Origin of the sequence: Streptomyces sp. NPDC050448, from assembly GCF_040655295.1 — a bacterium.
Classification (GTDB): Bacteria; Actinomycetota; Actinomycetes; order Streptomycetales; family Streptomycetaceae; genus Streptomyces.
Window position 1 is genome coordinate 470,834 of the sequence record NZ_JBFAJR010000001.1, and the last position, 46,040, is coordinate 516,873.

34 protein-coding genes and 1 pseudogene (1 of these 35 cut by a window edge) are annotated in these 46,040 nt (G+C 72.3%); 21 read left to right on the forward strand and 14 right to left on the reverse strand.

Annotated features, from left to right (window positions below; all coding sequences use genetic code 11):
• On the reverse strand, positions 1–382 hold the 5' portion of the coding sequence (locus AB0I68_RS02190; RefSeq protein WP_363175245.1) for a carbohydrate-binding module family 20 domain-containing protein. It extends 1,316 nt beyond the left edge of the window; only the first 382 of its 1,698 coding nucleotides appear in the window; it begins with the start codon at positions 380–382; its stop codon lies beyond the left edge, outside the window.
• Positions 383–567: 185 nt separating this feature from the next.
• Positions 568–1,746: a methyltransferase domain-containing protein gene (locus tag AB0I68_RS02195; RefSeq protein ID WP_363175246.1), complete on the reverse strand. Its 1,179-nt coding sequence runs from the start codon at positions 1,744–1,746 to the stop codon at positions 568–570.
• Positions 1,747–2,339: 593 nt separating this feature from the next.
• Between AB0I68_RS02195 and AB0I68_RS02200 the strand changes: the two are divergent.
• A pseudogene (locus AB0I68_RS02200) lies at positions 2,340–3,592 on the forward strand (helix-turn-helix domain-containing protein).
• A gap of 14 nt (positions 3,593–3,606) precedes the next feature.
• Positions 3,607–3,972, forward strand: a complete 366-nt coding sequence (locus AB0I68_RS02205; protein WP_363175247.1) for a hypothetical protein — start codon at positions 3,607–3,609, stop codon at positions 3,970–3,972.
• 750 nt (positions 3,973–4,722) lie between these two features.
• On the opposite strand, the gene AB0I68_RS02210 is transcribed toward AB0I68_RS02205, so the two are convergent.
• The 5 genes from AB0I68_RS02210 to AB0I68_RS02230 form a co-directional block, all read right to left on the reverse strand.
• Positions 4,723–5,730 (reverse strand): LacI family DNA-binding transcriptional regulator, encoded by a 1,008-nt coding sequence (locus AB0I68_RS02210; RefSeq protein ID WP_363175248.1) that lies wholly within the window; start codon positions 5,728–5,730, stop codon positions 4,723–4,725.
• Positions 5,727–7,346: a glycoside hydrolase family 13 protein gene (locus tag AB0I68_RS02215; protein WP_363175249.1), complete on the reverse strand. Its 1,620-nt coding sequence runs from the start codon at positions 7,344–7,346 to the stop codon at positions 5,727–5,729. Before AB0I68_RS02215 ends, AB0I68_RS02210 begins: the two co-directional genes overlap by 4 nt.
• A 74-nt stretch (positions 7,347–7,420) precedes the next feature.
• Complete coding sequence (locus tag AB0I68_RS02220) at positions 7,421–8,290, reverse strand: carbohydrate ABC transporter permease (protein ID WP_363175250.1); 870 nt, start codon at positions 8,288–8,290, stop codon at positions 7,421–7,423.
• A 2-nt stretch (positions 8,291–8,292) separates the two neighbouring features.
• Positions 8,293–9,330, reverse strand: a complete 1,038-nt coding sequence (locus AB0I68_RS02225) for a sugar ABC transporter permease (protein WP_363175251.1) — start codon at positions 9,328–9,330, stop codon at positions 8,293–8,295.
• Positions 9,331–9,338: 8 nt separating this feature from the next.
• On the reverse strand, positions 9,339–10,613 hold the full coding sequence (locus tag AB0I68_RS02230) for an extracellular solute-binding protein (RefSeq protein WP_363175252.1): 1,275 nt from the start codon (positions 10,611–10,613) through the stop codon (positions 9,339–9,341).
• Positions 10,614–10,835: 222 nt separating this feature from the next.
• On the opposite strand from AB0I68_RS02230, the gene AB0I68_RS02235 reads away from it, so the two are divergent.
• From AB0I68_RS02235 to AB0I68_RS02245, 3 genes are all read left to right on the forward strand, one after another.
• Positions 10,836–12,455 (forward strand): alpha-amylase family glycosyl hydrolase, encoded by a 1,620-nt coding sequence (locus AB0I68_RS02235; protein ID WP_363175253.1) that lies wholly within the window; start codon positions 10,836–10,838, stop codon positions 12,453–12,455.
• Positions 12,456–12,481: 26 nt separating this feature from the next.
• A complete protein-coding gene (locus tag AB0I68_RS02240; RefSeq protein WP_363175254.1) occupies positions 12,482–13,531 on the forward strand; it encodes a LacI family DNA-binding transcriptional regulator in 1,050 nt (349 codons plus the stop codon).
• Positions 13,532–13,606: 75 nt separating this feature from the next.
• The gene (locus AB0I68_RS02245; protein WP_363175375.1) at positions 13,607–14,539 is read left to right on the forward strand and encodes a phosphatase PAP2 family protein; all 933 of its coding nucleotides are present in this window, start codon (positions 13,607–13,609) and stop codon (positions 14,537–14,539) included.
• Here AB0I68_RS02245 and AB0I68_RS02250 read toward each other — a convergent pair.
• Positions 14,536–15,318, reverse strand: a complete 783-nt coding sequence (locus AB0I68_RS02250) for a hypothetical protein (RefSeq protein WP_363175255.1) — start codon at positions 15,316–15,318, stop codon at positions 14,536–14,538. The genes AB0I68_RS02245 and AB0I68_RS02250 overlap by 4 nt on opposite strands.
• Before the next feature lie 388 nt (positions 15,319–15,706).
• Positions 15,707–15,961, reverse strand: a complete 255-nt coding sequence (locus tag AB0I68_RS02255; protein ID WP_363175256.1) for a DUF397 domain-containing protein — start codon at positions 15,959–15,961, stop codon at positions 15,707–15,709.
• A 319-nt stretch (positions 15,962–16,280) separates the two neighbouring features.
• Between AB0I68_RS02255 and AB0I68_RS02260 the strand changes: the two genes are divergently transcribed.
• Both AB0I68_RS02260 and AB0I68_RS02265 read left to right on the forward strand, forming a co-directional pair.
• The gene (locus AB0I68_RS02260) at positions 16,281–17,141 is read left to right on the forward strand and encodes a helix-turn-helix domain-containing protein (RefSeq protein ID WP_363175257.1); all 861 of its coding nucleotides are present in this window, start codon (positions 16,281–16,283) and stop codon (positions 17,139–17,141) included.
• Positions 17,142–17,245: 104 nt separating this feature from the next.
• Positions 17,246–18,112, forward strand: a complete 867-nt coding sequence (locus tag AB0I68_RS02265) for an AraC family transcriptional regulator (protein ID WP_363175258.1) — start codon at positions 17,246–17,248, stop codon at positions 18,110–18,112.
• Between the two features lie 51 nt (positions 18,113–18,163).
• On the opposite strand, the gene AB0I68_RS02270 is transcribed toward AB0I68_RS02265, so the two are convergent.
• Positions 18,164–21,151, reverse strand: a complete 2,988-nt coding sequence (locus tag AB0I68_RS02270; protein ID WP_363175259.1) for a bifunctional [glutamine synthetase] adenylyltransferase/[glutamine synthetase]-adenylyl-L-tyrosine phosphorylase — start codon at positions 21,149–21,151, stop codon at positions 18,164–18,166.
• A gap of 789 nt (positions 21,152–21,940) precedes the next feature.
• Here AB0I68_RS02270 and AB0I68_RS02275 point away from each other — a divergent pair.
• Positions 21,941–23,986, forward strand: a complete 2,046-nt coding sequence (locus AB0I68_RS02275) for a PIG-L family deacetylase (RefSeq protein ID WP_363175260.1) — start codon at positions 21,941–21,943, stop codon at positions 23,984–23,986.
• A 327-nt stretch (positions 23,987–24,313) separates the two neighbouring features.
• Complete coding sequence (locus tag AB0I68_RS02280; RefSeq protein ID WP_363175261.1) at positions 24,314–26,404, forward strand: PIG-L family deacetylase; 2,091 nt, start codon at positions 24,314–24,316, stop codon at positions 26,402–26,404.
• A 278-nt stretch (positions 26,405–26,682) separates the two neighbouring features.
• On the opposite strand, the gene AB0I68_RS02285 is transcribed toward AB0I68_RS02280, so the two are convergent.
• Positions 26,683–28,044, reverse strand: coding sequence for a glutamine synthetase family protein (locus tag AB0I68_RS02285; RefSeq protein ID WP_363175262.1), 1,362 nt, complete (start codon positions 28,042–28,044; stop codon positions 26,683–26,685).
• Positions 28,045–28,217: 173 nt separating this feature from the next.
• On the opposite strand from AB0I68_RS02285, the gene AB0I68_RS02290 reads away from it, so the two are divergent.
• The 8 genes from AB0I68_RS02290 to AB0I68_RS02325 all read left to right on the forward strand — a co-directional run bounded on the left by AB0I68_RS02290 (position 28,218) and on the right by AB0I68_RS02325 (position 36,775).
• Positions 28,218–28,601 carry a hypothetical protein gene (locus AB0I68_RS02290; protein ID WP_363175263.1) on the forward strand — a complete coding sequence of 128 codons (384 nt, stop codon included), beginning with the start codon at positions 28,218–28,220 and terminating at the stop codon, positions 28,599–28,601.
• A 72-nt stretch (positions 28,602–28,673) separates the two neighbouring features.
• Positions 28,674–29,360 carry a DUF3105 domain-containing protein gene (locus tag AB0I68_RS02295; RefSeq protein WP_363175264.1) on the forward strand — a complete coding sequence of 229 codons (687 nt, stop codon included), beginning with the start codon at positions 28,674–28,676 and terminating at the stop codon, positions 29,358–29,360.
• A complete protein-coding gene (locus tag AB0I68_RS02300; protein ID WP_363175265.1) occupies positions 29,357–30,094 on the forward strand; it encodes a DUF305 domain-containing protein in 738 nt (245 codons plus the stop codon). The genes AB0I68_RS02295 and AB0I68_RS02300 overlap by 4 nt, the downstream gene beginning before the upstream one ends.
• A gap of 123 nt (positions 30,095–30,217) precedes the next feature.
• Positions 30,218–30,637, forward strand: coding sequence for a CBS domain-containing protein (locus AB0I68_RS02305; RefSeq protein ID WP_363175266.1), 420 nt, complete (start codon positions 30,218–30,220; stop codon positions 30,635–30,637).
• A gap of 529 nt (positions 30,638–31,166) precedes the next feature.
• On the forward strand, positions 31,167–31,787 hold the full coding sequence (locus tag AB0I68_RS02310; protein ID WP_363175267.1) for a hypothetical protein: 621 nt from the start codon (positions 31,167–31,169) through the stop codon (positions 31,785–31,787).
• 110 nt (positions 31,788–31,897) lie between these two features.
• Entirely contained in the window at positions 31,898–33,547 is a 1,650-nt protein-coding gene (locus AB0I68_RS02315) for a multicopper oxidase family protein (RefSeq protein ID WP_363175268.1), read from the forward strand.
• Between the two features lie 125 nt (positions 33,548–33,672).
• Positions 33,673–34,956: a DUF4190 domain-containing protein gene (locus AB0I68_RS02320; protein ID WP_363175269.1), complete on the forward strand. Its 1,284-nt coding sequence runs from the start codon at positions 33,673–33,675 to the stop codon at positions 34,954–34,956.
• A 64-nt stretch (positions 34,957–35,020) separates the two neighbouring features.
• The gene (locus tag AB0I68_RS02325; RefSeq protein ID WP_363175270.1) at positions 35,021–36,775 is read left to right on the forward strand and encodes an NAD+ synthase; all 1,755 of its coding nucleotides are present in this window, start codon (positions 35,021–35,023) and stop codon (positions 36,773–36,775) included.
• A gap of 202 nt (positions 36,776–36,977) precedes the next feature.
• Here the strand turns inward: AB0I68_RS02325 and AB0I68_RS02330 are convergent, their stop codons facing one another.
• Positions 36,978–38,006 carry an endonuclease/exonuclease/phosphatase family protein gene (locus tag AB0I68_RS02330; protein ID WP_363175271.1) on the reverse strand — a complete coding sequence of 343 codons (1,029 nt, stop codon included), beginning with the start codon at positions 38,004–38,006 and terminating at the stop codon, positions 36,978–36,980.
• A 340-nt stretch (positions 38,007–38,346) separates the two neighbouring features.
• Here AB0I68_RS02330 and panB point away from each other — a divergent pair, with 340 nt between their 5' ends.
• The 3 genes from panB (at position 38,347) to AB0I68_RS02345 (ending at position 41,255) form a co-directional block, all read left to right on the forward strand.
• On the forward strand, positions 38,347–39,207 hold the full coding sequence (gene panB, locus AB0I68_RS02335; protein ID WP_363175272.1) for a 3-methyl-2-oxobutanoate hydroxymethyltransferase: 861 nt from the start codon (positions 38,347–38,349) through the stop codon (positions 39,205–39,207).
• Between the two features lie 156 nt (positions 39,208–39,363).
• Positions 39,364–40,398: an ATP-binding cassette domain-containing protein gene (locus tag AB0I68_RS02340; protein WP_363175273.1), complete on the forward strand. Its 1,035-nt coding sequence runs from the start codon at positions 39,364–39,366 to the stop codon at positions 40,396–40,398.
• The gene (locus tag AB0I68_RS02345; RefSeq protein ID WP_363175274.1) at positions 40,395–41,255 is read left to right on the forward strand and encodes an ABC transporter permease; all 861 of its coding nucleotides are present in this window, start codon (positions 40,395–40,397) and stop codon (positions 41,253–41,255) included. Before AB0I68_RS02340 ends, AB0I68_RS02345 begins: the two co-directional genes overlap by 4 nt.
• Positions 41,256–41,314: 59 nt before the next feature.
• Here AB0I68_RS02345 and AB0I68_RS02350 read toward each other — a convergent pair whose 3' ends face one another.
• On the reverse strand, positions 41,315–44,683 hold the full coding sequence (locus tag AB0I68_RS02350) for a BTAD domain-containing putative transcriptional regulator (protein ID WP_363175275.1): 3,369 nt from the start codon (positions 44,681–44,683) through the stop codon (positions 41,315–41,317).
• A 31-nt stretch (positions 44,684–44,714) separates the two neighbouring features.
• On the opposite strand from AB0I68_RS02350, the gene AB0I68_RS02355 reads away from it, so the two are divergent.
• The gene (locus tag AB0I68_RS02355; RefSeq protein ID WP_363175276.1) at positions 44,715–45,515 is read left to right on the forward strand and encodes a site-2 protease family protein; all 801 of its coding nucleotides are present in this window, start codon (positions 44,715–44,717) and stop codon (positions 45,513–45,515) included.
• A gap of 7 nt (positions 45,516–45,522) precedes the next feature.
• Here AB0I68_RS02355 and AB0I68_RS02360 read toward each other — a convergent pair whose 3' ends face one another.
• A complete protein-coding gene (locus AB0I68_RS02360) occupies positions 45,523–45,708 on the reverse strand; it encodes a hypothetical protein (protein ID WP_363175277.1) in 186 nt (61 codons plus the stop codon).
• Positions 45,709–46,040 lie beyond the last annotated feature (332 nt).

A 46,040-nucleotide genomic window follows, 5' to 3' on the forward strand; every position in this document is an offset into this window, starting at 1 on the left:
CGGCGGCCATGTGGTTGATCACGGAGTCGGCGACGACCTTCACCCCGGCGGCGTGACAGGTGTCGACCATGGCCTTGAACGCGGCCCGATCACCCAACCGTCCGGCGATCCGATAACTGACGGGCTGGTACGAAGTCCACCACTGCGACCCCTGGATGTGCTCCTGGGGCGGCGAAACCTGCACGTACCCGTACCCGGCGGGCCCGAGCGAATCGGTGCAGGCCTTGGCGACGGAGTCGAACCGCCACTCGAACAGCACGGCCGTGACGTCCTTGTCACCGGGCGCCGCGGCAACGGCCTGCGGCGCCTGACCGGCGAGGGTGGCGGCGGCAAGTGCGGTGGCGGCGAAAAGTGTTGCAGCCCTGACGGCTCTGGCAGGCATGCGGGGGGGCCTCCTGGCGGAAGAGGTGGGGATGCCAGCGACCGTAGGGGCCAGGTAAGAGCGCTGCAAGACTTTGCGCAAGAGATTGCAGAATTGTTTCCAGGGCGTGTCCTGCCGGACAGACGGCACTGCTACGCCCAAGACGCCCCGCCAAGCCAACACCCGACGAGGCAGAGGCGGATCGTTCAGCTCAGGTCGGGCACGGCACGGTCCGGCGTGTCGAGCCAAGCCATATGGCTTCCGTCCGGGCGAACGGTGAGACCGAAGCGTTCAGGCCCAGGGCGACCCGCAGCGCGCCACCAGCCGTGGGCGGCCTCGACCGATTCCCACAAGCGCCGCGGCCCGTGCTCCCACACGGTGAACCGGTCGGAGCGCTCGCCGTCCCAGTCCACGGCAGCCCACGACATGGCATCGGTCGTGCCCAGCCACAACCGCGAGGCGACGCCCTTCACATCGGGGGCGTCGTGCCAGGTCCGCCAGACGTTGCGCAGCTGGAGTCCGATCGCGAACTGAGCTGCCCAGTCGTCGCCGGAGACCGCCCACGGAGACAGCCGGGTACGGGATTCGATCGGCATGTGTTCCTCTCGGACCACATCGCGGTAGATCCGCAGGTCCGTGCGCTGTCCGCGCATCAGCATGAACGCCGAGTGCGGGAAGAAGGAGCCCGAGGCGGCCCCGTACCCGTCCACGGTCAGTCGCAGCAGCCCGTAGCAGAACCACGGCGACTCCCATGGCGCAAGGATGACCCCGCCCGGCTTCGTCTGCCTGATCCACGCCGGTGGAATCGACCGCACCGAACACGTCGCGATCACGCGGTCGTAAAGACCTCCGGCCTCGCACCCGAAGGCCCCGTCACCGCAGATCCCTTTCGGCGCCAGACCCACGCTCCTGAGACGGTCCCCCGCGTGCGCGGCCAGTGCCGGATCCACATCGACCGTGGTCACCCGCTCCGGCCCAAGGCGGTATGCCAGCAAGCCCGCATTCCACCCTGTCCCCGCGCCGATCTCCAACACGTTGTGACCCGCCGCCGTATCCAGCATGTCGAGCATGCGGAAGACGATCGAGGGTGCCGAAGCCGAACAGGAAGCCCAGCGCTCCCCGGGCTCCGCCTCCTGCCCGTCGTTGACCTGAGTGACCACGGCAGTATCCGCGTACGCGTGGCGCAGCCAGGACGCCGGCGCCAGATCTCGGGAGCATTCCGCCAAGTCGTCACCCACCCATACCGTCTCGGGCAGAAAGGCATGCCGGGGCACGGCCCAGAATGCGCTTTCCCAGGCTGGCGCCAGCGGGGCGCCCAGGCTCTCGTTCACCGAGCCGAGCAAGCTGCGCATGGCGGCCCGCTCGCCCGCTCCGATCTGCGTCATCCCCGTACGCCTACTTCCCCTTGTGCTTCGGCTCCGGCGGCGGCTTGGCCGTATCCGAAGATGGCTTCGCCGTGCCCGGGTCCTTCTTCCCCGCGTGCTTCCCATCGCCCCCGCTTCCGCCCTTGCCCGTTCCCCATCCCATGCCGCTCTCCTTCGACTCGCAGCGATCGTTCAACTTCATGGCGCAGGCCGCAGCGACCGGGCCCGGACCGTCCGGCGCCCGAGGCAGCGCGCGCAGTCACACGGCGGAAACCGCTCCGGCGACGCCAGGACGACGACCGGATCGCCCTCCCGCACCACGGACTCCTGCTCCCACGTCCGCCCCGCATCGCGAGACACCCGCACGGTCATCAGCACCCGCAGCTCACCCCCACCCAGCCCCCGGATCACAGCGACCCCCCGAACCCATTGGCCACCAGAGCGCCGTTCTTCGTTGCCATGCCCGAGCCCTTCCGCAGTGCCGTGCCCGCCTCGTTCGCGGTAACTCCAAGGAAACTGCCGGAAGTCGGCGTTCTCCACGGCATACATGCCGCATTCTTGGGTCAGATCCGTGGACGGGTACCGAAGGTTCAAGGGCGCGGGAAGGGAGCGTCATGGGGTTGCCTGAACGGCGTAAGTCCCTGGGTTACAGCCAGGAGAAACTGGCCGAGTTACTCGGCGTTGACCGCACCACGATCGGGCGCTGGGAGAGCGGGAGAGTCGCGCCCCAACCACCCCAGCGACGAGGCTTGGCAACCGCGCTCGGGCTCAGCCTCCAAGAGCTCGACTCCCTCCTGGCGGAGCTACGAACCTCATGCCCGGAGACCCCAACCCAGCAGTCCAGTGACCATTCAACTGCGGGAGACCCCGACGAGATGATCCGCCGCGAATTCCTCCGCGTTCTCACCGTCAGCGGGGCGCTGACCGCCCTGTCGGCCGACGAAGTCGAGGCTCTCGCGGACGGGGTACTCAGGAGGACCCCAGCCGACTTCGAGCGGATGAACAGGCACCTGTGGCAGGTCTACCAGCTGGCCCGTTCAAGGGCTCGGTCTACCCGGTCATCAGAGACCAGCTCGCGGCGCTGAACGAGGCATTGACCACCGGCGGAGGTCGTTCTGAGTTGCTCTTGTATGCGACGGCCGACCTCTTCCAAATGGCCGGCGAGGTCGCGTTCGACAGTAACCGATACACCGATGCCGCGGCCTCATACTCGCTCGCAGCGTCGGTCAGCAAGGACGCAGGGTGCTACGACCTGTGGGCCTGTGCCCTCGTGCGCCACGCCTACGTGGAGATGTCCGAGCAGCGCTACCGCCAGGCGGCGCAGATCCTCGGTGCAGCCGAGCGTCTGGCCGGGCAAGGGGACAGGGGTCTTTCGACTCGCCATTGGATCGCATCGGTTCAGGCACAGGCGTATGCCGGTCTCGGCGATTTGGCGGCATGTGAACGCGCGCTGGACCAGGCAGAGGAGGTCAAAGACCTCGCTCCGGACAGCTCCAACGGCGGATGGCTCCGGTTCGACGGCACACGGATGGCCGAGGAGCGTGGAGCACGGTACGTGCGGCTTGGCCGCCTGGACCTGGCAGAGGAGACTTTGAATCGCGCGCTACAAGAGACCGCTCTTGCGTCGGGTCAGTCGTACCGGCGTAGAGGTGCGGTGCTGGCCGACCTGGCCGCGATCGGCGCGAAACGACGCGATCCCGAGCAGGTGGTTGCGTACGGCCGAGAGGCTGTCCGACTGGCCCAAGCCTCGTCCTCCGGATACGTCGCCCGTAGACTCCGAGCCCTGTGCGACGAGTTCGGCCCCTTGAGGCACAACCACAGCGTGGCGGAGCTGGGGGCGGAGATCGCCGCACTGGGCTCACCGTGACAAGAGGAGTTGGCATGTCGCAGACCGAAGGTGCACGGCTGTTCCGGGAGACGTGGATCGCGGGCGTGCACCAGCACTTCCCAGGGGAACCCAAGCCCGGCTACGTCACGCCGTGGGACGACACCCCGCAGTGGGAGCGCGAGGCGGCCGGGTCCGTCTACGAGCAGGTCCGCCAGTTCGTCGAGATCAGCGGCGGTCACACATCGAGGCTGTCCCGCGAGCAGAAGAGCCGGTTCGTCGCAACGTGCTGGACAGCCCAGATGTTCAAGCGCTTCGAGGATCCCAAGCCCGCGTACGTGGCTGACTGGCCCGACCTGCCGAACTGGCAACAGGAGACCGATGCCGACATCTTCGAGGCCATTGAAAAGGCCGTCAGCTGATTCGAGTGCTCTGGGCAGCGGGGCAGGCCGAACAATGTTCCCGGAAAGGCTCCGCAAACGGATCGACGACTGGCGAAGCGGGCAAGGCCCCGTCGTCCGCTGAGATGCTCGCCCCAGACGGCAGCCGGACGCCAAGCCGGCCGAAGCGCGTAGCGATCTGCCGCGCCCACGGGCCAACCGGAGCTCCACGGGCATCTGCACGCTGCCTCCTGCGGCTTGCCCCCGCCCCCCGACCCGGGACGCCCGACGATGGGCCCTTGACGGAGCCGTTCCCCTCCCCGCGCCGCATCCGGGCCGGGCTCGGTGGTCCCGGGACGGAAACCCGGGATGACAGGGGCCGCCGGGCGGCATCTCCGATCAGGGCTCATCGGAATCCGAACCCCCGGCCATCCTTCGGGGGCTTCCCGGCAGTCTTCGTCTTTCCGGGGCGGGCCGGGCAGTCAGGGGTGGAGCGCAGCGACATCGCGAAGCGACGCGACGACGAGGAACGAGGAGGAGCGCCCTTGACGGCCCGGCACGCACCGGAAGGACAGTGGACTGACGGGAAGCCCCCGTACCCACTCCCGACACCGTCCGGCCGAAGCCGCCCAAGGCAGGCCGCAGCGGGGCCGGGCGCCTGATACCCCCTCGTCCGGCAGCCTCCCGCCCCGCCCTCTCAGCCGCCGGGGCCGGGCGGGCGACCACCGGCCGGGCCCGACACCGCTCGGGGGTGGAAGCGGCCCGCGCTGCGCAGCCCGCCCCACCCTCCCCCTACTCCCCCGGCCCCTGCCCCGTGGATCCCCGTACCACCAGTTCGGGCTGGAACACGTACTCCGTGCGCTGGACCGGGGTGCCGCCGACCGCCTCCAGGAGGGCGCCGACCGCAGCCGTCGCCATCGCGCGGACCGGCTGGCGGATCGTCGTCAGCGGCGGGTCCGTGAAGGCGATCAGCGGCGAGTCGTCGAAGCCGACCACCGACACGTCCTCCGGTACCCGCAGCCCCCGCTCGCGGACCGCGCGGATCACGCCGAGCGCCATCGGGTCGCTGCCGCACACGATGCCGGTGCAGCCGCGGTCCAGCAGGGCGCCCCCCGCCGCGTGGCCGCCCTCCACCGTGAACAGCGTGCGCTGGATGAGGCCGTCCTCCTCGGCCCCCGGCACGGCGGCGACGAAGCCCTGCTCCTTGCGGGCCGACGGCACGTACCGGGTCGGCCCGATGGCCAGGCCGATCCGCCGGTGGCCGAGGTCCTCGAGGTGCCGGACGGCCATGTCGGCGGCCGCCCGGTCGTCCGGGGAGATGAAGGGGGCGTTGACGTGCTCGTTGAAGCCGTTGATCAGGACGAAGGGGACGCCCCGGGAGGACAGCCTCTGGTAGCGGGAGGGGTCCAGGGACGAGTCCGAGTGCAGGCCGGACAGGAAGACGATCCCCGTGACCCCCCGCTCCTCCAGCTGCTCCACCAGTTCGTCCTCGGTGGCGCCGCCCGGCGTCTGCGTGCACAGCACCGGCGTGTACCCGTGGCCTGCCAGCGCCTGCTCTATGACCTGCGCGAACGCCGGAAAGATCGGGTTGGTCAGCTCCGGGATGAGGAGCCCCACCAGGCCGTTGCTGCGGCGGCGCAGCCGTACGGGCCGCTCGTAGCCGAGCAGGTCCATGGCGGCCAGCACCTTGTGCCGGGTGCCGGCCGCCACGCCCGCCTTGCCGTTGAGCACACGGCTGACCGTCGCCTCGCTGACCTGGGCCTGCGCGGCGATGTCCGTCAGCCGGAGCGCGGAGGTCACCCCTGCCACCACACCGCCGTGTCGGCCCCGAGGACTCCGGGGTCCGTCAGGTCGTCGCTGGCGAGGAGCACGGTGCCGGGCGGGGACATGCGTACGGCCTCCCCCGTCGTGTTCACGGTGCAGACGAAGTCCCCGCGGCGGAACGCCAGGACGCCCTCCGGCGCCTGCAGCCACTCCACCGCGTCGCCCGCGCCCAGCTCGGCCCGCTCCCGGCGGATCCGCAGCGCCGCCCGGTACAGCTCCAGCGTGGAGGAGGGGTCGCCCGTCTGGGCGGCCACGCTCAGGCCCGCCCACTCGGCCGGCTGGGGCAGCCAGCTGCCGCCCTCGCCGAAGCCGTACGGGGCCTGGTCGCCCGACCACGGGATCGGCACGCGGCAGCCGTCGCGCAGTCCGTCCTGGCCGTTCTCCTTGAAGAAGGACGGGTCCTGGCGCACCTCGTCGGGCAGGTCCACGACCTCCGGCAGGCCGAGCTCCTCGCCCTGGTAGACGTACGCCGACCCGGGCAGGGCGAGCATCAGCAGCGCGGCGGCCCGCGCGCGGGCGAGGCCCTGGGCGCCGCCGCCGTACCGCGTGACGTGCCGTACGACGTCGTGGTTGGACAGCACCCACGTCGTCGGGGCGCCCACGGTGCGCATCGCGTCGAGCGAGTCGTCGATGGCGCCGCGCAGCGCGGCCGCGTCCCAGCCGGTGTTCAGGTAGTGGAAGTTGAAGGCCTGGTGCAGCTCGTCGGGGCGCAGGTAGAGCGCGGTGCGGTCGGCGCTCGGGGTCCAGGCCTCGGCGACGCCGATGCGGTCGCCGGCGTACTCGTCCAGCACGGTCCGCCAGGAGCGGTAGATCTCGTGGACCCCGTCCTGGTCGAAGAAGGGCAGCACCTGGTTGCCGAGCAGCTTGAGCTGTTCGTCGCGGCCGAGGTCGGGCAGGCCGGGGGCCTTGACGAGACCGTGGGCGACGTCGATGCGGAAGCCGTCGACCCCCAGGTCGAGCCAGAACCGGAGCACGGAGCGGAACTCGTCCTGGACGGCGGGGTGTTCCCAGTTGAAGTCGGGCTGCTCGGGGGCGAAGAGGTGCAGGTACCACTCGCCGTCGGCGACGCGGGTCCAGGCGGGCCCGCCGAAGATGGACTCCCAGTCGTTCGGGGGCTCGGAGCCGTCCGCGCCCTGCCCCGGGCGGAAGTGGAAGCGCTCGCGCAGCGGGCTGCCGGGGCCTTCCCGCAGTGCCTGCTTGAACCATTCGTGCTGGTCGGAGCAGTGGTTGGGGACCAGGTCCACGATGATGCGCAAGCCCAGCTCGTGGGCTTCGCGGATCACGGCGTCGGCGTCGTGCAGGGTGCCGAACATGGGGTCGATGGCCCGGTAGTCGGCGACGTCGTAGCCGGCGTCGGCCTGCGGGGAGGCGTAGAAGGGGCTGAGCCAGACGGCGTCGACGCCCAGCTCCTTGAGGTAGGGCAGTCGGCTGCGGATGCCTTCGAGGTCCCCCATGCCGTCCCCGTTGGAGTCGGCGAAGCTGCGCGGATAGACCTGGTAGATCACCGCTTCTCTCCACCAACCGGGCCGGGTGCCGGTCGGGGTGGGAAGGCCACTGTCCGAGGTCAGTGCGTCGGCGAGGTGCTGGGTCATGTCGTCCTTGAAGAGATCGGGCCGGGGGTGTGTGGGGGCAGGCGCCGGGTGGTCAGCCCGTGGTCGCGAGGGGGTCAGCCCTTGGTCGCGCCTGCCGTCATCCCGGCGACGAGGTGACGCTGGGCGAAGAGGAAGAAGACTGCGGCGGGGATGGCGATGAGGACGGAAGCGGCACTCATCGCACCCCAGTTGGAGGTGTACTGCGTGACGAAGGTCTGCAGGCCTCCGGCGAGGGTGAGGTGTTCGTCGCCGACCATGAAGGCGGAGGCGTACGCGACTTCGCCCCAGGCGGTGATGAAGGAGTAGAAGCCGGTGACGGCGAGGCCGGGCTTGGCCAGCGGGAGGATGAGGCGCCAGAAGGTGCCGAAGGGGTTGAGCCCGTCGACGCGGCCGGATTCGTCGATCTCGACCGGGATGGTGTCGAAGAAGCCCTTCATCATCCAGGCGCAGAACGGCACCGCGATGGTGAGGTACGTGATGATCAGGCCGAGCGGCTGGTTGAGCAGCCCCAGCTGTCCCATGAGGTTGTAGAGCGGGACGATGAGGATGGCCATCGGGAACATCTGCGTGATGAGCAGGGTCCACATCAGCGGCTTCATGCCGGGGAACTTGAACCGGCTGACCGCGTAGCCCGTGGTGGCGGCGATGAACACGCCGAGCACGGTGGTGATGCCGGCGACGAGCACGGAGTTGCCGAACCAGGTGAGGAAGGAGGTCGACTCCAGCAGGTACCGGTAGTTGTCGAAGGTCGGTTCCTTCACGAAGTCCGTGGAGATGGCGTGCTTCGCGGGCTTGATCGAGGTCAGCAGGACCCACAGCACCGGGAAGACGGCGATCACGGACGCGACGATCAGGGTGGCGTGCAGGCCGGTGGAGGCGAGCGGGGAGCGCTGCCCCCTGATGCGCGGGGTACTGGGGTTACTCGGGGTGCTCGAGGTCGTCACGGTCACCACACCTCTCCCTGCTTGCGCAGCGAGCGCCGGTAGACCAGCGCGAAGATCATGAGCAGGGCGAGGATGAGCACGCCCCAGGTGGCGGAGCCCGCGAAGTCGCGCGGGCTGGACACGAAGGCCTCGCGGAAGGCCTGGGTCACCAGGATCTCGGTGGAGTCACCCGGTCCGCCCCGCGTCAGCAGGAAGATCACCGGGAACATGTTGAAGGTCCAGATGGTGGAGAGCAGGATCACGGTCATGCTCACCGTGCGCAGTCCGGGCAGGGTGATGTGCCGGAACCGCTGCCAGGCCGTGGCACCGTCCATCTCGGCGGCCTCGTAGAGCTCGCCGGGGATGGACTGCAGACCGCCGAGCAGGGCGACCATCATGAAGGGGACGCCGAGCCAGACGTTGACGGCGACGACGGAGAACTTCGCCCAGGTGGGGTCGTCGAGCCACGGAATCGCCGAGATGCCGCCACCGTCGAGGATCTTGTTGAGGATCCCGCTGTCGCGGTTGAAGAGGAACCGCCAGGCGAAGACGGAGACGAAGCCGGGGACGGCCCAGGGCAGGATGAGCGCCATCCGGTAGGCGGCGCGGCCCCGGAAGTCCCGGTTGAGCATGTTGGCCAGGGCCAGTCCGAGCGTGAAGGTGATCGACACGCACAGGACGGTCCAGGTGATCGTCCAGACCAGTCGCTGGAGGAACACCGGGTCCCCGAGGACGGCCGTGTAGTTGTCGAGCCCGACAAACCGGTACGTCGCGTCGATGTGGCGGACGCCGATGGTACGGGCGACGTTGCGCTCGTTGGCATCGGTCAGCGACAGGTAGATGCCGCGGAAGAGCGGCCAGCCGATGATCACGCCGAGGACGAGCACCACCGGGGCGACCATGGCCCAGGCGTACCAGTGGGTGGCGAGGGCGCGCCTCAGTCCACCGCCGTTCCGGGTCTTCGCGCTGTCAGTCCTGCGGCTCCGGCCGCGGGCGGCGACGGTGTCCTCCCCGTCGCTGCCCGCGGCCTTCGCCACCGACTGGCTGGTGTGAGCAGCCATCGTCTTGTTTACTTCCAGCCCTTGAGGATCTTGCGGAACTCGACGCCGGCCGCCTTGGCCGCGTCCTCCGGGCTGGAGGCCCCGGTGATCGCCTTCGTGTACTCGACCTTGAGCGGCTCGAAGAGGGAGCCGTTCTCCGGGATCCAGGCGCGCTCGACGGCCTTGTCCACGGCCGGCTTGAAGAACTGGACCATCTCGCTGGCCTTGACGTCCGGCTGCTCGTAGGCGGCGGTCCGCGTCGGGAGCAGGCTGAGGTCCTTGGCGGACTGGACCTGCACGTCCTGCGAGGTCATGTACTCGACGAAGGCGTGCGACGCGGCGCGGTTCTTGGAGCCGGCGAAGACGGCGAGGTCGTGGCCGCCCTGCGGGGCGCCGGCCTTGACGGAACCGGCCGGGACGGCGGCGATGCCGAGGTTGGCCTTGTCCTTGAACTGGTCGCCGGCGTAGGTGTCGGCGACGGCCCACGGACCGTTGATCATCATGGCGGCTTCGCCGGTCTTGAAGGCGGTCTGCATGTTGACGTAGCCGTCGGTGGCGTTGGTGATCGCCGCGCCGGAGGCGACCAGGTCGCGGGCGGTCTTGAACGCGTTGACGCCGGCCGGGTTGTCGACGGTGACCGTCTTGTTCTTCGCGTCGACGAGGTCGCCGCCCTCGCCGTAGATGAGGGGCAGGAACCAGTAGGAGTCGTCGCCGCGCAGGTAGAGGCCGGCCTTGCCGGTCTTCGCCTTGATCGCGGCGGAGGCGGTCTTCAGCTCCTCCAGGGTCTTGGGGGGCTGGACGCCGGCGTCCGCGAGCATCTTCTTGTTGTAGAAGAGGCCGAGGGTGTCGATGACCTGCGGGACGGCGTAGGTCTTGCCCTCGAACTTGCCGCTGGCCGCGGCCTGGGGCAGGAAGTCGGCGTCGACCTTCTTGGCCGTCTCGGCCGGGACCTCGTCGAGGTAGCCGAGCGAGGCGAAGTCGGCGACCCAGCCGACGTCGGCGCGGATGACGTCCGGGGCTTCGGAACCGCTGCTGAAGGCGTTCTTGACCTTGTTCTGGGCGTCGCCGTACGGGACGTTGACGTACTTGACGGTGACCTTCGGGTGCTTCGCGGTGAACGCCTCGGCGATCTTCTGGAAGCTGGCCTTCTCCGCGTCGTTCGAGGTGTCCCACCACGTGACCGTGCCGGAGAGCTCGCCGCCGGCCTTGGTGTCGCCGCCGTCGTCCTTGGTGTCCCCACCGCAAGCCGTCGCCGCGAGCGCCAGGGTCGCGACCAGCGCGGTGGCCGCTATGCCACGCCGCATATGAACTCCTTCGATGATCCCGGCCGCGCCCTCGCGGTCCCGAGTTGCAGGGAACGTAACAAGCCTGAAAGCCGACCGAAAGAGCTTGCGGCAATTTTCTGCAAGAGACGGTGATCGTTACATCCGTGTGTCCTGACGGTTGCCGCAGCTTGCTGTTAGTTCGAACGGTCTTCGGGTGAACGGGCCCGCAACCAGGGGGCATGTACGCGCGTTGACCCCGATATGACCCATGAGCTGACCGCCTCCCGGCTTGCAAGCGCTTCCAGCAACGCCACCGCAAGCGGCCGCTGGTGGCGCGATGCCGTCATCTACCAGGTGTACGTCCGGTCCTTCGCGGACAGCGACGGCGACGGCATCGGCGACCTCCGCGGGGTGCGCACGCGCCTGCCCCACCTGGCCCGGCTCGGGGTCGACGCCGTGTGGCTCACCCCCTTCTACGTCTCCCCGCAGGCCGACGGCGGCTACGACGTCGCCGACTACCGGGCCGTCGATCCGCTCTTCGGGGACCTCTCCGACGCCGACGAGCTCGTCCGGGCCGCCCACGCGCTCGGCCTGCGGGTCATCGTGGACGTGGTCCCCAACCACACCTCCCACCGGCACGTCTGGTTCCAGGAGGCCCTCGCCGACCCCGCGGCCCGGGCCCGGTACCACTTCCGCCCCGGGCGCGGACCCGCCGGGGAGCGGCCGCCCAACGACTGGGAGTCCGTCTTCGGCGGCCCCGCCTGGACCCGGACCCCGGACGGCGCGTGGTACCTGCACCTCTTCGCCCCCGAGCAGCCCGACCTGAACTGGGAGCACCCCGAGGTCGCGGAGGAGTTCGCGTCCGTCCTGCGCTTCTGGCTCGACCTCGGCGTCGACGGCTTCCGCATCGACGTCGCCCACGGGATGGTGAAGGCCTCCGGCCTGCCCGACATCGGCCGCGGCGCCCAGGCCACCCTGATCGGCGCCGAGCCGCTCCCCTTCTTCGACCAGGACGGCGTCCACGAGATCCACCGCACCTGGCGGCGGCTGCTCGACGGCTACGAGGGCCCGCGCATCGGCGTCGCCGAGGCCTGGGCGCCGACCTCCGAGCGGCTCGCCCTGTACGTCCGGCCCGACGAGCTGCACCAGGCCTTCAACTTCCGCTTCCTGAACTGCCCCTGGGACGCCCGCGCGATGCGGACCGTGATCGACGAGTCGCTGGCCGCCACGGCCTCCGTCGGCGCCCCCACCACCTGGGTGCTGTCCAACCACGACGTCGTACGCCATGTCACCCGCTACGGCGGCGGGACGCAGGGCCTGGCCCGGGCCAGGGCCGCCGCGCTGCTGATGCTCGCCCTGCCCGGATCCGCGTACCTCTACCAGGGCGAGGAGCTCGGCCTGCCGGAGGTCGCGGACCTGCCCGACGCCGTGCGCCAGGACCCCGCCTTCCTCCGCACCGCCGGGCAGGACGGGCTGCGCGACGGCTGCCGGATCCCGCTGCCCTGGTCCGGCGAGCGGCCCCCGTACGGTTTCGGCCCGGCCGGCAGCTGGCTCCCGCAGCCCGCGGACTGGGCCCCGCTGAGCGTCGCCGCCCAGACCGGCGACCCGCACTCCACCCTCGAGCTGTACCGCGCCGCCCTGGAACTGCGCCGGGCGCTGCCCGGCCTCGGCTCCCCCGACGCGGGCCCGCTGACCTGGCTGCCCGCCCCCGAGGGCGTCCTCCTCTTCACCCGGCCCGGCTTCGCCTGCACCCTCAACAGCCGGTCCGAACCGCTCGAACTGCCCTCGCCGGGGCGCCCCGTACTCTCCAGTGCCCCGGTCGAGACGGACGGCCGGACCGTGCTGCTGCCCGCGGATTCGTGCACGTGGTGGGCTTTGTGAGCCGGGGACCGGTACAGTCCAATCCCGTGACCGCACGGCTAGCCGACATCGCAGCCCAGGCGGGGGTCAGCGAAGCCACAGTCAGCCGCGTGCTCAACGGCAAGCCCGGTGTGGCCGCAGGCACCCGCGAGTCCGTGCTGGCCGCGCTCGACGTGCTCGGCTACGAGCGCCCCGTCAAACTGCGCCAGCGCAGCGCGGGGCTCGTCGGCCTGATAACCCCCGAGCTGGACAACCCCATCTTCCCGGCGCTCGCCCAGGTCATCGGCCAGGCGCTGACCCGGCAGGGGTACACGCCGGTGCTGGCCACGCAGACGCCCGGCGGATCCACCGAGGACGAGCTGACCGAGATGCTGGTCGACCGAGGGGTCTCCGGCATCATCTTCGTCTCCGGGCTGCACGCCGACACGACCGCCGACATGGGCCGCTACGACCAACTCCGCGGGCAGGGTGTCCCCTACGTCCTCATCAACGGGTTCTCCGACAAGGTGCAGGCGCCCTTCGTCTCCCCCGACGACCGGGCCGCGATGCAGCTCGCCGTGACCCACCTGACCGCGCTCGGGCACACCCGGATCGGGCTCGCGGTCGGGCCCAAGCGGTTCGTGCCCGTCCTGCGCAAGATCGAGGGCTTCCGGCTCGGGATGAAGGAGCGGCTCGGCCTCGACGAGGCCGAGGTCGAGGAGCTCATCCAGCACTCTCTCTACACGCTGGAGGGTGGGCAGGCCGCCGCGGCCGCGCTCGTCGCGCGCGGCTGTACGGCCATCGTGTGCGCCAGCGACATGATGGCGCTCGGGGCGATCCGGGCCGCCCGGCAGCAAGGACTGCGGGTGCCGCAGGACGTCTCGGTCGTCGGCTTCGACGACTCCCCTCTCATAGCGTTCACCGATCCGCCGCTCACCACCATCCGGCAGCCCGTGCAGGCCATGGGGCAGGCGGCCGTCCGCACGCTCCTGGAGGAGATCGGCGGTACGCCGGCCCCGCCCAGCGAGTTCGTCTTCCTGCCCGAACTGGTGGTCCGCGGATCCACTGCCTCCGGTCCGCAGCTGGGGGCACCTCCCGGCCGAAGGTCCGGGGGGTAGGGGACCCTCTCGTCCCCAGGGGTGAGCGGCTGCGCCGCAGACCCTCCCGAGGGATGATCGAGGGCAGGACCGCATCTGGCAGACTCTTCCCCCATGGGTGAATCGAGCGTGAAGACACTGGAAACTCCCCCAGCTACCGCCGGGGGCCCCAGGACGGAAGTCTCGTCACCTCACGTGACCGAGAGTGAGACCCGTCCGGGGGGTCAGCGCGCCCTCTTCTCCCGGTTGCGCACCCCGCGCCGGCCCCGGATCTGGTTCGAGGTCCTGCTCATCGGGGTCAGTTACTGGACGTACTCGCTCATCCGCAACGCGGTGCCCGAGCAGAAGGCGGACGCCCTCGCGAACGCCGACTGGCTGTGGAAGACGGAGCACACCCTCGGCATCGCGGTCGAGAGGTCCGTCAACCACGCCGTCGATTCGGTGTCGTGGCTGGTCGTCGGCATGAACTACTACTACGCCACGCTCCACTTCGTGGTCACCCTCGGCGTGCTCGCCTGGATCTACCGCTTCCATCCGGGGCGGTACGCTGCCGCCCGCCTCGTCCTCTTCGCCACGACGGGCGTGGCGCTGGTCGGCTATTACTTCTTCCCGCTCGCGCCGCCGAGGCTGATGGACGGCGGGGGCTTCATCGACACCGTGGTGGTCCACCACACCTGGGGCTCCATGGCCTCCGGCAACCTCAAGCACATGTCGAACCAGTACGCGGCCATGCCCTCCATGCACATAGGGTGGTCGCTCTGGTGCGGCCTGACCATCTTCGCCGTGGCCTCGGCGCCGTGGGCGCGGATCCTGGGCCTCCTCTACCCGACGGCCACGCTGGTCGTCATCGTGGCCACCGCGAACCACTTCTGGCTCGACGCGGCCGGCGGCATGCTGTGCCTGGCCTTCGGTTTCGGGGTGTCGCGCACCTGGTTCGGCCACCTCCCGCACCGCCTCCCCCGCAGCCCCCTGGAGACCGGCCCCCACCCGGCCACGGCAGCCCTGCTGAACCGCTTCCGCAGGGCCTAGGGGGCGATCCAGCCGCCCGACGGCTCCAGGCCCGGTCCGCCCGGTCCGCGCCCAGCCGCCTCGGCGACTCTTCGCCATGACCGGCCCGCGTGTACGCAGTGTGCGGCGGCTGCATCGAGGCGATCACCCCGAGCTCCGAGAACCGCTTCGGCCCGGGCCCGGCGGCGCCATTGAGGTGACGGCGCTACGGCCCCGTCGGCCAGGATCCGCTCGCCCTCGTAGGGGTGGCTGAGGCGCTCTTCCGGCGCCAGGATCCGGCGCAGCAGGGGCGCCGCCGCCGCGGCCGGGGCGCCGATCTCGCCGAGGCGGCGTAGCGCTTCCCGGGCTGGCAGGCCCGTCCACTCCCGGTCCACCTCCGCCAGGAGCACCGGTACGGCGGGCTCCAGGTCGCCGGTCATCCGCCAGTACGCGTACGCCGCGGCGACCCGGGTCCACGCGCCGGGCGACTCCATCAGGCCGCGCACGGGGTCCGTGTGCGCGGCGGCCGGCGGGCCGAGATCGGTGAGGAAGGGCAGACCGTGGCTGCCGCTCCCGGACCCCACGGCCGCGCCGCACACGTCGAGGGCGAGCGTGGGATCGCCGGTGGCCCTCCAGTGCGCCCAGGCGGCCCGCCGCAGGTGGTGGCGTCGGGCCTGCGGGGCGCGACCGGTGGCGTACGCGGCCAGCCGGTCCGCGGCGACGGCGGCCGGGGGTCCGATCCGGCCGAGGACGCGCAGGGCGTCGTACGCGTACGGGCTCTCCAGGTACGGGAGCACCTCGGGCACGGCGGCCGGGCCCACTGCGCGAGGAGTTCGAGGGTGGAGATGCTCGCGTGGTACGGCTCCGGTTCCCGTCGCAGGCCGGGCAGCACGGCCAGGATGCGGGCACGGGGACGGTCGCAGGGAAGCCGGTCGTCCTTCGCGAGGGTCCGCAGGGCGGGCAGCGCGCGAACGTCGCCCATCCCGGCGAGGGCGAGCGCGAGCTCCTGGACGGGCCCGAGCCGCTTGTCGAGGGCCTCGGCGATCCGGTCGGCGTGCGCCGAAACGGCGGGCCCGGCCTGGGCCACCGCCCTGGCGGCGTCCCAACCGTGGCGCGTGTCGTCGCAGACGGCCGTGACGACGGCGTCCCAGCACTCGGGATCCGGCCGCCGGTAGCGGTACACGGCCTTGACAGCCGAACCCGGTGTCCTCACGCGGTGGCGTACGTGACGAAGCCGAGCCAGGCGGCGGGGGTGAGCGTGAGCCGAGCGCCGTCGGCCACTTTGGAGTCCCGCACGAGGACGGTGCCGGGCAGCTGGGCCACCTCGACGCAGTCGGCTCCGTCAGCGGTGCTGTAACTGCTCTTGGTCCAGGCGACCTCGATGCAGTTGGGCCCGTCTGCGGTGCTGTAGCTGCTCTTGACCCACGCCACGGAGAGGCCCTCGGCCGACGGCTTGATGCTCATGTCTCCCCCAGTACCTTCTCGATGAACGTCAGCGATGCCCGAGGCGTCAGTCCGATTTCACCAGATCGAGGTTTCCACGACCCGGTGGATCGATAGCCGGTACCGCCCGACGTCTAAAGACCAATAACCGGGGGAAATTACCTCTCCCTACCTCCCCCCTCCCCCTCTCACCTGGACGGGTGAATCGCCCCAACCCGGCTGGCGCATATGCCAATCCGTCGGGCACGCTGGCCCTCGACAACCCCATAACGCAATTCGGCCCTCGTGCGGGACGCCAATCCCGCCGAGGGCCTGACCAAGAGAAGGCAACGACCCTTCCATGGCTGACCAGCAGTTTAGCGCGCCCTCGCGCGCCTCGTCGGGCATCCGGCACATCAATCACGATCACCGCCGCGGCTACGTCAAGATCGGCAACCACCTGGCCCAGCACCGCGAGTTGAGCATGAGCGCCATCGGCCTGGCCACGCACATCCAGTCCCTGCCCACCGGCGCCAAGGTGACCATCAAGGCCCTGGCCGACCGCTTCCCGGAGGGCGAGGTCCGGATCGCCGCCGCGCTGAACGAGCTGGAGGACCACGGCTACCTGGCCCGCTTCCGGGAGAGGCTTCCCAGTGGCCGGGTCGTGTCCCGCACGGTCTCGTACAACAACCCGCCCGCGAGGTCGGCGGAGACGGCCCGCGAGCCGCTCGTCCCACCGGCCGCGTCCGCGCCGGAGCCGACCCCCGAGCCGGTCCCCGAGCCTGCACCGGAGCCGGAGCCGGAACCGGATGCAGATCCCGAGCCCGCCCCGGACGTCCCGGAAGTCGAGCTCCGGGCGCGGGAGCTGCTGGCCCGGCTGCGGCTGCGCGATCCCCGGCTGGTGCTGTCCGAGCGCGACACGGTGAGGCTGGCGCCCGCCGCGGCCGTCTGGCTGGAGCGCGGGCTGGCCCCGAGTGCCGTCATCGCCGCCCTGACGCGGTCGCTGCCGATGGTGCCCATCCATTCCCCGGCCGCGCTGCTCGCCCACCGGCTGCGGGAACTGCTCCCGCCCCGGCTGCCGGACCCCGGCGCGGCGCACTGCGTACCCGCGGATCGCGAGGTCCATCCGCTCCGTACGTGCGACGGCTGCGACCGCGCCTTCCGCTCCCCCGTCCCGGGTCGCTGCCGCGACTGCCCACCCCCGGACGTGCTGGCGGCGTAGCCCGGCCGGCCGGGCCGCCGTACCCGACCGAAGCGGGCACAGGATGTCGGGTCGGGCAGGGTGGGACCTTCCTAGGGTGAGTGATCGAAAGGGAAGGAGATCTGGTGCTGGAGCAGTTGAACCGGGCCATGGACCACATCGAGGGCCATCTCGACCAGCGGATCGAGATCGCTGATCTGGCGCGGATCGCGGTGACGTCCGAGTACCACTTCCGGCGGATGTTCTCCGCGCTGGCGGGGCTCCCGCTGTCGGAGTACATCCGGCGCAGGCGGCTGACGGTCGCCGGTGCCGAGGTGCTCGCCGGGGAGCGGACGCTGCTGGATGTCGCCGTTCGGTACGGCTACACGTCGGCGGAGGCGTTCGCGCGTGCGTTCCGTGCGGTGCACGGTGTCGGCCCGGGTGAGGCCAGGCGCACGGGAGCGGCCCTGCACTCCCAGCCACGGATGTCCTTCCGGCTCATCGTCGAAGGGAGCACGACCATGAAGTACCGGATCGTGGAGAAGGAAGAGTTCCGCGTCGCCGGCAGGAAGGCCCGCGTCCCGCTCGTCCACGAGGGGGTGAATCCGGCGATCCTCGCGTTCATCCAGAGCATCGGAGCGGAGACCGTGGAGCGCATCACGCGGCTGTCCGATCAGGAGCCGGAGGGGATCGTCTCGGTGACCGAGCACCTCTCCCCCGGCCGCGAGGAGGGAACTGAACTCGACTATTACCACGCCGTGGTGACCGGTGCCGAGGTGCCCGCGGACCTCGACGTCCGCGTCGTCCCGGCGGGCACGTGGGCGGTCTTCGAGAACTCCGGGCCGTTCCCGCAGGCGCTCCAGCACCTGTGGCGGGACGTGTACACGCAGTGGTTCCCCTCCAACCCGTACGCGAGCAGGCCGGGGCCCGAGATCCTGCGCACCCGGCCGTCGGAGGGCTGGACCGAGGCGGACGCAGAGCTGTGGATACCGGTGGAGCGGACCGGGGTCTGACGCCGTGGAAACCCGGGCCCGGGGCTCACGCCCCGGCCCGGGTTTCCCTTGTCACGCCCCGTAGAACAGCTCGTCCACGACCGCCCGCGCCCGGCGCGTGATGCGGCGGTAGTCGTCGAGGAGCTCGCCGGCCGTGCCCTCCGCGTAGCCGAGGTAGCGGCCAACGGCCGCCAGTTCGCGGGCCTCCGACGGAAAGGTGTCACCGGCGCGCCCGCGGACCAGCATCACCGCGTTGCGGACCCGGGTGGCGAGCACCCAGGCCTCGTCCAGGACCTGCGCCTCCTCGGTCGGGATCAACCCCGCCGCGTGGGCGGCGGCCAGGGCCTCGCGGGTCCGGGTGGTGCGCAGGCCGGGCTCCGACCAGGCGTGCCGCATCTGGATCAGCTGGACCGTCCACTCGACGTCGCTGAGGCCGCCGCGGCCGAGTTTGGTGTGCAGGGTCGGGTCGGCGCCGCGGGGCAGCCGCTCCGACTCCATGCGGGCCTTGAGCCGGCGGATCTCCCGTGCGGCGTCCTCGCCGAGGCCCTCCGCCGGGTAGCGCAGCGGGTCGATCAGCTCGATGAAGCGGGCGCCGAGGTCGGCGTCGCCGGCGACGGGTTCGGCGCGCAGCAGGGCCTGGCTCTCCCAGGTCAGGGACCAGCGCCGGTAGTACGCGGCGTACGAGGACAGGGTGCGCACGAGCGGGCCGGAGCGGCCCTCGGGGCGCAGGTCGGCGTCGATGAGCAGCGGCGGGTCGGCGGTGGGGAGCTGGAGCAGGCGGCGCATTTCGGCGATGACGGTCTGGGCGGCCTTCGCGGCTTCCTGTTCGTCGACGCCTTCGCGGGGTTCGTGGACGAACAGGACGTCGGCGTCGGATCCGTAGCCGAGCTCGTGGCCGCCGAAGCGTCCGACGCCGATGATCGCGAAGCGGGTGGGCAGCATCTCGCCCCAGTGGTCGCGGACGGCGGCGCGCAGGGCTCCGGCGATGGTGGCGGCGGTGAGGTCGGAGACGGCGTTGCCGACCCGGTCGACGAGGGCTCCGGGGTTCTCCTCGGCCGGGTTGTCCTCCGTACCGTACGAGCCGATGATGTCGGCGGCGCAGGTGCGGAACAGCTCGCGGCGGCGGACCCCGCGGGCCGCGGCGACGCCGGCTTCGGCGCTGTCGGCGCGGCCGACGGCGGCGAGCACCTCCTGCTCCAGGGCCTCGTGCGTACGGGGTTGCAGCCCTTCGGGGTCGCCGAGCAGGGCGACGGCCTCGGGGGCGCGCATCAGCAGGTCGGGGGCGAGCCGGCCGGCGGAAAGGACACGGGCCAGGTTCTCGGCGGCGGCGCCCTCGTCGCGGAGCAGGCGCAGGTACCACGGGGTCTTGCCGAGGGCGTCGGAGACCTTGCGGAAGTTCAGCAGGCCGGCGTCCGGGTCGGCGGAGTCGGCGAACCAGCCGAGCATGACGGGGAGCAGCGTGCGCTGGATGGCGGCCTTGCGGGTGACGCCGGAGGCGAGGGCTTCGAGGTGGCGCAGGGCGGAGGCCGGGTCGGCGTAGCCGAGGGCTTCGAGACGCTGGCCGGCGGCGCGCGGGGAGAGCCGGGTCTCGCCGGGGGCGAGCTGGGCGACGGCGTCGAGCAGCGGCCGGTAGAAGAGCTTCTCGTGCAGGCGCCGGACCACGGAGGCGTGGCGGCGCCAGGCCTTGTTGAGCTCGGCGACGGGTTCGGTGCGCAGGCCGAGGGAGCGGCCGAGGCGGCGCAGGTCGGCCTCGTCCTCGGGGACGAGGTGGGTGCGGCGCAGCCGGTAGAGCTGGATGCGGTGTTCCATGGCGCGCAGGAACCGGTACGCGTCGTTCAGCTGGGCGGCGTCGGCGCGGCCGACGTAGCCGCCGGCGGCGAGGGCGTGCAGGGCGTCGAGGGTGGTGCCGGAGTGCAGGCCGGCGTCGCTGCGGCCGTGGACGAGCTGGAGCAACTGGACGGCGAACTCGACGTCGCGCAGGCCGCCGGGGCCGAGCTTGAGCTCGCGGTCGACCTGGGAGGCGGGGATGTTGTCGACGACGCGGCGGCGCATCTTCTGGACGTCGGCGACGAAGTTCTCGCGTTCGGCGGCCTGCCAGACGAGGGGAGTTATGGCGTCGATGTACTCGGCACCGAGGTCCGGGTCGCCGGCCACGGCGCGGGCCTTGAGCAGAGCCTGGAACTCCCAGGTCTTGGCCCAGCGTTGGTAGTAGGCGAGGTGGGAGGCGAGGGTGCGGACGAGGGGGCCGTTGCGGCCCTCGGGGCGCAGGTTCGCGTCGACGGGCCAGATGGTGCCCTCGATGGTGGTCTCGGAGCAGATCCGCATGAGGTGGGAGGCGAGGCGGGTGGCGGCCTGGACGGCCTTGGCCTCGGCGGCGCCGTTGGCTGCGTCTCCGACGAAGATGACGTCGACGTCGGAGACGTAATTGAGCTCGTTGCCGCCGCATTTGCCCATGGCGATGACGGCGAGGCGGCACTGCGCGGCGTCGTCGGGGGCGGCGGCGGAGGCGATGCGCAGGGCTGCGCGGAGGGTGGCGGTGGCGAGGTCGGCGAGCTCGGCGGCCGTCTGGGCGACGTCGATGGTGCCGCAGACGTCGCGGGCGGCGATGGAGAGCAGGCAGCGGCGGTAGGCCACGCGCAGGGCGATGGGGTCGTGCGCCTGGGCCAGCCCCAGCTCGAACTCGGCGAGGCCGGGGTGCAGATCGGCGGCCTCGTAGGTGACGAGGGCGTGCCAGTCGCGCGGGTGGCGGGCGAGGTGGTCGGCGAGCGCCTCGGACGCGCCGAGCACGCCGAGGAGGCGGTCGCGGAGCGGTTTGGCGCTGACGAGGGTGTCGAGGAGCACGGGCCGTTCGTCGTCGCTCTGCGCCTCGGCGAGCCGGACGAGTCCGAGGAGGGCGAGATCGGGATCGGCGGTGGCCCCGAGGGCGTCGAGGAGCACCGGATCGGTGCGTACGGCGGCCAGCGCGTCGGAGTCGAGCAGCCGGGCGGCGGCCGAGGGGTCGGTGAAGCCGCTGCGCAGCAGCCGGATGAAGGTGCTGCTCCTGCGTCCCGGGACTGTCATCCCGCCGCCTCCCGAGTACGTCGCCGCCACTGCCCAAGCGTGCCTGAAGGGAGCCTAGCCGGAGCAGGCGTTCGACTCACCGGCGTGGGTGGGCACATATCATGAGGAGGATTATCGGATTATGTGAATACTTAATCCGAACACGCGCCTTCTTCGGGCCCGTTCCCCGCCCGACCGGCCCCAAGGACCCATATGCCCGACGGACATCCCGCCCCGGGCCCATGGCACCCCTACCCCACGGGCCACCCGTCGCAGCCACCCGCCGGAACGGGCTGGAACCCGCCGCAGGCCCCGTCGGACGGACCGGCCGGGAACCCGTCGGGCCCACCGTACGACGGACCTTGGGCCCCGTCGCAGCAGCCGGCGGGCGGCCCGTCGCATGCACCCGCCGGAACCGGATGGGCCCCGTCGAGCCCCCGGCCGGGCGGGCCCGCCCGGCACCCGTCGCAGCCACACGCAGGCGGGCCGGTCCGGGACCCGTCGCGGTCCCCGGCCGGCGCAGCCGGATTTGACGCGCCGCCGGCCCAGCACGGCAGCCGAGCCCAGCAGGGCTCGCCGCCGCACGCCGGCCGGCAGGCCCCCCGTACCGGCGCCGCCGCGGCCGGGACCCGCCCCGGCGGGCGCGCCTCCCGCCGTGCCGGCAACGCCGAACCCCCGGCGCCCGGGGGGCGGCGTGGCGCGCGGCGCGCTGCCGAGGACGCCGCCACCGGCCCGGAGTCCGGCCGCCGCGGCGCTCGGCAGGGGCGCGGGGCGGCCGGGGCACGGCGGTGGGCACGGTTCGTCAAAGCCGTGGCCTTCTGCGCGGCCACCGCCGCCTGCAGCATGCTCGTACTCCGCGGCAACGAGGCGCTCACCGGCATCCCCGACCGCAAGGCGGCCGCCCCGGCGGCCCCCGTCGACGCCCCGGACCCCGGCCGCGTGCTGCAGATCGTCGCCCACCCCGACGACGACCTGTACTTCATGAACCCGGACCTGCGGTACTCCATAGCCGCCGGCCACCCCGTCACCACGGTCTACCTCACCGCCGGCGAGGCGGACGGCATCAACGCCACCGAGGGCAAGCAGGCCTCCACCCCGCCCAACAAGCCCGCCTACGCCGAGGCCCGCCAGAACGGCATCCGCGCCGCCTACGCCAAGATGGCCACCGGCGACCGCAGCGGTGCCTGGAAGCGCACCGTCGTCCCCACCAAGGGCGGCGGCCACGCCGAGGTCGACGTCCTCGTCGCCAAGCCCGAGGTCAACCTCGTCTGGCTGCAGATGCGCGAGGCCGGCACCGTCTACGACAGCGCCCCCGACAGCCTGCACGGCCTGTGGGACGGCAAGGTGGCGCGGCTGGAGTCGGTCCTCGCCTCCGGCACTCCCGTCAAGCAGCGGTTCTCGTACTCGAAGGAGCAGGTCGTCCAGACCATCGTCGGCGTCCTGGAGCAGTACAAGCCGACCACGGTCCGCGCCCAGGACCCCACCCCCGGCCGGTTCCCCGACACCAAGCGGTACACCGACCACCAGGACCACTTCTACGGGGCCCGCTTCGTACAGGCCGCCCTGGCCGCGTACGCGCAGGACGTCGGCGTGAAGGACCGCCCGCACTTCGCGGTGCAGAACTACCTCGGCTACTTCAACAGCTCCCTGCCCAGCGCCCTGGACCCGGACGAGGCCAAGGAGAAGCTGGACATCCTGGGCACCTACGCCTGGCTGGACAAGCAGAACCACTGCGGCAGTGACGCCGGCTGCGGTGACCTCAAAGTTGCCGACCACCCCGCCGGAAACGGCTGGACCTCGACCGTCAACTACGCCCGCGGCACCGGCACTTCCTGGCTGACCTCGGACAAGGAGCACGGCCTGTGGGCCTTCAAGGTGCTCGACGGCCAGGTCGCCGTCTGGCACCGGTCCGGCCCCATCGGTGCCTGGAGCGGGCCGCGCCTGCTGCCCGGCACCGGCATGGACCCGGGCGTCTCCACCGTCACCCTGCCGGACGGGCGGATCGCCGCCTTCGGCACCCGTACCTCCTTCGGCGCGCGGCCCGCGGACTACCGGCGCGAGGTCGTGTACACCGTCCAGAAGGGCCCGGGCGCGGAGCAGTTCGGGGACTGGCAGTCGCTGGGCACGCCCGAGACCGCCGACGAGAACTGGACCTCCGACATCAGCGCCCCCGCCGTCTCGGTCGACGGCACGGGGCAGTTGGCGGCGTACGTCCGCGACGGCGCGTCCACCCTGCGCGGGCGGGTGCAGCTCGCGAACGGCGGCTGGGGCCCGTGGGCGCAGTACGGCGGCGCCGACCTGCACGGCACCCCGGCCACGGCCACGGACGGCGCCGGGCGGCGCATGGTGTTCGCGGCCACCACCAAGTCGGTGCTGGGCTGGGCACAGCCGAAGCCGGGCGCGCCGCTGGGGCCGGCCACCCCCACGGGACTGCCGGACACGACGCTCCCGCTCACCGCGGAGGGGCGCGAGGGCGGGGTGCGGCTGTGGTTCCGCAAGCCGGGCTCGGGCAATGTCCGTACCGCCCTGGTGACGGGCGACGGCGGGCTGAAGGTGAACAGCCTCACGGACCTGGGCGGACTCCAGGGCTTCGGCTCGGTGACGGCGAGCGGGCACGTGCTGGCCGGCCGCTCGGCGGGGGGCCAGCTGGGCTCGGATCTCGGGTCGGGGCGGCCGTGGGAGCGGTCGGCGCTGATGTTCGTCGGGGCGCCGTCGTCCACGATGACCGGCCGGAACACGGTCAGCCTGGCGGTGGTGGGGCTCGACGCGCGGCTGTACGTGACCTCCTCGGCGGACGACGCGGACGCGCATCTGGCGCCGTGGCTGCCGGTGGGCCCGCGCACCACAGGTCGCTGAGGACCCCCGATCCCCTGGAACACCCCGCAGCGGGGCGTTCTCCGGCTCTTCCGGCAGGGCAAGTGCGTCCACATCCTGGGCACATACCCGGACCGGAAATGCACACGGCACAATCGCGTCCGGTCGTTTTCGGAAAGCAGGAGTCGTCGAGCACATCGGTGAACCAAGTCCCCCGATTTGGCCTCTCACTGAGTGCACCGACCGCTCTGACCGCTTCCTCCTGCTCTGACTGCCTGACTGCCTGACTGCTCCGACTGCTCCGACTGCTCCGACTGCTCCGACTGCTCCGCGGTTCTTCCCGCCCGGAACGACCCCAAGGCGTGACCGATGCCGATTGCCCGTCGCCGCTTCCTCCTCGCGGCCCTCGTTCCCGTACTCACCGTCGGTGCCACCGGCGTGCTCGCCGTCGCCACCGGCCAGCAGACGGCGGCAGAGGCCACCCAGGAACAGGGCCCGGCCGTCGCGCTCCCGGCGAGCACCACGGCCGGATCGGTGGTCCAGATCGTCGCCCATCCCGACGACGACCTGTTCTTCATGAACCCGGACCTCAGCCGGTCGCTGACGGCCGGACTCCAGCTCACCACCGTCTACCTGACCTCCGGCGAGGCCGACGGCCGCAACGAGGCCCAGGGAGCCGACGCCAAGGACCCCGAGCAGCCCGCCGACCGCGCCCACTACTCAGAGGCCCGGCAGAACGGCATCCGTTCCGCCTACGCCCAGATGGTCACCGGGGACCGCACCAGTGCGTGGAAGCGCTCGGTCATACCCACCGCGGGCGGCGGCCAGGCCGAGCTCGACGTCCTGATCGCCCGGCCCCAGGTCAACCTGGTCTGGCTGCAGTTGCGCGAGGCCCGCAACCCCACCGCGGAGAACCCGGACAGCCTGCGCGGCCTGTGGAACGGCAAGATACCCGCGCTCGGCGCCCAGCTGACCTCCGGAACCCCGGTCAAGCAGCCGTACGCGTACACCAAGGACCAGGTCGTACAGGCGCTGGCCGGGCTGCTCGCGCTGTACAAGCCGACGACGATACGCATGCAGGACCCGACGCCGGGCCGGTACCACGACACCGGCAAGTACACCGACCACCAGGACCACATGTACGGCGCCCGCTTCGTGCAGGCCGCCACCGCCGCGTACGCCGCCCAGGTCGGCGACCGCCCGCGGTTCTCGGTGCAGAACTACCTCGGCTACCACAACGGCACCCTCCCCCACGCCCTGGACCCGCAGACGGCCGAGACGAAGATCGGCTACCTCAAGACGTACGCCTGGCTCGACCACGAGAACTACTGCGGCAGTCCCTCGGGCTGCGGCGACCGCAAGGTGGCCGGCAGCCCCACCGGGCGCAACTGGGCCCAGTCGCTGCGCTACGCCCGCGCCGACAACACCTCCTGGCTGGTGGCGGGCACCCCCGGCCGCCTCTACGCCTTCGCGGCGCTCGACGGCCAGATGGCCGTCTGGACCCGGCAGAGCGGCCCGGGCGGCTGGACGGGCCCGGCCCTGCTCCCCGGCACCGGCATCGACCCGGGCGCGAGCACCGCCCGCCTCCCCGACGGCCGCATAGCGGTCCTCGCCACCCGTACGAGCCTCGGCCCGGCGCCCTCGGACTACCGGCGCGAGATCGTGTACGCCGTCCAGTCCGCGCCGGACGGCCCGTTCGGGCCGTGGCAGTCGCTCGGCACCCCCGAGGGGGCCGACGAGGACGGCACCTCCTCGATCAGCGCGCCCTCGGCGGCCGTGGCGCCGGACGGCCGGCTCACCGTCTACGTCCGCGACTCCCGCCGCACGCTGCGCGCCCGCGAACAGCAGCCGGCCGGCGCCTTCGGCCCCTGGCAGCAGCTGGGCGGCGAGGACCTGCAGAGCGACCCGGTGACGGCGGTCGACGCCGCCGGGCGCCGCCAGGTGTACGCCACCACCGGCAAGACGGTCCTGGCCTGGACTCAGCCCGCCCCGGGTGCCCCGCTCGAGGGACCGTTCCCGACGGGCCTGCCGGCCACCACGGTCCCGCTCTCGGCGGCTCCGGAGGGCGCGGGGATCCGGCTCTACTTCCGCCGCCCCGACTCGGGGGTCGTCCGTACGGCCCTGGTCACGGCGGGCTCCGGCAAGCCGCAGGTCTCGAGCGTCTCGGAGGCCGGCGGCCGGGCGGGCTACGGCGCGGTCGGCGTCGCGGGCCGCCTCCTGTCGGGCCGCGCGGACACGGGCACGATCAGCACGACGGGCCTCGGCGGCCCGCCGGCGTGGACGGAATCGAAGATGCTCTACGCGGGCGCCCCGGCCGGCATCCTCGAGCCGGCGGGCGCGACGACGACGGCGGTCCTGGGTCTGGACGCCGAACTCCACATCACCACCACGCCACCCGCCACCCCGGACCCCGCCCAGCCCTCCCGCACCACCTGGCACCGAGCCGTCCGCCCGGCGTGACCCGCTCCCGGCCTCACAAGCCCGGGGTCAGGAGGTGCAGGATGCGGTCGGTCGTCCAGGTGCCCGATGCTCCCGGGCAGGAGGCGAGACAGGCGGCGATGTCCTCGTACGACGCGTGCCGGACCCGGTCGGGCGCCGGCAGTCCCGGCGAGGGGTACGGCCGTGTGCAGGGTCATGCTCGCGGTCTCCTGCGCAGGGGACGGGACGACTCCGGGCCGGCGGTCGGTGACCGTCGGCCCGGAGTGTCAGAAAATTCCGACAGCGGCGCTGACCTGCTGTTACAGGACCGGGAGGTTCTTGCGGAGTTCGAAGGCGGTGACCTCCGAGCGGTACTCCTCCCACTCCTGCTTCTTGTTGCGCAGGAAGAAGTCGAAGACGTGCTCGCCGAGGGTTTCAGCGACCAGTTCGCTGCGTTCCATCAGGGCGATGGCCTCGCCGAGGTTCTGGGGGAGGGGTTCGATGCCCATCGCGCGGCGTTCCGCGTCGGAGAGGGCCCAGACGTCGTCGTCGGCGCCCGCCGGGAGCTCGTAGCCCTCCTCGATGCCCTTGAGGCCGGCCGCCAGCAGGACGGCGTAGGTGAGGTACGGGTTGGCGCCGGAGTCGATCGAGCGGACCTCCACGCGGGAGGAGCCCGTCTTGCCCGGCTTGTACATCGGGACGCGGATCAGGGCCGAGCGGTTGTTGTGGCCCCAGCAGATGTACGAGGGGGCCTCGCCGCCTGAGCCGGCCGTGCGGGAGGAGCCGCCCCAGATGCGCTTGTACGAGTTGACCCACTGGTTGGTGACCGCTGCCGTTTCCGCCGCATGGCGCAGCAGGCCCGCGATGAAGGAGCGGCCCACCTTGGACAGCTGGTACTCGGCGCCCGACTCGTAGAAGGCGTTGCGGTCCCCCTCGAAGAGGGAGAGGTGGGTGTGCATGCCCGAGCCGGGGTACTCCGAGAACGGCTTCGGCATGAAGGTGGCCTGGACGCCCTGTTCGAGCGCGACCTGCTTCATGACGAGGCGGAACGTCATGATGTTGTCCGCCGTGGAGAGCGCGTCCGCGTAGCGGAGGTCGATCTCCTGCTGGCCCGGGGCGCCCTCGTGGTGGCTGAACTCGACCGAGATGCCCATGGATTCGAGCATGGTGATCGCCTGGCGGCGGAAGTCCATGCCGACGTTCTGCGGAGTGTGGTCGAAATACCCGGAGTTGTCGGCCGGTACCGGGCGGGTCCCGTCCAGCGGCTTGTCCTTCAGCAGGAAGAACTCGATCTCGGGGTGGGTGTAGAAGGTGAAGCCCAGGTCGGAGGTCTTGTTCAGGATGCGCTTGAGGACGTATCGCGGGTCCGCGAACGACGGCGACCCGTCCGGCATCAGGATGTCGCAGAACATCCGGGCGGTCCCGGGGGCCTCGGCGCGCCACGGCAGTATCTGGAACGTGCTGGGGTCCGGCTTGGCGATCATGTCGGACTCGTAGACCCGTGCGAAGCCCTCGATGGCCGATCCGTCGAAGCCGATGCCCTCGTCGAAGGCCTGCTCCAGCTCGGCGGGGGCGACCGCGACGGACTTCAGGAAGCCCAGTACGTCGGTGAACCACAGGCGCACGAACCGGATGTCGCGCTCCTCGAGCGTCCGGAGGACGAATTCCTGCTGCTTGTCCATGCCTTCATCCTCGCAGTTCAGACGGCCTGTGCACCACCTCCCCCGTGGGCGGGGGCACAGTCGGGCGGGCCCAGTATCGCCAGCCGCGGTTTCCGCCACATTACGCACCCCTGAATGGTCGTGGCACCCCCGCACTGACCTCGGGCCCGTCATGAGCATTACCATCTGCGCCCATGGGGGGCCGGGAGGACACGGGGCACGGGCGCATCGGGCGTCGCCTGCCTCGGCATGCCGTCATCGCGGTCGCCCTCCCCGTGCTGCTCGGAGCGCTGTTCCTGTGCGTTAGGCCGGGTGAGGCGCACACCGTGAGCGCCGTACGCGGTCCCGTCCACGGGCACGGGACGCACGCCGTCTGCGCGTCCCCCGACGAGCTGCCCGGCTGCTCCCCCTTCTCGCACGTCGCCCCCGGCGTGCTGCCCGCTCCGCCGCCCGCCGTGACCGTGGCGGGTTCCGCCCCGGATCCCGCCGGGCGCTGCGCCGGCAGGGGGCCGGCCCGGCCGCACGGGACGCTCGCCCGGGCCCCCGACCTCCATGCCCTCCAAGTGCTGCGGACCTGACCGGTCCGGGCGCCGTACCGCGCTCCACCGGATGCATCCCTCCACCCCCCTCAGCAGAAGGATTCAGGGCACATGGCCAGCAGGACCCCGTACGACAGCAACTCCCCCCAGGCCCGTATAGCCGAGATGCGCCGCGCCGAGCGGGCCCGCGACCGGCGCAACGCGGCCATCGCGATCACGGTCTCGGTGGCCGTCGCCGCCGGGCTCATCGGTTTCGGCGCGTGGGTGATGATCGACAAGCAGGAGAAGAAGGACGCCGCGGCCGCGGCGGTCCGCAAGGCCGAGGCCGCCGCGGCGGAGGCCCGCAAGGCCCCGGTGGACGGCGAGCAGACCTGGGACGCGAAGACGCTGGGCCGCAACCACGTCGAGACCCCGGTGAAGTACCCGATGAACCCGCCGGTCGGCGGCGACCACAGCCCCCGCTGGATGAACTGCAACGGCGACGTCTACAAGAACCCCGTCCCCGACGTGAACGCCGTCCACTCGATGGAGCACGGCGCGGTCTGGGTGACGTACAACGAGAAGGCGGCCAAGCCCGACCTCGACACGCTCGCCGCGAAGGTGTCCAAGACCCCGTACACGCTGATGAGCCCGGTCAAGGAACAGGCCGGCACGATCATGCTGAGCGCCTGGGGCAAGCAGCTGACGGTGGACAAGGCGGACGACCCCCGGGTCGCGCAGTTCCTCACCAAGTACGTGCAGGGCCAGCAGACCCCGGAGCCGGGCGCGGCCTGCACCAACGGGCTGGCCGAGAAGTGACCCGTACGACCCGTACGTACTGGGCGGCCGGGACGGCCGTCCTCCTCGCACTGCTGTTCGCGGCTGCGGCCACGGTCACCGCCGCGAGCGGCAGCGACAGCGGCGGCTCCGGTGCGCCGGGCCTCTACTCGCCGGACGCGGGCTTCGCGCGGGACATGGCCGTGCACCACCAGCAGGCGGTGGAGATGTCCTTCATCGTGCGGGACCGCACCAAGGACGAGCCGGTGCGCGGGCTCGCGTACGACATCGCGAACACCCAGGCCAACCAGCGGGGCATGCTGCTGGGCTGGCTGGACCTGTGGGGGCTGCCGAAGGTGGTGGCCGACGAGCCGCCGATGTCCTGGATGGGGTCGGCGGAGCATGCAGGGCACGACATGGGCGGGCCCGGCATGGGCGGGCCCGGCATGAGCGGGCACGACATGAGCGGGCACGACATGAGCGGGCACGACATGAGCGGCGCCACCACCAAGCCCGGTGCGCTGATGCCCGGCATGGCCACCAAAGAGGAGCTCGCGCAGCTCGGCGCCGCCGAGGGCCGGGACGCGGAGGTGCTCTACCTCCAGCTGATGACCGACCACCACAAGGGCGGTGTCGCGATGGCCCAGGGCTGCGCGGCGCAGTGCGAGACCCCCGCCGAGCGGGCGCTGGCCCGGGGCATGGTCGCGGCGCAGCAGTCGGAGCTCGCCCTCATGGCGGACATGCTGAAACAGCGCGGAGCTGCGCCGCGCGGGTGACGGGCCACGCCCGTACGGTGGTGGGAGGGCGCCCTCATCAGGCCCTCCCCCCACCGGCCTCCCGAGGGTGCCGAGGCGGGCGCATCCGCGCCCGGCCGCACCGGCGTGCTCAGGAGGTAAGCAATGACCACCGCGGCAGACATCATGCACCCCGGGGCCCAGTGGATCCCGGCCACCGCGACTCTGGACAAGGCCGCTCAGCTCATGAGCCGGCTCAATGTGGGCGCCCTGCCCATCAGCGATGCCGCCGAGCGGCTCTGCGGCATCATCACCGACCGCGACATCGTCGTGAACTGTGTGGCCCAGGGTCTGAACCCGTCGGAGATGACCTGTGGTGACATGGCCCAGGGCACCCCGCGCTGGATCGACGCGGGCGCGGACGTCTCCGACGTGCTGGACGAGATGGAGAGCCACCGGATCAAGCGGCTCCCGGTCATCAAGAACAAGAAGCTGGTCGGCATCATCAGCGAGGCGGACCTGGCCCAGCACCTCGACGAACATCAGCTGGCGGGCTTCGTCGAGAAGGTCTACGCGAGGCGCTGACCCGGTCCACTCGGCCGATCCGGCCGATCCGGCCGCCCCGCCCCCCGCACCGCAGCGTCCAGGACCGCCCGGGCCACCAGGCCCGGGCGGTCCAGCATGACCAGGTGCCCCGCCGGTTCGGCGATCTCGAAGCGGGCGCCGAGCCGGTCGGCCAGTTCCGCCTGGCGTTCGGGCCAGCGCAGGGCCGCCCGCCCGGACGAGCCGTCGTACCCCGTGATGACGGTGGCGGGCAGGGCCGACGGGCGCCCGGTCCGCAGCGCGAGGACCTCGGCGGCGGTGTCGGGGTAGCGGGAGTCCTCCAGCAGGGCGCCGCTGACGTACGTCTCGACGGGGTTCAGGCCGGTCTAGAGGACGACTTCGAGCACCCACGCGGTGTACGCGGCGGCGCCCAGGCCGATGAGGAGGGCGACCGGCCACGCACTTTTCGCGAACATCCCCTTTTCGGGCGGTGTGGACATACCGCGCATCACCCTCGACACGGCGGACCCGGTCCTACGATCAGATACCCACCCGGGGTAGGGTTCCGCTCATGACGCGCCCTGCCCTGCGCACTGCCCGGCGAGCCGCCCGGTGGCCCCGGCTGCTGCTGCTCGCTGTGCTGCTCCTGGGCATCGTCACCATGCACACCCTGGGCCATCCGAGTCGGTCCCACACCATGGAGGACGCGGCTCCGGTCGCCGCCGTTGCCTCGGCCGGGCGCGCCGCCGGCCACGCGTCGGGCGGTATGCCGGGCCGTGCGGGGGCCGACCCGACGGGCCGCGCCCCGGGCCACACCACCGGCCGCACCCCGGGCCACACCACCGGCCGCACCCCGGGCCACACCACCGGCCGCGCCCCGGGCCGCACCACGGACCGCGGCGCCGGGTCCGCGGACCGCCGCGAGGCCGCCCCGCCGACGGGCACGGCACGGGCGTCCGACGCCCCGGGGCCGGCCGCCGGGTCCCCGCTGCCCGGCACCGGGATGGATCCCATGTCGGTGTGCCTGGCCGTGCTCGGCGGATTCACCCTGCTGATCCTGGGCGCCGGACCGGCCGGCCTCCGCGACGCCGCTCCGCTCGGGGGCGCGGCCCGTGCGCTGGGCCGGTCCGGCGGACCGGACCCGCCCTCACCCCGCGAGCGCCTCACCCGGCTGGCGGTCCTGCGCGTATAGCGGCGGGCCCGCTGCCGCCCCCGCATGCCCGCGCGCCTCCGCGCTCAGGGCCCGAGCGGCGGCAGCAGACGGCGCCCATCCGCTCGTATTCGACACCACGAGGTGCTCCCATGCGCTCTCTTCCCACCCGTCGCGCCGTTCTCGGCGCCTCCGCGGCCCTCGCCGGTTCGGGGCTGCTCGCCGCCTGCTCCGACGGCTCCGGCATGGCCGGCATGGACCACGGCTCCATGAAGCACGGCGGCTCGTCCCCCGCCGCCTCGCCGGGCGGCTACGTCGACCCCGCCGGGCCGGAGGTGCAGGCTGCCGAAGCCGCCCGCAAGGCCACCGGACCGGTCTCCGAGGTCAAACTGACCGCCACCGCCACCCCGCTCGACCTGGGCGGCGGGCTCACCGTCCGCTCCTGGGCGTACGGCGACAGGCTGCCCGGCCAGGAGGTCCGGGTCACCGCGGGCGGCACCCTCGCCCTGACCCTGGCCAACAACCTCCCGCAGGCCACCTCCCTGCACTGGCACGGCCTCGCCCTGCGCAACGACATGGACGGGGTCCCGGGCCTGACCCAGCGGGACATCGCGCCGGGCGCGTCGTTCACGTACGAGTTCGCCGTCCCGCACCCCGGGACGTACTGGTTCCACCCGCACTCCGGTGCCCAGCAGGACCGCGGCCTCTACGCCCCGCTCATCGTGGAGGACCCGAAGGAGCCCCTCTCCTACGACAAGGAGTGGGTGGTGGTCCTGGACGACTGGATCGACGGAGTGGACGGCTCCACCCCGGACGCGGTCCTCGCCGAACTCCGCAAGGGCATGGACATGGGCTCGGGCTCGGCATCCGGCTCGGGCGGGCACGCGGGCCACGGTGGCGCCGCCGGCCCGCAGACTCCGGCCGGGGGCGGGCCCTCGCGCCTGCTCATGGGCGGGGACAGTGACGTCCTCGGCAAGGACCCGGGCGACGTCGCGTACCCGTACTACCTGGTCAACGGCAGGACGGCGCAGGACCCGTCGGTCTTCACCGCCAAGCCCGGGGACCGGATCCGGCTGCGGATCGTCAACGCGGGCGGTGACACCGCCTTCCGGATCGCCCTCGGCGGCCACGAACTGACGGTCACCCACACCGACGGCTACCCGGTGGAGCACGCGAAGACCGGCTCCCTGCTGCTCGGCATGGGCGAGCGGTACGACGTACTGGTCACCGCGCAGGACGGGGTGTTCCCGCTCACCGCGCTCGCCGAGGGCAAGGGCGGGTCGGCATCGGCGCTCGCCCTGCTGCGCACCGGGCCGGGGGCGGCGCCCACCGCCGCGACCCGGCCCGCCGAGCTGGCCGGGAGGCCGCTGACGGCGGACGGGCTGCGCGCCGCGGAGCCCGTCGTACTGGCGGCTCGCGAGCCGGACCGCACGATCGGGATCAAGCTGACCGGAGGGATGGAGAAGTACGACTGGGCCTTCGACGGCAAGCCGTACACGGCGGACCAGCGGCACCCGGTGAAGGCGGGCGAGCGGGTCCGGCTGGAGTTCACCAACTCGACGACGATGTGGCACCCGCTGCACCTGCACGGGCACACCTTCGCCCTCAACGGCGGCGGCCGGGGCGGCGCCCGCAAGGACACCGCGCTGATCCTGCCCGGGGGTGCCTCCCGGACGAAGTCCGGGGGAGGGACGCTGACGGTGGACTTCGACGCCGACAACCCCGGTCTGTGGATGGCGCATTGCCACAACGTGTACCACGCGGAGGCCGGGATGATGACGGTGCTCGGCTACCAGCGGTAGCCGAGCGGCAGGGGTTCGGCCCCCGGCCTGCGGGCCGGGGGCCAAACCCCCTTGGAGCGGTCCGGGGCGCATGGCAGGCTTGGTGATCACCGCGCACACCATCCCCGTGAGGACTCCCACCAGGTATGAGCACGCCCCCGAACCCGCCCAGCAGCCCGTCCGGTCCGCCGACGGAGCCTGCGGGCACGCCCATACCGGAGCCGGCCTCCGCGCCCTCCGCGCCCGAGCCGGCGCAGCCGCTGTCGCTGCGGAAGACCCCGGAGCCGGAACCGACCCCGGAGCCCGCGCCCGCGCCGGAGCCGGAGCCGACCCCGGAGCCCGCGCCCGCCCCCGTGCCGGTGCCGGAGCCCCCGCCGCTGCCCGAAGCGCAGCCCGAGCCGGCACCCGCGCCCGCAGCCGCGCCGGCGCCCGAACCGCAGCCCGCCGCGGCCCCGGAGCAGGCCCCTGCCCCGGCACCGCAGCCCGCGCCGGCGTCCGCGCCCGACGCCTTCGCGCCGCCGACCGCGCCCATGCCCGCAGCCCCTCCGTACGGCGCGCCCATGGCGCCCGGCGGGTTCGGCGGTCCCGGCGCGCCCGTGCCGCCCGTCAGTCCCTGGGGTGCCCACGCGGGCCCCGGCGCCACCCCCGGCAACCCGTGGGGCACGCCCGCCCGGCCCACCAACGGCCTGGCCGTCGCCGCCCTCGTCATCGGCATCGGCGCCGTGGTCATCGGGCTCATCCCGTTCGTCTTCTGGGCGGGCTGCCTCCTCGCCGTGGTAGGCATCGGCATCGGCATCGGCGCCCTCGTCCGCGCCTCGGACGGCGCCGGCCGCAAGGGGATGGCCGTCGTGGGCACCGTGCTCGCCGTGCTCGGCTTCGGCGCCTCGGCCGGCGGCTTCCTCCTCACCGGCCTCATCCTCGACAAGGCCGTCGACCACCGGCTCGACGACGACTGGAACCCCCCGGCCGGCCCCCGCCGCAGCATGCCGCCGTTCCCGAAGGCCTCGCCCTCGCCCATGCCTTCGCCCTCCCAGGTCCCCGGCATGACGAGTCCGCTGCCGTTCGGCGAGACGTACACGTACCCGAACGGCATCAAGGTGACCCTCTCGACGCCGACGAAGTACGTCACGAAGAACAAGTACTCCCAGGTGGGCAACGCGGTGGAGATGACGCTCACCATCACCAACGGCTCGTCCGCCCCGCACAACGTCATCTACGCGATGCCCAACGTCCGCGACGAGAAGGGGATGACCGCCAAGCTCGTCTTCGACGGCGACGTCCCGAAGATGATCAAGGGCGACATCCTGCCGGGCGAGTCCGCCAGCGGGGTCATGGCCTTCGAGGTCCCCGAGGGCACCGAGCGCATCAGCGCCGACATCTCGCCCGGAGTCCTGATGCCCAACGCGAAGTTCAGCGGCCCGATCGGCTGACCGGAGCACATCGGATGCCCGGGGCCCAGGACATCGCGTCAGAAAGACGATTAGACTGGGCCCCGTGCCTCAACTTCGCCTCGCTCTGAATCAGATCGACTCGCAGGTCGGCAACATCGCCGCCAACGCCGACTCGGTCGTCCACTGGACCCGGCACTCCGCCGAGCAGGGCGCCCACTTGGTGGCGTTCCCGGAGATGATGCTGACCGGGTACCCCGTCGAGGACCTCGCCCTGCGCGGCTCCTTCGTCGACGCCTCCCGCACGGCGCTGCTCGAACTCGCGGAGCGACTGGCGGCCGAGGGCTTCGGCGAGCTGCCAGTCGTCGTCGGGTACCTCGACCGCTCCGAGAAGGCCGCCCCGCGGCTCGGCCGCCCCGCCGGTTCCCCGGAGAACGCGGCCGCCGTGCTGTACGGCGGGAAGGTCGTCCTCCGCTTCGCCAAGCACCACCTCCCCAACTACGGCGTGTTCGACGAGTTCCGGTACTTCGTCCCGGGTGACACCCAGCCGGTGATCCGGGTGCGCGGCGTCGACGTGGCCCTGGCGATCTGCGAGGACCTCTGGCAGGAGGGCGGCCGCGTCCCGGCCACCCGCTCCGCCGGGGCCGGCCTGCTGATCTCCGTCAACGCCTCCCCGTACGAGCGCAACAAGGACGACCTGCGCCTGGAACTGGTCCAGAAGCGGGCCAAGGAGGCCGGCTGCACCCTCGCCTACCTGGCGATGATCGGCGGCCAGGACGAGCTCGTCTTCGACGGCGACTCGATCGTCGTCGACGGCAGCGGCGAGGTCATCGCCCGCGCCCCGCAGTTCTCCGAGGGCTGCGTCCTCGTCGACCTCGACCTGCCCGCGGCGCGGGCCGACGCCCCCGAGGGCGTGGTCGACGACGGCCTGCGGATCGACCGCGTGGTCCTCTCCGAGCAGCCCGTGGAGCCGTACGAGCCGGTGGTCACCGGAGGCTACGCCGACCGCCTCGACGACGACGAGGAGATCTACGACGCGCTGGTCGTGGGCCTGCGCGCGTACGTGAAGAAGAACGGATTCCGCTCCGTCCTGATCGGGCTCTCCGGCGGCATCGACTCCGCGCTCGTCGCCGCCGTCGCCTGCGACGCGATCGGCGCGCAGAACGTGTACGGCATCTCGATGCCCTCGAAGTACTCCTCGGACCACTCCAAGGGCGATGCGGCAGACCTGGCCGAGCGGACCGGCCTGAACTTCCGGACCGTACCGATCGAGCCGATGTTCGACGCGTACATGGGCTCCCTGGGCCTGACCGGCCTGGCCGAGGAGAACCTGCAGTCCCGGCTGCGCGGCACCATGCTGATGGCGGTGTCCAACCAGGAGGGCCACATCGTGCTGGCCCCGGGCAACAAGTCGGAGCTGGCCGTCGGCTACTCGACCCTGTACGGCGACTCGGTGGGCGCGTACGGCCCGATCAAGGACGTCTACAAGTCGGACGTCTTCCGGCTCGCGCAGTACCGCAACCGGGCCGCGGCCGAGCGCGGCGAGGCCCCGCCGATCCCGGAAAACTCCATCGTGAAGCCGCCGAGCGCCGAACTGCGCCCGGGCCAGGTGGACACGGACTCACTGCCGGACTACCCGGTACTGGACGCGATCCTGGAGCTGTACGTGGACCGCGACCAGGGCCTGGAGGCGATCGTGGGGGCCGGCTTCGACCGCGAGCTGGTCGCCAGGACGCTGCGGATGGTGGACACGGCGGAGTACAAGCGCCGGCAGTACCCGCCGGGCACGAAGATCTCCGCGAAGGGCTTCGGCAAGGACCGCCGGCTGCCCATCACGAACGGCTGGCGCGAACACGCGTAGCCGCTGCGCACGGCCCGGCTCCGAAAGGAGCCGGCCGCGTCCGGCGGCGCAGGAGCCGGCGGGCCTGAGCCGGCGGCTCGGCGCCGACGGACCCGTGCGGCCCGACGGACCGGGCTCCGGGCCGTCGGACGGGCTCCGGGCCGTCGGACGGGCCCCGGGCCGTCGGACGGGCCCCGGGGCCGGCTGCGGCCCCGGACACCCCCTAGTTGCGCACCGTCAGCCGCGCGGCGACCGGCAGGTGGTCGCTGCCGGTGCGCGGGAGGGTCCAGGAGGCCTCCGGCTTGATCCCGCGGACCATGATCTGGTCGATCCGGGCCATCGGGAACTGGGCCGGCCAAGTGAAACCGAAGCCGTCGCCCGCGGCGCCCTGGGTGGAGCGCATCTGCGAGGTGACCTCGGACAGGGACCGGTCGTTCATGGTGCCGTTGAGGTCCCCGAGCAGGATGACCTTCTGCAGCGGTTCGGCGGCGAGCGCGGCGCCGAGGGCCCCGGCGCTGTTGTCGCGCTGGTTCGCGGTGAAGCCGGCGTTGAGCTTGACCCGGACGGAGGGCAGGTGGGCGGCGAAGACGGCGATCCGGCCGTACGGGCTGTCCACGGTGGCGCGCATGGCGCGGGTCCAGCCCATCTTGATGTCGACGGGCGAGCTGGCGCTCAGCGGGTACTTGCTCCACACGCCGACCGTGCCTTCGACGGCGTGGTACTTGTACGTGCCCGCCAGGGCCTGCTCGTAGACGGGGACGACGCTGCCCTTGAGCTCGGTCAGGGCCAGGACGTCGGCCCCGGACTTCGCGACGCGGCCGGCGGTGCCGCGCGGGTCGGGGTTGTCGGCGTCGACGTTGTGGGCGGCGACCATCAGGTTGCCGCCGGATCCGGACTTGTCGAGGACCAGGCCGCCGAACAGGTTCACCCAGACGACGGCCGTCAGCAGTATCGCGATCAGTGCGGTGGCCGACCTGCGGACGACGGCGGCGACGAGCAGGAGCGGGACGGCCAGGCCCAGCCAGGGCAGGAAGGTCTCGGTGAGACTGCCGAGGTTGCCCACGTCGTTCGGCAGCTCGGCATGGAAGATCATGACCAGCGCGACCAGGGCCGCCAGGGCCGCGGTGACGATCCCGCGCCGCCAGATCCCCCGGTCGCGGCACAGCTCGGCCAGTCGGCGCCGGAGGCGGGATCCGGAGGGCTCGGGCTCCGAGCCGCCGTTCCCCGTCTCCGTCATGTACGCCTGTGCCATGCCACTGCCCTCGCTGCCGTGCTTGCGCTGCGTCTCCGCACCATGACCCTAGGCGATCGACGAAGCCTTCCGTGCCGTTGTTCCGGCCGTACGTCCGGGAGGACGAACGGCCGTGTGACCGAGGTTCCGCTTGTCACGAAACGCGCACATTCGCTCTCGCGCGCGTCGAACGGCCCGGGAGGGGACCATGAGGGGGCCAGGAGTGGTGCTGGTGTGAGCCAGGAGTGTGACGCACCGGCCGTCGCCCCACTTTCGCCACGGCCCGGGCAGGTGCCACCATGGTGGGTGAGTCCGGGGACGCCGTAAGGGCGCCTCGAGATGACATCAAGGAGCAGTTGCAATGACGCATGCCGTTTCGCCTGCCCGCGAAGCCTCCTCCCCCACCCTGTACGGAGGCACGGGCACCCGGCGGGTCACCGTCCGCGACCTCAACCTCGCCAAGGAGCGCGGCGAGAAGTGGCCCATGCTCACCGCCTACGACGCGATGACCGCGTCCGTCTTCGACGAGGCCGGCATCCCGGTCATCCTCGTCGGCGACTCCATGGGCAACTGTCACCTCGGCTACGAGAACACCGTCCCCGTGACGATGGACGAGATGACCCTGCTGTCGGCGGCCGTCGTACGGGGCACCGGCAGGGCACTGGTCATCGGCGACCTGCCGTTCGGCTCGTACCAGGAAGGCGCCGTGCAGGCGCTGCGCAGTGCCACCCGCCTCGTGAAGGAAGCCGGCGTCGGAGCCGTGAAGCTGGAGGGCGGCGAGCGCTCGCTGCACCAGACCGAGATGATCGTGCAGGCCGGCATCCCCGTCATGTCCCACCTGGGCCTGACCCCGCAGTCCGTGAACGCCATGGGCTACCGGGTACAGGGCCGCGGCGACGAGGCCGCGCACCAGCTGCTGCGCGATGCCAAGGCGGCGCAGGACGCGGGCGCCTTCGCGGTGGTGCTGGAGCTGGTTCCGGCCGAGCTGGCCGCCGAGGTCACCCGGTCCCTGCACATCCCGACGGTCGGCATCGGCGCCGGCGCGGAGTGCGACGCGCAGGTGCTGGTGTGGACCGACATGATGGGCCTGACCGGCGGGAAGCTGCCGAAGTTCGTCAAGCAGTACGCGAACCTCCGCGCGACCATGGGCGACGCGGCGAAGGCCTTCGCCGAGGACGTCGTCGGCGGAACGTTCCCGCAGGCCGAGCACAGCTTCCACTGACCGGGTAGGCACCCGGTCCGACGGCCCGCCGACGCCTCGTCGGCGGGCCGTCGGTTTCGCACCGGCTTCGCACCGGCTTCCTGTCGGTTGCCCGTCGGTCCGCTGTCGGCCTGCTGTCGGTGCCCTGTCGGTGCGCTGTCGGCGGCCGATGCTCCCATGGTGGACATGACGCGAAACGACAAGAATCCCCTGAACGGCCCGAACGCCGTAGAGGTGCGGGGACTGGTCAAGCACTACGGCGAGACCAAGGCCCTCGACGGTGTCGACCTGGATGTCCGCGAGGGCACGGTCCTCGGGGTCCTCGGCCCCAACGGCGCCGGCAAGACCACCCTCGTGCGCTGCCTCTCCACCCTGATCGTCCCGGACGCCGGGACCGCGACCGTCGCGGGCTGCGACGTGGTCCGCCAGCCGCGGCAGCTGCGCCGCACCATAGGCCTGACCGGCCAGTACGCCTCGGTCGACGAGAAGCTCTCCGGCTGGGAGAACCTCTACATGATCGGCCGCCTCCTCGACCTGTCCCGCAAGGACGCCCGGTCACGTGCCGACGAGCTGCTGGAGCGGTTCTCGCTCACCGACGCCGCCAAGAAGGCCGCGATGAACTACTCCGGCGGCATGCGCCGCCGGCTCGACCTGGCCGCCTCGATGATCGGCCGGCCGGCCGTGCTGTACCTGGACGAGCCGACCACCGGCCTCGACCCCCGCACCCGCAACGAGGTGTGGGACGAGGTGCAGCGGATGGTCGCCGAGGGGGCCACCGTCCTGCTCACCACCCAGTACATGGAGGAGGCCGAGCAGCTCGCCAGCGAGCTGACGGTCATCGACAAGGGCAAGGTCATCGCCAACGGCAAGGTCGACGAGCTGAAGGCCCGGGTGGGCGGCCGGACCCTGAAGATCCGCCCCGTCGCCGCCTCCGACCTGCCGGGCATGGCCCGTGCGCTGGCGGAGGCCGGGCTCGACGGCGTGGCCGGCTCCCAGGCCGTGCCGGACGAGGGCGTGCTGCTGGTCCCGATCCTGAGCGACGAGCAGCTGACCGCCGTGGTCGGCCTGCTGGCCGCCCGCGGGTACGCGATCGCCGACCTCGGCACGTACCTGCCCAGCCTGGACGAGGTGTTCCTGGCCATCACCGGCCACAAGCCCACCTCGGACGAGGACTCGCTTTCCACCGACCAGACCGAGGAGGTCGCGGCATGAGCACCGGAACCACGACGAAGCCCCGTACCGCAGCGGCCACCGCGGCCGCGCGGAAGGCATCCGCGGCCCCGGCCGGCGAGGGCCGGATCGGCCTGCGGGCCAACCTGCGGCACATCGGCGCCCTGGCGCGCCGCAACGCCCTGCAGATCAAGCAGGACCCCGAGTCGATGTTCGACGTCCTGCTCATGCCGATCATCTTCACGCTGCTGTTCGTGTTCGTCTTCGGTGGCGCGATCTCCGGCAAGGGCCAGCAGGAGGCGTACGTCAACTACGTCGTCCCGGGCCTGATGGCCATGATGGGCATGAACATCGCCATGGGCGTCGGCACCGGCGTCAACGACGACTTCAAGAAGGGCGTGATGGACCGCTTCCGGTCCATGCCGATCGCCCGGTCGTCCGTCCTGATCGCCAAGATCGTCGTCGAGCTCGGCCGGATGATGGTCGCCATCGCGATCCTGCTCACCGTGGGCTTCTTCCTCGGCCTGTCGATCAAGACCTCGGTGTTCGACCTGCTCCTGTCCATCGGCCTGTCGGCGGTCTTCGGCGCCTCGCTGATGTGGATCTTCATCCTGCTCGGCCTCACCATGAAGACCGCGCAGGCCGTCCAGGGCATGGCGATGCTGGTCCTGATGCCGCTGCAGTTCGGCAGCTCGATCTTCGCCCCGCCGTCGACCATGCCCGGCTGGCTGCAGACCTTCACGGACTACAACCCGCTGTCCAACCTCGCGGACGCGGCCCGCGGCCTGATCAACGGCGGTCCGGTCGCCCACTCGGTGACGGTGACCCTGATCTGGTCCGTGGCCATCACGGCGGTCACCATGCCGCTCGCGGTCCGCAAGTTCCGCCAGAAGACCTGATCCGGGGCGACCGGTCCGTTCCGGATCGCGTCCCGGACGGGCCCCGCACGGGGGCCGGGTCAGATGAGGGCGGCGGCCTCCTCCAGGGTGAGGCCGCCGCCTTCGGCGTACGCCGACGCGTACGCGGCGTCGCCGAGCGCGGCGCGCGTCAGCTCCTCGGCCCGGGCGGCGTCCTCGCGTTCGGTGCTGATGGGGAAGTGCTGGGGCGGCAGCAGGGCCCGGTACGCGCCGAGCAGCCGCGCGGCGTCGTACGCCCCCTGCGGGCCGCCGAGGCTGACGTGGGCGAGGGCCGCCGTCATCAGGTACACGGCCGACATGTGCGGGGCGACCATCACGGCGAGCGGGTCCCCCGCGGTTTCCATCGCCTGCCGGAGCAGGGGCAGGGCCTGCGCGTACTTGCCCTCCTGGTTCTCCAGCCAGGCCATCGTGCCGAGCAGGAACCCGTCGAAGATGGCGTACGCGCCGAAGGCGAACTCGTCGCGCAGCAGCTGGAGCTGGGCACGGGCCTCGGCGATCCGGCCGGTGCGGCCGTAGACGCTCGCGAGGAACATCCGGGCGGCGGGCATGGCCTCGTTGCTGAAGCTGCGGGGGGTGCTCAGGATCTCGCCGAGAAGTGCCTCGGCCTGGTCGGCCGCACCGCTCTCGATGAGGACGCCGGCCATCCGCACGCGCAGGACCGTGACCTGGGACTGGGCGCCGAGCCGCTCGGCGTGCTCTATCGCGGACCGGAAGTCGGCGGCGGCCAGTGCGTACTCGCCCCGCTTCTCGCGGGATTCCGCGCGGGCGGACAGGGCCTCCGCACAGCCCCAGTCGTCGCCCAGCGCATCGAAGATGGCCAGGCTCTCGTCGGCGTCACGGGCCGCGTCGCCGGACCAGTCGGCGCGATTGGCCAGCACGTTGGCCCGTACCTGGAGCGCGGCGGCCAGCTCCCAGCGGTAGTCCAGCTCCCGGGCGGCGCCGACGGTGGCGTCGAGGACCTGCCGGAGCAGGCCGGAGTCCCCGGCGATCATGACGGCGTAGATCCACAGGCCCCCGGGGGTCCGGCAGGTCTGCGGCAGACCGGGCCGGTAGGCGGCGACGATCCCGTCGACCTGGGCCCGTATCTCCGGCGCGTTCCAGCTCTCGTTGGTCTGGTCGCGGGAGGCGAGCTGGATCATCCGGATCCCGCGCCAGGCCTCGGTGAGCAGTTCCCCGCCGTACGGCGGGGGCGTGTCCACGAGCCGCGCGTGCACCGGCTCGGCGGGGGCGACGGGCGCGACGAAGGGGTCGGGGACGAGCGCGCAGGCGGCGTTGGACCAGTGCCGGGACTCGGCGCGCAGTTCGTGCATCTGCCAGTACCAGGTGAGGGAATGGACCAGGCAGAGCACCTCGTCGGTGTCGCGGGCGGCGACGGCGCGGCGCAGCGCGGTACGGAGGTTCTCGTACTCGGTGGCGAACCGCTGCGCGGCCTCCCGCTGGCGGCGGCCGCGCAGCAACGGCTCGGTGGTGCGGGCGAGTTCCCGGTAGTACGTGAGGTGGCGGCGCTCGGTGTCCGCACGGTCCCCGTCGGCCTCGGCCAGCCGCTCGGCGGCGTACTCGGCGACGGTTTCGAGGAGTCGGTAGCGCATGCCTGCGCCGTCGGGGCCGGGGGCGGCGACGACGAGGGACTTGTCGACGAGGGAGCCGAGGAGGCCGAGGGTGCCGGGGTCGGCGCAGACGGCTTCGGCGGCGGCCACGTCGCAGCCGCCGGCGAAGACGGAGAGCCGGCGCAGCACGGCGCGCTCGGGCTCGTCCAGCAGGTCCCAGGACCAGTCGACGACGGCGCGCAGGGTCTGCTGGCGGGGCAGGACGGTACGGGCGCCGCTGGTCAGGAGGCGGAAGCGGTCGTCGAGGCGGTCGGCGATCTGGCGCGGGGTGAGCAGCCGCAGCCGGGCCGCGGCCAGCTCGATGGCGAGCGGCAGCCCGTCGAGGCGGCGGCAGATCTCGGCGGCGGCGGCCGGGTCCTGCCCGACGGTGAACCCGGGGCGAGCCGCAGCCCCGCGGTCGCCCAGCAGCCGCAGGGCGACGGGGTCGGGCAGCGGCTCCACGGGACGCAGCGACTCGCCGGGGACGCCGAGGGGTTCGCGGCTGGTGGCCAGGATCCGGACGCCGGGGCAGCGCGCGAGGAGTTCCCCGGCCAGCTCTGCGGCGGCGCCGACGACGTGCTCGCAGTTGTCCAGGATGATCAGGAGCCGCCGGCGGGCGCAGTGCTCGGCGAGCCGGTCGAGCGGGTGGTCCCCGGCCCGGTCGGTCAGCGCCCGCAGCTCCTCGGCGGAGGCGCCGCGCAGCTTGGTCTCCCGCGCGCCGAGCGCGGTGAGCGCGGCCTCGGCGACGTCCTCGGGATCGTCCACGGGAGCCAGCTCCACGAACCACACGCCGTCGGGCCAGGCCGCCGCCGCGTGCTCGGCGGCTTCCTGGGACAGCCGCGTCTTCCCGGCCCCGCCGGGTCCGAGCAAGGTGACGAGCCGGGCCCGCACGAGATCCTGCCCGATGACCCGGATGTCCTCCTCCCGCCCGACGAAGGTGGTCAGCCGCGCCCGCAGGTTCCCCGGGCCGGGGGGTACGACCACAACCGCCGGTCCGGCCGAGCCCGGCTGCGCCGGGTGGGCGGTCGGGCCGGGGGGCGGGGGCGGAGCCCAGGCAGGGGGCGGGGCGGGGGGCGGGGCCAGGAGGGCTGCGTGGAGGGCTTGGAGGGCGGGGCCCGGGTCCGTGCCCAGGCGGGCGGCCAGGTCCCGCCGCACGGCGTCATAGGCGGCGAGCGCCTCCGCCGGCCTGCCCGCGTCCCGCAGCGCCCGGATCCGCAGGACCTGGAGCGGCTCGTCCAGCGGGCGCTCCCCGCACAGGGCGGTCAGCTCCGGGAGGGCGCGCTCGGCGTCGCCCAGCGCCAGGGCCGCCGCGAGCCGGCCCCGGCGCGCGTCCAGACGTACGGCCTCCCACCGGGCGGACTCGGCCGCCGGGTCCGGCAGATCCGCCAGCGCCGGGCCGCGCCACAGCGCGAGGGCCTCGTCGTACAGGGCGGCCGCCTCGGCCGGGTCCTGCGCCGCGGCCCCGGCCCGCGCGAGCCGCTCGAAGCGGTACAGGTCGACGTCCTCGCGCGCGGCGACCAGCAGGTATCCGCCCTCCGCCGAGCGCACCGCCCCGTGTCCCAGCGCCCTCCGCAGCCGGGCCACCAGCGCCTGCAGCGCGGCCGGCGCGTCCGCCGGCCGGTCCCCGTCCCACACCTCCGCCACGAGCAGCTGCGGCGGCACCGCCCGCCCGGGGCGCAGCGCGAGGGCGGTCAGCAGCGCGCGCAGGCGCGCTCCGCCGACGGCGACGGGGGTGCCGTCGTCGCGGATGGCCTGGGACGTACCGAGAATCGTGTAGCGCACCGGCCCATTGTCCCCGGCTCCACCCCCGGACCCGTACTCCATTCGGCCCCCTGCCCGGGGTAGGTTTCGCCGCATGGGTCATCAGGGCAGCCGCAGCGAGCGGCAGATCAGTTCCGTGTTCCTCGGCATCGCCGCCGTCATGGCGGTCACCGGGTGGGCCGTGTGGACGGGGTACTCGACGAGCACCGGCCTCGCCGTGTTCCTCTTCGTGACCTCGGCCTGGGTCGTCTCCCTCTGCCTGCACGAGTACGCGCACGCCCGCACTGCCCTGCACAGCGGCGACCTCACGGTCGGGGCCAAGGGCTACCTGACGCTGAATCCGCTGAAGTACACGCACGCGCTGCTCAGCATCGTCCTGCCGGTGATCTTCGTGATCATGGGCGGGCTGGGCCTGCCCGGCGGCGCCGTGTACATCGAGCGCGACCGGATCCAGGGCCGCTGGAAGCACAGCCTCATCTCGGCGGCGGGTCCGCTGACCAACGTGGCTTTCGCAGTCGTCTGCACGGCGCCGTTCTGGCTGAACGCCCTCGACGGCGTCCCGCTGCCGTTCCGCTTCGCGCTCGCCTTCCTCGCGCTGCTCCAGGTCTCGGCGGCGATCTTGAACTTCCTGCCGGTCCCGGGCCTGGACGGCTACGGGATCATCGAGCCCTGGCTCTCGTACCGGATCCGCCGCGAGGTGGCGCCGCTGGCGCCGTTCGGGCTGATCGCCGTCTTCGCGCTGCTGTGGATCCCGGAGGTCAACGGGTACTTCTTCGACGTGGTGCGCAACCTGCTGTCCTCGCTCGGCGTGTCCGACCTGGAGACCTTCTGCGGCCGCGACCTCTACCGCTTCTGGCAGGACACGAACGGCTTCTGCACGGCCCCGCGGTCGTGAAAACCGCCTAGCCGGCGGAGCGCGCGGCCTTCTCCGCCTTCGCCTTGCGCAGGTAGTACCAGGCCATGTTGGACGTGAGTCCGGCCATCAGCACCCAGATGATCCCCAGGAAGCTGCCCTCCACGAAGGCGACCACGGCCGCGGCCGTGGACAGCACGCAGACGACGATGGCGAACACGGCAAGGCGGGGCATGGGAACAGCTCCTCGGCGACACGGAACGGGGTCGAGCCCCTCCAGTGTCCCCCATGGCCCGCAGTACTCCCGTAAAGCCGCCACGCGTTCCGCTTCCGACCCTTTTCCGCCGTTCCCCGGTCTCCCGCGCAGCCCGCGCAGCCCGCGCAGCCCGCGCAGCCCGCGCAGCCCGCGCAGCCCGCGCAGCCCGCGCAGCCCGCGCAGCCCGCGGCCACGGTTCGCCGGAGGCGCGCCGCACCTCCCGCGCGACAGGAACGACGGCAGCACCCGGAGCCGCGGGGGCCGGCGGGCGGGGGCGGTGGGCCGGGGGGGCAGCGGGGGGGGGGGCGAAG

Excerpts from the sequence above, each read along its gene's own strand:
- AB0I68_RS02195 (WP_363175246.1), bottom strand. The coding sequence starts at position 1,746 with ATGACGCAGATCGGAGCGGGCGAGCGGGCCGCCATGCGCAGCTTGCTC.
- AB0I68_RS02205 (WP_363175247.1), top strand. The coding sequence starts at position 3,607 with ATGTCGCAGACCGAAGGTGCACGGCTGTTCCGGGAGACGTGGATCGCG.
- AB0I68_RS02215 (WP_363175249.1), bottom strand. The coding sequence starts at position 7,346 with ATGACCCAGCACCTCGCCGACGCACTGACCTCGGACAGTGGCCTTCCC.
- AB0I68_RS02225 (WP_363175251.1), bottom strand. The coding sequence starts at position 9,330 with ATGGCTGCTCACACCAGCCAGTCGGTGGCGAAGGCCGCGGGCAGCGAC.
- AB0I68_RS02230 (WP_363175252.1), bottom strand. The coding sequence starts at position 10,613 with ATGCGGCGTGGCATAGCGGCCACCGCGCTGGTCGCGACCCTGGCGCTC.
- AB0I68_RS02235 (WP_363175253.1), top strand. The coding sequence starts at position 10,836 with ATGACCCATGAGCTGACCGCCTCCCGGCTTGCAAGCGCTTCCAGCAAC.
- AB0I68_RS02255 (WP_363175256.1), bottom strand. The coding sequence starts at position 15,961 with ATGAGCATCAAGCCGTCGGCCGAGGGCCTCTCCGTGGCGTGGGTCAAG.
- AB0I68_RS02260 (WP_363175257.1), top strand. The coding sequence starts at position 16,281 with ATGGCTGACCAGCAGTTTAGCGCGCCCTCGCGCGCCTCGTCGGGCATC.
- AB0I68_RS02270 (WP_363175259.1), bottom strand. The coding sequence starts at position 21,151 with ATGACAGTCCCGGGACGCAGGAGCAGCACCTTCATCCGGCTGCTGCGC.
- AB0I68_RS02280 (WP_363175261.1), top strand. The coding sequence starts at position 24,314 with ATGCCGATTGCCCGTCGCCGCTTCCTCCTCGCGGCCCTCGTTCCCGTA.
- AB0I68_RS02285 (WP_363175262.1), bottom strand. The coding sequence starts at position 28,044 with ATGGACAAGCAGCAGGAATTCGTCCTCCGGACGCTCGAGGAGCGCGAC.
- AB0I68_RS02290 (WP_363175263.1), top strand. The coding sequence starts at position 28,218 with ATGGGGGGCCGGGAGGACACGGGGCACGGGCGCATCGGGCGTCGCCTG.
- AB0I68_RS02295 (WP_363175264.1), top strand. The coding sequence starts at position 28,674 with ATGGCCAGCAGGACCCCGTACGACAGCAACTCCCCCCAGGCCCGTATA.
- AB0I68_RS02305 (WP_363175266.1), top strand. The coding sequence starts at position 30,218 with ATGACCACCGCGGCAGACATCATGCACCCCGGGGCCCAGTGGATCCCG.
- AB0I68_RS02310 (WP_363175267.1), top strand. The coding sequence starts at position 31,167 with ATGACGCGCCCTGCCCTGCGCACTGCCCGGCGAGCCGCCCGGTGGCCC.
- AB0I68_RS02315 (WP_363175268.1), top strand. The coding sequence starts at position 31,898 with ATGCGCTCTCTTCCCACCCGTCGCGCCGTTCTCGGCGCCTCCGCGGCC.
- AB0I68_RS02320 (WP_363175269.1), top strand. The coding sequence starts at position 33,673 with ATGAGCACGCCCCCGAACCCGCCCAGCAGCCCGTCCGGTCCGCCGACG.
- AB0I68_RS02330 (WP_363175271.1), bottom strand. The coding sequence starts at position 38,006 with ATGGCACAGGCGTACATGACGGAGACGGGGAACGGCGGCTCGGAGCCC.
- panB (WP_363175272.1), top strand. The coding sequence starts at position 38,347 with ATGACGCATGCCGTTTCGCCTGCCCGCGAAGCCTCCTCCCCCACCCTG.
- AB0I68_RS02340 (WP_363175273.1), top strand. The coding sequence starts at position 39,364 with ATGGTGGACATGACGCGAAACGACAAGAATCCCCTGAACGGCCCGAAC.
- AB0I68_RS02345 (WP_363175274.1), top strand. The coding sequence starts at position 40,395 with ATGAGCACCGGAACCACGACGAAGCCCCGTACCGCAGCGGCCACCGCG.
- AB0I68_RS02350 (WP_363175275.1), bottom strand. The coding sequence starts at position 44,683 with ATGGAGTACGGGTCCGGGGGTGGAGCCGGGGACAATGGGCCGGTGCGC.
- AB0I68_RS02355 (WP_363175276.1), top strand. The coding sequence starts at position 44,715 with ATGGGTCATCAGGGCAGCCGCAGCGAGCGGCAGATCAGTTCCGTGTTC.
- AB0I68_RS02360 (WP_363175277.1), bottom strand. The coding sequence starts at position 45,708 with ATGCCCCGCCTTGCCGTGTTCGCCATCGTCGTCTGCGTGCTGTCCACG.